At 71.6% G+C, this 56373-nt stretch carries 52 protein-coding genes, 1 tRNA gene and 2 pseudogenes (2 of these 55 running past the window's edge); 25 read left to right on the forward strand and 30 right to left on the reverse strand.

The annotated features are described in order from the left end of the window. Positions 1 to 527 carry the 3' portion of a sodium:solute symporter family protein gene (locus KYY02_RS15195; RefSeq protein ID WP_371238472.1) on the forward strand. The gene continues 1153 nt to the left of window position 1, outside the view, so only the last 527 of its 1680 coding nucleotides appear in the window; the start codon falls outside the window, past its left edge; the stop codon is at positions 525 to 527. 21 nt (positions 528 to 548) lie between these two features. Then, positions 549 to 860: a hypothetical protein gene (locus KYY02_RS15200; protein ID WP_371238473.1), complete on the forward strand. Its 312-nt coding sequence runs from the start codon at positions 549 to 551 to the stop codon at positions 858 to 860. Between the two features lie 396 nt (positions 861 to 1256). Here the strand turns inward: KYY02_RS15200 and KYY02_RS15205 are convergent, their stop codons facing one another. The 4 genes from KYY02_RS15205 to KYY02_RS15220 all read right to left on the reverse strand — a co-directional run bounded on the left by KYY02_RS15205 (position 1257) and on the right by KYY02_RS15220 (position 7823). Continuing rightward, positions 1257 to 1937 (reverse strand): response regulator transcription factor, encoded by a 681-nt coding sequence (locus tag KYY02_RS15205; protein ID WP_371238474.1) that lies wholly within the window; start codon positions 1935 to 1937, stop codon positions 1257 to 1259. Positions 1938 to 2142: 205 nt separating this feature from the next. After that, positions 2143 to 3951: an outer membrane protein assembly factor BamB family protein gene (locus KYY02_RS15210; RefSeq protein WP_371238475.1), complete on the reverse strand. Its 1809-nt coding sequence runs from the start codon at positions 3949 to 3951 to the stop codon at positions 2143 to 2145. Positions 3952 to 4009: 58 nt separating this feature from the next. Beyond that, on the reverse strand, positions 4010 to 5746 hold the full coding sequence (locus KYY02_RS15215) for an outer membrane protein assembly factor BamB family protein (RefSeq protein WP_371238476.1): 1737 nt from the start codon (positions 5744 to 5746) through the stop codon (positions 4010 to 4012). Positions 5747 to 6011: 265 nt separating this feature from the next. Continuing rightward, positions 6012 to 7823, reverse strand: a complete 1812-nt coding sequence (locus KYY02_RS15220; protein ID WP_371238477.1) for an ABC-F family ATP-binding cassette domain-containing protein — start codon at positions 7821 to 7823, stop codon at positions 6012 to 6014. A 144-nt stretch (positions 7824 to 7967) separates the two neighbouring features. Between KYY02_RS15220 and KYY02_RS15225 the strand changes: the two genes are divergently transcribed. Continuing rightward, positions 7968 to 8576: a Uma2 family endonuclease gene (locus tag KYY02_RS15225; RefSeq protein ID WP_371238478.1), complete on the forward strand. Its 609-nt coding sequence runs from the start codon at positions 7968 to 7970 to the stop codon at positions 8574 to 8576. Between the two features lie 12 nt (positions 8577 to 8588). Here the strand turns inward: KYY02_RS15225 and KYY02_RS15230 are convergent, their stop codons facing one another. The 4 genes from KYY02_RS15230 to rsmI all read right to left on the reverse strand — a co-directional run bounded on the left by KYY02_RS15230 (position 8589) and on the right by rsmI (position 12710). Next, a complete protein-coding gene (locus tag KYY02_RS15230) occupies positions 8589 to 9482 on the reverse strand; it encodes a 4-(cytidine 5'-diphospho)-2-C-methyl-D-erythritol kinase (RefSeq protein WP_371238479.1) in 894 nt (297 codons plus the stop codon). Beyond that, positions 9479 to 10378 carry a 16S rRNA (adenine(1518)-N(6)/adenine(1519)-N(6))-dimethyltransferase RsmA gene (gene rsmA, locus KYY02_RS15235; RefSeq protein WP_371238480.1) on the reverse strand — a complete coding sequence of 300 codons (900 nt, stop codon included), beginning with the start codon at positions 10376 to 10378 and terminating at the stop codon, positions 9479 to 9481. The genes KYY02_RS15230 and rsmA overlap by 4 nt, the downstream gene beginning before the upstream one ends. 34 nt (positions 10379 to 10412) lie before the next feature. After that, positions 10413 to 11303 carry a TatD family hydrolase gene (locus KYY02_RS15240; RefSeq protein ID WP_371238481.1) on the reverse strand — a complete coding sequence of 297 codons (891 nt, stop codon included), beginning with the start codon at positions 11301 to 11303 and terminating at the stop codon, positions 10413 to 10415. Between the two features lie 558 nt (positions 11304 to 11861). Further along, complete coding sequence (gene rsmI / locus KYY02_RS15245; protein WP_371238482.1) at positions 11862 to 12710, reverse strand: 16S rRNA (cytidine(1402)-2'-O)-methyltransferase; 849 nt, start codon at positions 12708 to 12710, stop codon at positions 11862 to 11864. Between the two features lie 85 nt (positions 12711 to 12795). Between rsmI and KYY02_RS15250 the strand changes: the two genes are divergently transcribed. The 3 genes from KYY02_RS15250 (at position 12796) to KYY02_RS15260 (ending at position 16060) form a co-directional block, all read left to right on the forward strand. Further along, positions 12796 to 14571, forward strand: a complete 1776-nt coding sequence (locus KYY02_RS15250) for a dolichyl-phosphate-mannose--protein mannosyltransferase (RefSeq protein ID WP_371238483.1) — start codon at positions 12796 to 12798, stop codon at positions 14569 to 14571. A gap of 546 nt (positions 14572 to 15117) precedes the next feature. Continuing rightward, complete coding sequence (locus tag KYY02_RS15255; RefSeq protein ID WP_371238484.1) at positions 15118 to 15618, forward strand: hypothetical protein; 501 nt, start codon at positions 15118 to 15120, stop codon at positions 15616 to 15618. 4 nt (positions 15619 to 15622) lie between these two features. After that, a complete protein-coding gene (locus KYY02_RS15260) occupies positions 15623 to 16060 on the forward strand; it encodes a hypothetical protein (RefSeq protein WP_371238485.1) in 438 nt (145 codons plus the stop codon). A gap of 494 nt (positions 16061 to 16554) precedes the next feature. Here KYY02_RS15260 and KYY02_RS15265 read toward each other — a convergent pair whose 3' ends face one another. After that, positions 16555 to 17220, reverse strand: coding sequence for a YdcF family protein (locus KYY02_RS15265; RefSeq protein WP_371238486.1), 666 nt, complete (start codon positions 17218 to 17220; stop codon positions 16555 to 16557). Further along, entirely contained in the window at positions 17217 to 18011 is a 795-nt protein-coding gene (locus KYY02_RS15270; RefSeq protein ID WP_371238487.1) for a GntR family transcriptional regulator, read from the reverse strand. The genes KYY02_RS15265 and KYY02_RS15270 overlap by 4 nt, the downstream gene beginning before the upstream one ends. A gap of 443 nt (positions 18012 to 18454) precedes the next feature. Between KYY02_RS15270 and KYY02_RS15275 the strand changes: the two genes are divergently transcribed. The 13 genes from KYY02_RS15275 (at position 18455) to KYY02_RS15335 (ending at position 31917) form a co-directional block, all read left to right on the forward strand. Next, entirely contained in the window at positions 18455 to 18724 is a 270-nt protein-coding gene (locus tag KYY02_RS15275) for a DUF6284 family protein (protein WP_371238488.1), read from the forward strand. Then, positions 18721 to 19167 carry a Pycsar system effector family protein gene (locus KYY02_RS15280; RefSeq protein WP_371238489.1) on the forward strand — a complete coding sequence of 149 codons (447 nt, stop codon included), beginning with the start codon at positions 18721 to 18723 and terminating at the stop codon, positions 19165 to 19167. The genes KYY02_RS15275 and KYY02_RS15280 overlap by 4 nt, the downstream gene beginning before the upstream one ends. Next, a complete protein-coding gene (locus KYY02_RS15285; RefSeq protein ID WP_371238490.1) occupies positions 19164 to 19445 on the forward strand; it encodes a DUF6303 family protein in 282 nt (93 codons plus the stop codon). The genes KYY02_RS15280 and KYY02_RS15285 overlap by 4 nt, the downstream gene beginning before the upstream one ends. Then, positions 19442 to 20302: a protein spdB gene (locus tag KYY02_RS15290; protein WP_371238491.1), complete on the forward strand. Its 861-nt coding sequence runs from the start codon at positions 19442 to 19444 to the stop codon at positions 20300 to 20302. The genes KYY02_RS15285 and KYY02_RS15290 overlap by 4 nt, the downstream gene beginning before the upstream one ends. Positions 20303 to 20520: 218 nt before the next feature. Then, positions 20521 to 20838 carry a hypothetical protein gene (locus KYY02_RS15295; protein WP_371238492.1) on the forward strand — a complete coding sequence of 106 codons (318 nt, stop codon included), beginning with the start codon at positions 20521 to 20523 and terminating at the stop codon, positions 20836 to 20838. Between the two features lie 107 nt (positions 20839 to 20945). Next, on the forward strand, positions 20946 to 23063 hold the full coding sequence (locus KYY02_RS15300; RefSeq protein ID WP_371238493.1) for a P-loop NTPase family protein: 2118 nt from the start codon (positions 20946 to 20948) through the stop codon (positions 23061 to 23063). Between the two features lie 204 nt (positions 23064 to 23267). Then, complete coding sequence (locus KYY02_RS15305) at positions 23268 to 23732, forward strand: hypothetical protein (protein ID WP_371238494.1); 465 nt, start codon at positions 23268 to 23270, stop codon at positions 23730 to 23732. 87 nt (positions 23733 to 23819) lie between these two features. After that, entirely contained in the window at positions 23820 to 24707 is an 888-nt protein-coding gene (locus tag KYY02_RS15310) for a bifunctional DNA primase/polymerase (protein ID WP_371238495.1), read from the forward strand. Positions 24708 to 24709: 2 nt separating this feature from the next. Beyond that, positions 24710 to 26188 carry an AICE element replication initiation protein gene (locus KYY02_RS15315; RefSeq protein WP_371238496.1) on the forward strand — a complete coding sequence of 493 codons (1479 nt, stop codon included), beginning with the start codon at positions 24710 to 24712 and terminating at the stop codon, positions 26186 to 26188. 435 nt (positions 26189 to 26623) lie between these two features. Beyond that, positions 26624 to 26860: a helix-turn-helix transcriptional regulator gene (locus KYY02_RS15320; protein ID WP_371238497.1), complete on the forward strand. Its 237-nt coding sequence runs from the start codon at positions 26624 to 26626 to the stop codon at positions 26858 to 26860. Between the two features lie 79 nt (positions 26861 to 26939). Next, entirely contained in the window at positions 26940 to 28205 is a 1266-nt protein-coding gene (locus KYY02_RS15325; RefSeq protein WP_371238498.1) for a tyrosine-type recombinase/integrase, read from the forward strand. A gap of 297 nt (positions 28206 to 28502) precedes the next feature. Next, entirely contained in the window at positions 28503 to 30149 is a 1647-nt protein-coding gene (locus KYY02_RS15330) for a penicillin-binding transpeptidase domain-containing protein (protein ID WP_371238499.1), read from the forward strand. Between the two features lie 106 nt (positions 30150 to 30255). Continuing rightward, positions 30256 to 31917, forward strand: coding sequence for a penicillin-binding transpeptidase domain-containing protein (locus KYY02_RS15335; protein ID WP_371238500.1), 1662 nt, complete (start codon positions 30256 to 30258; stop codon positions 31915 to 31917). A 12-nt stretch (positions 31918 to 31929) separates the two neighbouring features. Here the strand turns inward: KYY02_RS15335 and KYY02_RS15340 are convergent, their stop codons facing one another. Continuing rightward, positions 31930 to 32286, reverse strand: coding sequence for an SsgA family sporulation/cell division regulator (locus KYY02_RS15340; protein WP_371238501.1), 357 nt, complete (start codon positions 32284 to 32286; stop codon positions 31930 to 31932). Positions 32287 to 32475: 189 nt separating this feature from the next. Between KYY02_RS15340 and KYY02_RS15345 the strand changes: the two are divergent. Further along, positions 32476 to 32834, forward strand: a pseudogene (locus KYY02_RS15345) (energy-coupling factor ABC transporter permease); the annotation flags it as partial. Between the two features lie 101 nt (positions 32835 to 32935). Further along, positions 32936 to 34102 carry a serine hydrolase domain-containing protein gene (locus tag KYY02_RS15350; protein ID WP_371238502.1) on the forward strand — a complete coding sequence of 389 codons (1167 nt, stop codon included), beginning with the start codon at positions 32936 to 32938 and terminating at the stop codon, positions 34100 to 34102. A 6-nt stretch (positions 34103 to 34108) separates the two neighbouring features. On the opposite strand, the gene KYY02_RS15355 is transcribed toward KYY02_RS15350, so the two are convergent. The 5 genes and pseudogenes from KYY02_RS15355 to KYY02_RS15375 form a co-directional block, all read right to left on the reverse strand. Continuing rightward, positions 34109 to 34384, reverse strand: coding sequence for a DUF1876 domain-containing protein (locus KYY02_RS15355; protein WP_371238503.1), 276 nt, complete (start codon positions 34382 to 34384; stop codon positions 34109 to 34111). A 64-nt stretch (positions 34385 to 34448) separates the two neighbouring features. Next, a pseudogene (locus tag KYY02_RS15360) lies at positions 34449 to 34607 on the reverse strand (EamA family transporter); the annotation flags it as partial. After that, positions 34604 to 35116 (reverse strand): YbaK/EbsC family protein, encoded by a 513-nt coding sequence (locus KYY02_RS15365; RefSeq protein WP_371238504.1) that lies wholly within the window; start codon positions 35114 to 35116, stop codon positions 34604 to 34606. The gene KYY02_RS15365 and the pseudogene KYY02_RS15360, both read right to left, overlap by 4 nt. 138 nt (positions 35117 to 35254) lie before the next feature. Then, entirely contained in the window at positions 35255 to 37462 is a 2208-nt protein-coding gene (locus KYY02_RS15370; protein ID WP_371238505.1) for an MMPL family transporter, read from the reverse strand. A 100-nt stretch (positions 37463 to 37562) separates the two neighbouring features. Then, entirely contained in the window at positions 37563 to 38162 is a 600-nt protein-coding gene (locus KYY02_RS15375; RefSeq protein ID WP_371238506.1) for a TetR/AcrR family transcriptional regulator, read from the reverse strand. 174 nt (positions 38163 to 38336) lie between these two features. Here KYY02_RS15375 and KYY02_RS15380 point away from each other — a divergent pair, with 174 nt between their 5' ends. Continuing rightward, entirely contained in the window at positions 38337 to 41591 is a 3255-nt protein-coding gene (locus KYY02_RS15380) for a S41 family peptidase (protein WP_371238507.1), read from the forward strand. Positions 41592 to 41681: 90 nt separating this feature from the next. Here KYY02_RS15380 and KYY02_RS15385 read toward each other — a convergent pair whose 3' ends face one another. The 4 genes from KYY02_RS15385 to KYY02_RS15400 form a co-directional block, all read right to left on the reverse strand. After that, positions 41682 to 41861, reverse strand: coding sequence for a hypothetical protein (locus KYY02_RS15385; RefSeq protein WP_371238508.1), 180 nt, complete (start codon positions 41859 to 41861; stop codon positions 41682 to 41684). 76 nt (positions 41862 to 41937) lie between these two features. After that, positions 41938 to 42822 carry an SDR family oxidoreductase gene (locus KYY02_RS15390; protein WP_371238509.1) on the reverse strand — a complete coding sequence of 295 codons (885 nt, stop codon included), beginning with the start codon at positions 42820 to 42822 and terminating at the stop codon, positions 41938 to 41940. Continuing rightward, a complete protein-coding gene (locus KYY02_RS15395; RefSeq protein ID WP_371238510.1) occupies positions 42819 to 43748 on the reverse strand; it encodes an alpha/beta fold hydrolase in 930 nt (309 codons plus the stop codon). The genes KYY02_RS15390 and KYY02_RS15395 overlap by 4 nt, the downstream gene beginning before the upstream one ends. Beyond that, positions 43745 to 45280: a flavin-containing monooxygenase gene (locus tag KYY02_RS15400; RefSeq protein ID WP_371238511.1), complete on the reverse strand. Its 1536-nt coding sequence runs from the start codon at positions 45278 to 45280 to the stop codon at positions 43745 to 43747. The genes KYY02_RS15395 and KYY02_RS15400 overlap by 4 nt, the downstream gene beginning before the upstream one ends. A gap of 177 nt (positions 45281 to 45457) precedes the next feature. Between KYY02_RS15400 and KYY02_RS15405 the strand changes: the two genes are divergently transcribed. Next, on the forward strand, positions 45458 to 46078 hold the full coding sequence (locus KYY02_RS15405) for a MerR family transcriptional regulator (RefSeq protein ID WP_371238586.1): 621 nt from the start codon (positions 45458 to 45460) through the stop codon (positions 46076 to 46078). A 6-nt stretch (positions 46079 to 46084) separates the two neighbouring features. Here the strand turns inward: KYY02_RS15405 and KYY02_RS15410 are convergent, their stop codons facing one another. After that, complete coding sequence (locus KYY02_RS15410; protein WP_371238512.1) at positions 46085 to 46888, reverse strand: exodeoxyribonuclease III; 804 nt, start codon at positions 46886 to 46888, stop codon at positions 46085 to 46087. 115 nt (positions 46889 to 47003) lie between these two features. On the opposite strand from KYY02_RS15410, the gene KYY02_RS15415 reads away from it, so the two are divergent. Next, positions 47004 to 47480: a GNAT family N-acetyltransferase gene (locus tag KYY02_RS15415; RefSeq protein WP_371238513.1), complete on the forward strand. Its 477-nt coding sequence runs from the start codon at positions 47004 to 47006 to the stop codon at positions 47478 to 47480. A 307-nt stretch (positions 47481 to 47787) separates the two neighbouring features. Here KYY02_RS15415 and KYY02_RS15420 read toward each other — a convergent pair whose 3' ends face one another. The 8 genes from KYY02_RS15420 to galU form a co-directional block, all read right to left on the reverse strand. After that, positions 47788 to 48402: a hypothetical protein gene (locus tag KYY02_RS15420; protein WP_371238514.1), complete on the reverse strand. Its 615-nt coding sequence runs from the start codon at positions 48400 to 48402 to the stop codon at positions 47788 to 47790. A gap of 210 nt (positions 48403 to 48612) precedes the next feature. Beyond that, positions 48613 to 48686, reverse strand: a tRNA-Ala gene (locus tag KYY02_RS15425). Positions 48687 to 48746: 60 nt separating this feature from the next. Continuing rightward, on the reverse strand, positions 48747 to 49943 hold the full coding sequence (gene sepX, locus KYY02_RS15430) for a divisome protein SepX/GlpR (RefSeq protein ID WP_371238515.1): 1197 nt from the start codon (positions 49941 to 49943) through the stop codon (positions 48747 to 48749). Positions 49944 to 50115: 172 nt separating this feature from the next. After that, positions 50116 to 50754: a GNAT family N-acetyltransferase gene (locus tag KYY02_RS15435; protein WP_371238516.1), complete on the reverse strand. Its 639-nt coding sequence runs from the start codon at positions 50752 to 50754 to the stop codon at positions 50116 to 50118. 26 nt (positions 50755 to 50780) lie between these two features. Next, positions 50781 to 51323, reverse strand: coding sequence for a MogA/MoaB family molybdenum cofactor biosynthesis protein (locus KYY02_RS15440; RefSeq protein WP_371238517.1), 543 nt, complete (start codon positions 51321 to 51323; stop codon positions 50781 to 50783). Beyond that, positions 51320 to 51850, reverse strand: coding sequence for a cyclic pyranopterin monophosphate synthase MoaC (gene moaC / locus KYY02_RS15445; RefSeq protein ID WP_371238518.1), 531 nt, complete (start codon positions 51848 to 51850; stop codon positions 51320 to 51322). Before moaC ends, KYY02_RS15440 begins: the two co-directional genes overlap by 4 nt. Before the next feature lie 86 nt (positions 51851 to 51936). Further along, positions 51937 to 53259 carry a molybdotransferase-like divisome protein Glp gene (gene glp / locus KYY02_RS15450; RefSeq protein ID WP_371238519.1) on the reverse strand — a complete coding sequence of 441 codons (1323 nt, stop codon included), beginning with the start codon at positions 53257 to 53259 and terminating at the stop codon, positions 51937 to 51939. Next, on the reverse strand, positions 53256 to 54167 hold the full coding sequence (gene galU, locus KYY02_RS15455; protein ID WP_371238520.1) for a UTP--glucose-1-phosphate uridylyltransferase GalU: 912 nt from the start codon (positions 54165 to 54167) through the stop codon (positions 53256 to 53258). Before galU ends, glp begins: the two co-directional genes overlap by 4 nt. Before the next feature lie 92 nt (positions 54168 to 54259). Here galU and KYY02_RS15460 point away from each other — a divergent pair, with 92 nt between their 5' ends. Then, positions 54260 to 54874 (forward strand): 5-formyltetrahydrofolate cyclo-ligase, encoded by a 615-nt coding sequence (locus tag KYY02_RS15460; protein ID WP_371238521.1) that lies wholly within the window; start codon positions 54260 to 54262, stop codon positions 54872 to 54874. 67 nt (positions 54875 to 54941) lie between these two features. Here the strand turns inward: KYY02_RS15460 and KYY02_RS15465 are convergent, their stop codons facing one another. After that, a protein-coding gene (locus tag KYY02_RS15465; RefSeq protein ID WP_371238522.1) for a penicillin acylase family protein crosses the window boundary here: on the reverse strand, positions 54942 to 56373 show its 3' portion. It continues 1388 nt past the right edge of the window; only the last 1432 of its 2820 coding nucleotides appear in the window; the start codon falls outside the window, past its right edge; the stop codon is at positions 54942 to 54944.

The raw sequence follows: 56373 nt of genomic DNA on the forward strand, positions 1-56373 counted from the left end.
ACGAGTACTACGTCCGCTTCGGCCGTCTGATCACCGCGATCGGTGTCCTCGCCTCCATCGGCACGGCGTTCCTCGCGTCCTCGTTCTCGAACATCATGAGCTACCTGCAGACGCTGTTCTCCTTCTTCAACGTGCCGATGTTCGTGGTCTTCATCATCGGCATGTTCTGGAAGCGGGCGTCCATGAAGTCCGGCTTCTGGGGCCTGCTCGCCGGCACCACCGCCGCGATGGTGAACTACTTCTGGATCTACAAGCAGGGCGTCATCGACATCCCCTCCGACCAGGGCGCCAACTTCGTCTCCGCGATCGCCGGCTTCGTCGCGGGCGCGGTGGTCATGGTCGCCGTGTCGCTCTTCACGGCCCCCAAGCCGGCGGAGGAGCTCAAGGGTCTGGTCTACGGCACGCGCTCCCCCGGCATGGCGGAACCGCCCGCGGAGGGCGACGACGCGTGGTACCGGAAGCCTGCGCTGCTGGGCTGGGGTGCGGTGATCCTGGCTGCCGCCTGCTACATCCCGTTCTCGTTCTGATCGCGGGAGGATGGAGAGAACATGTCCGAGCACTATTCCGAGCGTGAACTTCGGCAGGAGGTCTCCGAGCTGGAGACCAAGTCCACGACGGCCGCGCGGTTGTTCGACATCCGGCGGATCATCGGCGGGCTGTTCGTCGTGTACGGCGTGATCGTCACGATCGCGGGCTTCACCGCGTCCGACGCGGACCTCGACAAGGCCGAGGGGGTCAACATCAACCTCTGGACGGGGCTGGGGATGCTGGTCCTGGGCCTGCTGTTCCTCCTCTGGCTGAAGCTCAGGCCGACGGCCCCGCCGCCGCCGGACGTCGTTCCGGAGGAACGGAAGGAGTAAGCAGGGCGGTGCGGGACGCGCGTCACGGGGTGCCCCGCGGTGGTGCGGAGCGGGAACGGTGCTGCGCGTCCCGGCGCTCTGCGGGCGCCCCGCGCCGGTGCGGGCCGGCGCCTCCCAGGCCTCTGAGGCGCTGGGGGAGGCACGACCCGCCCGCGGGAGCGGCGGCGGGCGGCCGCGTACGGCGGGAAGGGGACGGGGCGCCCGCCCGCAGCGGCCGGCGCGTCCGCACCCAGCACCCCGCACCCCGCACCGACAGACGTGACCCGCGCCGGTCCGAGGACGGACACCCCCGACACGGGGCCCCGCCCCACCCACCACCCGCGCCCCCACCGGGCCGAACCCCGCACCGCAGGCACACCGTCCGCACCCCACCAAAGCGGAACCCGCACCACAGGCCTAGGCGCCGCCCCCCACCGGCCCCGCCCGGTCCAGCAGGCCCGTTCGGGCGGCCAGGGCCGCTGCCTCCAGGCGGGAGCCCACGCCCAGTTTCATCAGGACGCGTTGGACATGTGTCCGGGCCGTGGACGGCGCGATGCCCATGCCCGCCGCGATCAGCCGGGTGTCCTCCCCTTCGGCGACCCGCACCAGCACCTGCACCTCCCGAGGCGTCAGCAGCCGCAGCAACCGCACGCCCTCGTCATCCGGCTGCGCCACAGGATTCAGCAGCTCCCCGAACGCCCCCTGCAGCAACTGCGGCGCCACGGCGGCCTCCCCCGCCCGCGCCTTCGTGATCGCCCGCTCGACCCCCTCGATGCGCTCGTCGTGCCGCACGTACCCCGACGCCCCCGCCGCGAACGCCGCCGCGATGCCCCGCGGCGACGGCACCGGCCCCAGCACGACCACCGCCACCTGCGCCCGCTCCCGCTTGATCTTCACCACCGGATCGAACGCCCCCGCCGCCGCCGGCGCCGCCGTCCCCAGCAGACACACCTCGGGCGCCCTGCTGATCACCAGATCCGCGGCGCCGGCCGCCGGCGCGGCCGCCGCCAGCACCCGGTGCCCCCGCAGCTTCAACGCCGAGGCCAACGCCTCGGCGAGCAATCGGTGGTCGTCGACCACCATCAGCCGCACTCCCATCGAACAACCACCCCCCACAACAACGCACCCCCGGATGCCCCCGGAAGCTACACGCTTGTTCGACGTTACGCTCCCCCTACCGGCAGGAATCGCCCCGGATCGCCGAAATTCTCGCATTCGACGGTGTGGGGCGGATGACACGCGATACGCCCGCGGCCCCGTCCCTGACCAGGGACGGGGCCGCGGGAAACAACGAATCGAACGATCAACTCGTACCGAAAGCGATCACGAGATATTCCTTCTCGTCCGAAGCCGACGAGAAGTCACTGGCATAGGCACCGGACATGTACAGAGCGCCCTGCGAGAACAGGATCTCCGCGTATTCCGGCGACATCCGCGACTCGACGTCCCGCACGGTTTCCGTCGCCGGGTTCTCCATCAGCTTCGTCTGCTCGAAGGTTCCCCCGTCGATGCTGACGATCTGCCCGCCCTTGTCGTACGGCGGACGCTTGTACGCCAGGATGTTGCCGCCGTCCATCCGCAACGGGGTGATCGTGTAGCCGTCACCCGCGTCGGTACGCTGCCCGGTCTGCTTGCCGGTCGCCAGGTCGAAGGCGACGACCTCGTTGGTCTGGCTGTACGACTCCCCGCCGCCCTCGTGCTCCTCGGTCGCGATGTACAGCCTGTCCTCGCCGACCGCCAGCCCGGTGCACTTCTCGAGCTTGTAGATGCTGTCGCAGCGGGCCGCGTACTCCTCGCCCGGCGCGGAGATGCGCGTACGCAGCTTGCCGGTCCTGTTGTCGATGGAGAAGAAGTCCGAGATCCCGCTGCCGTCGCCCGCGGACTCGTTGACGTCGGCCGCCACGACCAGCGGGTCGGTGGAGACGACGGCGGCGTACTCGATGCCCTCGTCCATCTTGTACTCGGTGATCACCTTCCCGCTCCTCGGGTCGATGTTCTGGATGTGCAGCTGCCGCTGGTCGTACGAACCGCACTTGCGCACCGCGACGAGCTTCTCGCCACCGCCGTACCCGGAGTCGAAGCAGGAGTCGGACGTCTTGGGCGCCCACAGCTGCTCGCCGGAGGCGACCTCCCAGGCGGCGCCGCCGCTGGTGCTGCCCGCCGCGACGGTGCCGCCGCTGAGGGTGACGTTGTTGAAGCTGATCGGCATGGTGCCGGACTTGGCGGTCCTGGTCCACACCTCCTTGCCCGCCGCGAGGTCGATCACCGCGAGCTGCGTGCAGGACTGCGGTTCTTCCTTGGTCGGCATGGCGGGCTTGAAGATGACCGCCGTCTTGTCGTCCTCGGTGACGCGGTTGGTGGCCTCGCACACCGGTCCGGGCAGGTCGATCGTCCACTTCTCGGTGCCCTTGGCACGGTCGTAGCCGACGATCTCGGCGATCCCGCTCTTGGCGTACACCGTGTCGGTCAGCCAGGAGCCGGCGGTGGGGACGCTCCTGACGCCCTCGGGGACCTCGGGCGCGGGCACCTGGAACAGCACCTTGGAGCCGGTGTCGGCCGGCACCTTCTCCTCGGCCCCTGAGGAGGTGTCCCCGGAGTCGCCGTTCTTCCCGTCCTCGCCGCTGGTGCCGCCGGAATCCGCGGTGGTGCTCTTGTCGTCGTCCTTGCCGGACGAGGACGCGTACCAGACACCGGCGCCGACGATCAGGGCGATGGCCACGACCGCCGAGACGATGATGGCGGCCTGCGCGTTGAACCTCTTCCCGCCGCCCACCGGCTGCTGCATCGGCATGGTCGGCGGCTGCGGGTACCCGTACCCGGGTTGCCCGTACGCCCCCGGCTGCGGCTGCCCCGGGTGTCCGTACCCGGCGGCCGGCGGCTGCTGCGGGTACCCGTACCCGGGCCCCTGCGGAGCCGGCGGCGGCGTGACCGGCGGCTGCGGGGCGGCCGGGGTCGGGGACGGCGGAGTCTGCGGATACCCGTATCCGGGCTCCGGGGCCCTGCCGGGATCAGGCCCGCCGGGCGCGGCCGGCGGCTGCGCGGGCTGCTGCGGGGGCGGCCCGAACCCCGGCTGCTGCGGGGGCTGGTGGGGCGGCGGGGGCGGCTGGGTCATGACGTGACTACCTCGGGGAAGGGGACGACGGGCGACGGGAAGGGGACGGGGACGGCCCTCACTTGCCGTAGGCGAGCATCAACTTCTCCTTCGCATCGTCATTGCCGGTCAGCCGTGTGGTCGAGAGGTAGAACCGTCCGTCGACCCAGTCGACCGACTTGTTGAAGAAGCTGTTCTCGATGCTCGCGACGCCCTGCGGGTTCCGCATCAGCTCGGTCGGCTCGTGGTCGCCGCCGCCGACGGGGATGGCCACGATCCGCCCGCCCGCGTCGTACGACGGATCGACGTAGGCGATGAGCTTGCCGCCCTCGACCTTCATCGGCCGCATGAACTCCTCGGCCGGGGACTCGACCCGCCACCGCTCCTTGCCGTCGTCGAGGCCGACGGCGACGATCTCGTTGGCCCCGGTGGTCGCCCTGGTCGGCAGGTAGAGGGTGTTCCCGTCGACGACGACGCCCTCGCAGCCCTGGAGGTCGCGCGCGAGGACGGCCCAGCCGCAGCCGGGGGCGAAGTCCTCGTCGACGGTGACCTGGGAACGGAACTTCCCGCTGCCGGTGAGGGCGGAGATGTTCCAGGCCTTCTTGTCCTCGTTGGTGCTGTAGACGACCACCGGGTCGACGGAGTAGGCGCGCTCGATGCGCCACCCCTTGTCGAACTTCCGGGTCCACTTCACCTTGCCGGTCCTCGGGTCGAGCTCCCGGAGCTCGTCGTGCTCGTCGGCGCCGCCGGTGCCGCAGGACGCGACCTGGAGCAGCCGCTCACCGCCCGCGAAGGCGGTGGGGAAGCAGGGGGCGTCACCGTACTTCTTCGCGTCGAACAGCTTCTTGCCACTGGTCACGTCGTACGCCGTGCCGGACTGCGAGCGGCCCACCATCAGCGTGTCGCCGGTGAGGGACATCTCGATGGAGAGCGCGGAGTCGAACAGCGTGCCGTCGGCGACCTCCTGCTTCCACCCCTTCTCACCGGTGTCGAGGTCGACGAGCCGGAGCTGGTTGCACTCGGCGCGATCGCTGCTGCCGCTCATGTAGGCGATGACGACCTTGTTGTCGGACGTCGCGTTCCGCGTGACCGCGCAGATCCTCTGCGGGAAGGCGAGGGCGTCCCAGGCGGGCTTCCCGTCGCCGGCGTCGTAGGCGAAGAGCTCCTTGTAGGCGGCCTTCACGACCGTCCTGTCGGTGACCCACATGCCGGGGGCGTCGGCGCCGGAAGCGGGCGCGTCCGGCGCCTCCTTGTACCAGAGCACCCTGGACTCGCCGGCCCGGCGGCCCTCGTTGAGGTTCTCCGGGGCCTCGCCGCCGTCGCCGCTGCCGTCGCCCGGGTTGACCGGGGCGCCGGAGCTGTCGTCCGGCTCGGGGTCCCCGGTCTGCCGTGCGACGGGCTTCCTGTCCTTTGTGCCGTCGTCACCGGAGACGGCCCACACGGTGCCGCCGATCACCAGCAGCGCGGCCACCGCGGCGCCGATGACCATCACGGGCTTGCCCTTGAAGGGGCTGCGGGAGCCGGGCCCGCCGGGCGGCGGCGTGCCGGGCGCCCCGGGGAACTGCGGCTGCGGCGGGTACCCGGGCTGCCCGTAGGGTCCCGGCTGCTGCGGCCGGCCGTAGGGGCCGGAGGCGTACGGCCCGGGGTGGTACGGCCCGGGGTTGTACGGCCCCGGCTGCTGCTGGTGCCCGTATCCGGGCTGCGGCCGGCCCTGCGGCGGCGGAGGCGTCTGCGGAGCCCCGAAACCACCCCCCGGCGGCGGATCCTGCGGCGCTCCGAAGCCACCCTGCGGCGGCTGGTCGGGCGGCTGGGTCATCAGCGCGTTCCCCCTTGCTCACTGATTTTTAGCCACGCCCTGAGGTACGCGATGAACCCAGAGTCGTACTTCGGACGTTTCTCAGACCGGCCTCTTTGTATCACCCGGTACCGACACGCCACCGGGCCGCGTCCTCCCCTGTTCCCAAGGGAGAACCGGCCCGTGATGCCCCTGTGACGCGCGGGAACCCGGGAGGAGACCCAGGAAGCGCGGCACGTCCCCTTCACGCCGCGCGCGCCTCACGGCACGCGGACGGCGGGGTGGCTCAGGCGTCCTCGGCCAGTTCCAGCCAGCGCAGCTCCAGCTCTTCGCGCTGTCCGGCCAGTTCCCGCAACTCGGCGTCGAGTTCGGCCACCTTCGCGAAGTCGGTGGCGTGCTCGGCGATGGCGGCGTGCAGCTTGGTCTCCCTCTCGGAGACCTTGTCGAGCTGGCGCTCGATCTTCTGCAGTTCCTTCTTGGCGGCCCGCTGGTCGGCGGCGCTCCTCTCCGGGGCGACGCCCTGGGGCGCCGCGGCCGGAGCGGAGGCCGCGGCGGCGGCCTCCTCCATCCGCTTGCGCCGCTCCAGGTACTCGTCGATCCCGCGCGGCAGCATCCGCAGGGTGCCGTCACCGAGGAGCGCGAACACCCGGTCCGTGGTGCGCTCGACGAAGAACCGGTCGTGGGAGATGACGATCATCGAGCCGGGCCAGCCGTCGAGGAGGTCCTCGAGCTGGGTGAGGGTCTCGATGTCGAGGTCGTTGGTGGGCTCGTCGAGGAAGAGGACGTTGGGCTCGTCCATCAGCAGCCGCAGCAGCTGCAGCCGCCGCCGCTCACCGCCGGACAGGTCCCCGACCGGCGTCCACTGCTTCTCCTTGCTGAACCCGAACGTCTCGCACAGCTGCCCGGCGGTCATCTCGCGCCCCTTGCCGAGGTCGACGCGCTCGCGCACCTGCTGCACGGCCTGGAGCACCCGCCAGGTGGGGTCGAGCTCGGCGACCTCCTGGGAGAGGTAGGCGAGCCTGACCGTCTTGCCGACCCGGACGCGGCCCCCTGCGGGCTGCGCCTCCCCTTCGCTGCGGGCCGCCTCGGCGAGCGCCCGCAGCAGGGACGTCTTGCCCGCCCCGTTGACCCCGACCAGACCGACGCGGTCGCCGGGCCCGAGCTGCCAGGTGACGTGCTCGAGCAGCACCTTGGGCCCGGCCTGGACGGTGACGTCCTCCAGGTCGAACACCGTCTTGCCGAGCCGCGAGGAGGCGAACTTCATCAGCTCGCTGCTGTCACGCGGCGGGGGGACGTCCCTGATCAGCTCGTTGGCGGCCTCGACGCGGAAGCGCGGCTTGGACGTCCGCGCGGGAGCGCCGCGCCGCAGCCAGGCCAGCTCCTTGCGGACCAGGTTCTGCCGCTTGACCTCCTCGGTGGCGGCGATGCGCTCGCGCTCCGCGCGGGCGAAGACGTAGTCGGAGTAGCCGCCCTCGTACTCGTACACGTCACCGCGCTGCACGTCCCACATGCGGGTGCAGACCTGGTCGAGGAACCAGCGGTCGTGGGTGACGCAGACGAGCGCGGAGCGGCGGGTCCGCAGGTGCTGGGCGAGCCAGGCGATGCCCTCGACGTCGAGGTGGTTCGTCGGCTCGTCGAGGACGATCAGGTCCTGCTCCTCGATGAGCAGCTTGGCGAGCGCGATGCGCCTGCGCTCACCGCCGGACAGCGGTCCGATGACGGTGTCCAGGCCCTTGGGGAACCCCGGCAGGTCCAGTCCGCCGAACAGCCCGGTCAGCACGTCCCTGACCTTGGCGTTCCCGGCCCACTCGTGGTCGGCCAGGTCGCCGATGACCTCGTGCCGGACGGTGGCGGCCGGGTCGAGGGAGTCGTGCTGGGTGAGCACCCCGATCCGCAGCCCGCCGGAGTGCGTCACCCGCCCGGTGTCGGCCTCCTCCAGCCTGGCCAGCATCCGGATGAGGGTGGTCTTGCCGTCCCCGTTGCGCCCCACCACCCCGATCCGGTCCCCTTCGGAGACGCCGAGGGAAATCCCGTCGAGCAACGCGCGTGTGCCGTACACCTTGCTGACGTTCTCGACATTGACCAGATTGACGGCCATTTCTCTCCTGCCCGGTGGATCGATCAGCTCTCAAGCGTAGGCCCTCCCGGCCCGCGACCGGCGCGCCGGAAGATCGTCACTCTTCGTGATGACGCGATCGGAAACGGGCGGCTACCGTAGGGGGCAGGCAGCAGGATCCCGTCCATGGGAGGAACCATGACCGCCGAGTCCGTAGAGCACCGCCACCCGCACTGGCCGGTGCCACCCCAGGACGGCTACACCGTGGACGACCTGTTCACGCTGCCTGATCTCCCGCCGCACACCGAGTTGATCGACGGGAGCCTGGTCTTCGTGAGCCCGCAGCGGGATTTCCACAGCATCGTCATCGACCTGCTGGTCGACGGGCTTCGCCGGACCGTCCCGCCCGGGTTCAGGATCAGGCGGGAAATGACCGTCGTCCTCGACCGGCGCAATGGCCCCGAGCCCGATGTGAGCGTGGTCCGCACCGACGCGATCACCGGATCGGGCCAGACACGCTACGCGGCGAAGGACGTGCTCCTCGCCATCGAGGTCGTCTCCCCGGACTCCGAGTCCCGCGACCGCACCACCAAGCCGCAGAAGTACGCGATCGCGGGAATCCCGAACTTCTGGCGCGTCGAGGAGAACGGCGTGAGCGGCAGGCCTGTCGTCCACGTCTACGAGCTGGATCCGCTCACCAAGGCATACGTGCACATGGGCATGCACCGTGACCGCATCAAGGTCGACAAGCCCTACTCCATCGACATCGACCTGACCGCCGTCGACGAGCTCTGAGGGCCGGGCCCCTCAGACGACCGTTGCTCCCGGTACCGGCCCCGACGCCATGCGTACGTCGCGGCAGGTGCCGGAGGCCCGCAGGGCGCCCGCGATCCCCTCCGCCTCCTCCGCGTCCCGCGCCAGGAACGCCGTCGTCGGCCCCGAGCCCGACACCAGCGAGGCCAGTGCCCCCGCCGCACGCCCCGCCGCCAGCGTGTCCGCCAGCTCCGGGAACAGCGACAGCGCCGCCGGCTGGAGGTCGTTGGAGACGGTGGCGGCGAGCGCGTCGGCGTCGCCCTTGGCCAGGGCGTCGAGCAGTTCCCGCGAGGCGACCGGCTCCGGGATTCTCCGTCCCTGCCCCAGCCGGTCGAACTCCCGGAACACCGCCGGCGTCGACAGCCCCCGCGCGGCCATCGCGAACACCCAGTGGAAGGCGCCGCCGACCTCCAGCTCCGTCAGCCTCTCGCCCCGCCCGGTACCGAGCGCCGCCCCTCCCACCAGGCTGAACGGCACGTCGCTGCCCAGCTCGGCGCAGATGTCGAGGAGCTCCTCGCGCGAGGCGCCCGTCCCCCACAGCGTGTCGCACGCGAGCAGCGCCCCCGCGCCGTCCGCGCTGCCGCCCGCCATCCCGCCCGCGACGGGGATGTCCTTGGCGATGTGGAGGTGGACGTCCGCGTCACGGCCGTACCGCTCGGCGAGCAGCAGGGCCGCGCGGGCGGCGAGGTTCGTGCGGTCGAGCGGGACCTGGCCGGCGTCGGGGCCGGCGCAGGTCACCCGCAGCTCGTCGGCCGCCGTGGCGGTGACCTCGTCGTGGAGCCCCACCGCGAGGAAGACGTTGGCCAGGTCGTGGTAGCCGTCGGGACGGGCGGCGCCGACCGCGAGCTGGACGTTGACCTTGGCGGGGACACGGACGGTGACGCTCACTGCTGACCCTGCTCCTTGTTCCCGGCGTTCCCGAAGCTCCCCGCGTTCTCGGCGATGCGCGCGAACTCCTCGACGGTCAGGGACTCCCCACGGGCCTGCGGCGACACCCCGGCGGCGACCAGGGCGGCCTCCGCGGCGGCCGCCGACCCCGCCCATCCGGCGAGCGCGGCCCGCAGCGTCTTGCGGCGCTGGGCGAAGGCCGCGTCCACGACGGCGAACACCTCGCGCCGGGAGGCGCTGGTCCTCAGCGGCTCCGCGCGGCGCACCAGCGAGACCAGCCCGCTGTCGACGTTCGGCGCGGGCCAGAAGACGTTCCGTCCGATGGCACCGGCCCGCTTGACCTCCGCGTACCAGTTGGCCTTGACCGAGGGCACGCCGTACACCTTCGAGCCGGGGGCGGCGGCGAGCCGGTCGGCGACCTCGGACTGGACCATGACGAGGGTGCGCTCGATGCTGGGGAAGCTCTCGAGCATGTGCAGCAGCACCGGGACGGCCACGTTGTAGGGCAGGTTCGCGACCAGGGCGGTCGGGGCGGGTCCGGGCAGCTCGGTGACGTGCATCGCGTCGGAGTGGACCAGCGCGAACCGCCCGGCCCGCTCGGGCATGCGGGCGGCGACGGTGGCGGGCAGCGCGGCGGCGAGGACGTCGTCGATCTCGACGGCGGTGACCCGGTCGGCGGCCTCGAGGAGCGCCAGCGTGAGCGAGCCGAGCCCCGGTCCGACCTCGACGACCACGTCGTCGGGGCGGACCCCGGCGGTGCGCACGATACGGCGCACCGTGTTGGCGTCGATGACGAAGTTCTGGCCGCGCTGTTTGGTGGGCCGTACGCCGAGGGCGGCCGCCAGTTCACGGATGTCGGCGGGGCCCAGGAGGGCGTCGGGGATGGGGCTGGTCACGGGACAAGGGTACGGGGCACGGGGGCCGGGCAGGTCACACCTGTGGATAACCGAAGGCGCGGGCCGTGTTCGCCCCGAGGGCGGTGGCGAGGGTGTCCTCGTCGACGCCCCGTACGGCCGCCATGGCGCGCACGGTCACCGGCACCAGATAGGGGGCGCCCGGCCGCCCGCGGTACGGCACCGGGGTCAGGAACGGCGCGTCGGTCTCCACCAGGACCAGCTCCAGCGGGGCCACGGCGAGCGCGTCCCGCAGGTTCTGCGCGTTCTTGAAGGTGACGTTGCCGGCGAACGACATGTAGTACCCGGCGCTCGCGCAGATCTCCGCCATCTCGGCGTCCCCGGAGTAGCAGTGGAAGACGGTGCGCTCGGGGGCGCCCTCCTCCTTCAGTACGCGCAGGACGTCGGCGTGGGCGTCGCGGTCGTGGATCACGAGGGTCTTGCCGTGCCGCTTGGCGATCTCTATGTGGGCGCGGAAGGACCGCTCCTGCGCCTCCTTGCCCTCCGGCCCGGTGCGGAAGTAGTCGAGGCCCGTCTCGCCGACGCCCTTGACCTGGGGCAGCGCGGCCAGCCGGTCGATCTCGGCGAGCGCCTCGTCCAGCCCCGCCTCCCCGCCGGGCTCGCGGGCGCCCTGCCGGGACCAGCCGTCCGGGTCCCCGTGGACGATGCGCGGGGCCTCGTTGGGGTGCAGCGCGACCGTCGCGTGGACGGCGTCGTACGCGGCCGCCGTGTCCGCCGCCCACCGGGACCCCTTGAGGTCGCAGCCGACCTGCACGACCGTCGTCACACCCACCGACGCGGCCTTGGCCAGGCTCTCCTCCACGGTGCCGGACTGCATGTCGAGGTGGGTGTGCGAGTCCGCGACCGGCACCCGCAGGGGCTCGGGGAGCGGCGGGGCGGCGTTCTTGTCGGAGGCGTTCGAAGGCATGCACCCGATCCTACGGAAGCGGCGCGGACGTCAGCTCGGCGTTCCGCGCGGAGGCGACCCGGCCCGGCCGCCGGATGCGCGCCACCACGTGGCCGTCGCAGCTGCGGCGGGCCGGTCCAGCGGGGAGGGGACGCCCCGGCCGTCCGCCACGTGCACCGCGAAGGGGTGGCCGTCGGTGCCGGTGCGGTGCTCTGTTCCGTGCGGCTGTTCCCGGCTGTTCCCGGCCGTGCCCGCGGCGCACGCGGGCGAACACGTACGACGCGTCGACGGCGGCGCCCGCGCGCAGCGCGGCCCGCCCGGTGATCCCGGTCGTCCCGCCGCGGCTGCCGGTCCGCTGGAGGGGCGGATCCGCCCCGGCTCCCGGTGGGCCACCGCGGGCCCGCGAGCGCGGGCGCGGGCGGGGCGGGGGCGGGGCGAGGAACGGCCGGGTGCCGGCGGGCTCCGGCCGTTCCTCGCCGAGACGCCCCGTGCCCTGCACCGCCGCGTGGGCGCGACCGGCCTCGCCCACGGCCGTCGGGGCCCGCGACGCCCCGGGCCCCCACGGCGTCGACCGGTCGCTCAGCCGAGATCGCGCTTCGCGCGCACCACCGCGTCGAACACCCGCCGCTTGGGAACCCCCGCTTCCACGGCCACCGCCGCGATCGCCTCCTTGCGCCGCTCCCCGGCTTCCTCCCGCACCCGCACCCGCCGCACCAGCCCGGCGTCGTCGATCTCCTCGGCCCCCTTCTCCGGCGCCCCCTCGACCACCACCGTGATCTCCCCGCGCACGCCCTCCGCCGCCCACGCGGCCAGCTCCGCCAGCGGACCGCGCCTGATCTCCTCGTACGTCTTGGTCAGCTCCCGGCAGACGGCGGCCCGCCGCTCCCCGCCGAACACCTCGGCCATCGCGGCGAGGGAGTCGTCGAGGCGGTGCGGGGCCTCGAAGTAGACGAGGGTGCGCCGCTCGTCGGCGACCTCGCGCAGCCGCCCCAGCCGCTCGCCGGCCTTCCGGGGCAGGAACCCCTCGAAACAGAACCGGTCCACGGGCAGCCCGGACAGGGCGAGCGCGGTGAGCACCGCGGACGGCCCCGGCACCGCGGTGACCCTGACGTCCCGTTCGACGGCCGCCGCGACCAGCCGGTAGCCGGGGTCGGACACGGACGGCATCCCGGCGTCCGTCACCAGCAGCACGCGCGCGCCGCCCGCCAGTTCCTCGACCAGTTCGGGCGTGCGGGCGGACTCGTTGCCCTCGAAGTACGACACGACCCGCCCCTTGGGGGTGACGCCGAGCGCCTGGGTGAGACGCCTCAGCCGCCGCGTGTCCTCGGCGGCGACGACGTCGGCGCCCGCCAGTTCCTCCGCGAGCCGGGGCGGGGCGTCGGAGAGGTCGCCGATGGGGGTGCCTGCGAGTACGAGGATTCCGGTCACTCCCCCATCCTCCCAGGACCGGACGGAGCCGGGGCATACCGGCCATGCGCGGGACTCGCACAGCCCTGTTCCCTACGATGGCGCGGTGACCAGTACCGCGTCCTCCACGGACACCCGGCAGGACCAGGCGCCGCACGAAGAGCGGCCGTCGTGGCAGCAGCGGCTGCGCCGTTTCGGCTACCCGGCGCCGGGTCCGGCCGGAGGTGACGCCCGCGGGGCCGACGCCCGCGAGGGCGACGTCCGCGACCGCCTGGTGCCGCCGTACACGGAGCCGTCGAAGCGGCTGTGGGACACGCTCGGGGTGCCGCCGGTGCTCGCGGGGCGCATCGTCCGCTGGTCGGGGTGGGGCGGTCCGCTCCTGGTCGCACTGCTGGCGGGCGTGCTCCGGTTCTGGAACCTGGGCCGTCCGAAGGCGGTGATATTCGACGAGACGTACTACGCCAAGGACGCGTGGGCGCTGGTCCACCGCGGGTTCGAGGTCAACTGGGACAAGAACGCCAACGACCTGATCCTCTCGGGCGGCGCCGTCCCCATCCCGACCGAGGCGGCGTACGTCGTGCATCCGCCGGTCGGCAAGTACGTGATCGGGCTGGGCGAGCTGATCTTCGGCTTCGACCCGTTCGGCTGGCGGTTCATGACGGCCCTGCTCGGCACGGTCTCGGTGCTGATGCTGTGCCGGATCGGCCGGCGCCTGTTCCGCTCCACGTTCCTCGGCTGTCTCGCGGGCGCGCTGATGGCGGTGGACGGGCTGCACTTCGTGATGAGCCGGACCTCGCTGCTCGACGGCGTGCTGATGTTCTTCGTGCTGGCGGCGTTCGGCTGTCTGGTGGTCGACCGGGACCGGGCGCGCGAGAGGCTCGCCGCCGCGCTGCCCGTGGACCCGGACGGCCGGGTACGCCCGGACGCGTACGTCGCCGAGAACGCCCGGATCGGCTTCCGTCCCTGGCGCCTGGCGGCGGGCCTCATGCTGGGTCTGGCGATCGGCACGAAGTGGAACGGCCTCTACATCATGGCCGCGTTCTGCGTGATGGCGGTGCTGTGGGACGTCGGTGCGCGCCGGGTCGCCGGCGCGCACCGGCCCCGCCTCGCGGTCCTGAGGCGCGACCTGGGCTGGGCGTTCCTGTCGACCGTGCCGGTCGCGGTGGTCACCTACTTCGCCTCCTGGACCGGCTGGATCCTCTCCCCGGCCGACGGCACCGGCGGCTACTACCGCGACTGGGCGGCCAAGGACGGCAGGGACAGCGCCTGGTCGTGGCTGCTGCCCGACTGGTGGCGCAGCCTGTGGCACTACGAGAACCAGGTCTACGACTTCCACGTCGGCCTGTCGTCGCCGCACCCCTACGAGTCCAACCCGTGGAGCTGGATCGTCACCGGCCGCCCGGTCTCCTACTTCTACGAGTCCCCCGCCCCCGGCACGGACGGCTGTCCGGTCGACGCGGGTGAGAAGTGCGCCCACGAGGTGCTGGCCCTCGGCACCCCGATGCTGTGGTGGACGGCCTGCTTCGCGATCCTGTACGTCCTGTGGCGCTGGCTGTTCCGCCGCGACTGGCGGGCCGGCGCGATCGCCTGCGGCATCGCGGCCGGCTACGCGCCCTGGTTCCTCTACCAGGAGCGCACGATCTTCTTCTTCTACGCCGTCGTCTTCCTCCCCTTCCTCTGCCTGGCCGTGGCGATGCTCCTGGGCGCCCTCGTCGGTCCGCCCCGCTCCACCGACACCCGCCGTGTCGCGGGCGCGACGGCGGCGGGCGTGCTGACCCTGCTGATCGTCTGGAACTTCATCTACTTCTGGCCCATCTACACCGGCCAGTCCATCCCGCTCGACGACTGGCGGTCGCGGATGTGGCTGGATACCTGGGTTTAGCTGGGCAGACACACCACGAGGGCGCGGCAGACTGCCGCGCCCTCGTGGTCGTTGTTGGTCGTCAGCGGTTGTCGTGGGCCACCCTCGGACGGCCCGGAGACGGCCCACTACTGGCTCTGCAGGAGATTCACCGCGGGTTCAGAAGGCCTGCGTAGGGGTTCACGGCGGGCAGTAGCCACCGCTTTAGGGTTCTCTTTTACGGCTGTTGGCACCCAGCCAGCTGAGATGCGACCGCCGTAGACGGCTTCCTCTGACCGCCGCCGTCCGTGCTCGTTGACGAGAGGGGCGGACGTTAGCGCGGCGTCAGATCACGTTCCGGAGAGAGCTTGCTGCGTCCGCGCCCAGTCGCAGCAAGTGCCTGCTTACTCGCGCCACAACGCTGCTCGATAGACAGGTCGCCGCTTTCGCGGCCCCGACGCGCGACACTCAGGCAGGCTGCGGACCTCCGTTCCTGATCGGGCCAACCTTGTCAAGGACCTCTATCGGCGCGGCAATCTTCGCTAGACTACGATCCTCAATAGTGGACGACACCATAGCGTGGGGACCGTGACCTTCTACGAGATAGTCGACGTAGTGACTACGTCACTTGGAATCCCTCTTTCGCTGGCAGGTTTCGGGCTGACTTTTTGGCAGGCAAGGGGTGCAAAGAAGGCCGCCGAACAGGCACGCGATGCAGCCCAGTCCACTCGCGAACGCATCATCCGCTCTTCCCTAATCGCCTTAATTCATCAACTTATCAAAACAGAAGAGGAGCTGGATCGAGCCGTTCATGAGGGTGAACCGCGCGTGGCTATCTCGTGGATCAACACTTGGAAGTGGCAAGCAAGTCAGGCGAGGGGTCTGCTAAAAGCTTCCGATTCAGATGAACAGAAGATTATGCGAGGCTTGCAGACCTCTATCGTCGCCGCGGGGGAGGCCAAGAATATCCTGATCTCGAACCCCGGCGACCTTGTGGCCGACACGGCCAACGTAAGAACGTCTATCGTCAAGGTAACAGGCGAGCTTAGTTCCCTGGCTGCGAGCTTGGGATTCCAGATCGGAGAATAGTAGAATGGTACACGACGCCCGCCTTGTCGAAATCGTTGACGCCTTGTTGAACCTAACCACGGCACGTCGCCTTGATTGGGATAGCATCGGATCAGCGCGCGCAGAAAAGTACGCAACTTCTCTTTCCTCAACCTCCTTCGTCGTGTACAGCAAGGACAATGATGGGCAGCACCCCTTTGTGGTTGAACTGAGGAATGCAAACGGCGATCTAGTGGAGAGCATTCGAAGTCGTCCTGTACGTCCAAGGATGCGCCGAGTGCGAGATGAATCGGAAACAGAAGACCCCGCTGTGGTCGCACGACGCAAAGACGACGAAAGTTTCAACAAGAAAATACAGGAACTTTACAGCCGAGCGCGCCGAAATGCCATGAACGTTGACTCATTCATTGATGAGGTTCTTGAACAACTAAGGGCCCAGGGTATCGATAGCGACGAAGCCTGAGGGCTGCGGAGCGGGTTTGGCCGGTGGCCTGCCCAGTCTGAGGTCGGGCATGATCAGGTGCCGTACGCTAGTCGGCGGCTCGGGAAGGCTTTTGGACCTGCCCGCAATATGCACGAGCGGCCCCCTGGTCTTGCTCAACGCGGGCCCAGGCCGGGGAGGTGGCTAAGGCCGTGGAACCGACGGACCTCAGCGACGATGTGTCCCTCTTTGAGCTCGACAGTCGATTGCTGTGTGCATAGCACGGGCGCCAGTCGGGCTGAAGCGGGGCGGGGATAGGAGCGCTGGCCCGGCTGGGGCACAGACTGCGCGCAGCGAGCCGCCTTAATGGAGTGAGGATGTTGTACTGCGCTGGAAAACGACGGTCTTCAGTGCCAGCCGGTTCGCCGTGCATCCATCTTGCGTGACCTTTGCTTATCGCAAGACGTAGCGCGCTCAGCGCCCCAGGGTGGCCGGAAGTTGGCCACCCTGGGCCTCGCAGGCCTCCTGCACTCCCGTCACTTCCGCACTGCGGAATCTGTCACGAGTCGGCTTGTAAACCCGGTGTCGCGCAGTCGCTCATACGCTGCGGCCACGTCATCGGGGATGTGCTGCTCGATCATGAATCCCTGTTGCGGGTAGATCATGAGCCGCTGCTGCGCGCCGGCCAGCATGTCGATGACCAGGCGTGCGTCTCCAATCGAGTCGACGTAGTCAGCCAGGGTCATGGGCGTGGATGCGCTGACCCACTCGACTTCGGGCCACAGTTTGCGGGCGGTGGCGTAGGCCCGTCGTTCCTCGTACGGCTTGCTGATCAGGAGGACGGAGGACACAGCGGCTCCGCGCTCTTCCAGGAGTGCACGGGAGAAGCGGATGTTCTCTCCTGTGTTCCGGGCCCGCGGTTCAACGAGGATGGCATCGGCCGGCACCCCCAGTTCCATCGCCCGCTCGCGGTAATGCTCAGCCTCGCCACGCGGCATGCGGTCGCGTGTGGTGCGGCTGGTTGCCCCGGTGAAGACGATCAGCGGCATCATGCCCCGGTGGTAGAGATCGGCGGTTGTGTCCGCGACTCCAAGGTCATGACTGCCGAGTCCGATCGCGACAGAGCATGGGCGCAGCTCGTGCCCCATCTGCTGGAAGTCCCACAGCCGTTGAGCGTCGGCCCATGCCTGTGCTGAAATCACTTGCTCTCGCCCTCCGCTTTCGCTGAGTCGGGGACCTTGAAGTCGTACGTCCAGGCGAAGCGTGTCGCCGCGTGAACGCCGACCGCGAACTCCACCACGGTGCCGTCGGCCGTGTACGTCGTCCGGTGCAGCTCCACCACCCACTCACCCGGTGCGAGTTGGAGGAGCTGGACTTCGTCCGCCGTGGGAATGCGTGCGAACAGCGTCTCCTGCATGTGGTCGATCTCGTATCCGGCGTCGTACAGGACACGGAAGCCACCGCCCCGGCCGGCGGGCCCCGGCGTCGGGTCGACGATGCGCGTCCCTTCTACGTGCTCGGGACGGTAGTAGCTGGTCAGCGTGTGCGTCGGTTGTGAGCCTTCCTTGACCACGCGCGCACGTGCGTAGACCTCCGCACCTTCCGGCAGACCGTGTGCCTGGGCGACGACGGCCGGCGCCGTCACACGGCTGACGGTCTGGGTCTGTTCGTTCCGCTTATACGAACGTCCGGACGCCACTCGGTCCGCGATGAACGCCACCTCATCGCCGTCCCGCCACTTGGCCTTGTCGTACCGCGCGATGCCGAGCCGCTTAAGCGGGGCCCGCTCACGGACGACCGTGCCGTGTCCGCGCGACGACGTGACCAGCCCTTCGGCCTCCAACGCCTTGTAGGCCGCATGAACCGTGGACTTCGAGCCTTCGCCCGCTTCCACCAGGTCCCTGATCTGCGGCAACTGGGCACCGGGCGCGTACTCGCCGTTCCTGATCTGTTCGGCCAGTCGGTCCGCAAGCTCCCGCCACTTGGGCGCCATGCAGCACTCCTCTCGACATCGACCAGTGAAACACAGTCCCAGGACTGTTGACAGTCCTGGGACTGTGCGTCATGGTCTTATCGAACGGCTCGCAGTCCTAGGACAGCGAGTCCGGAGCATCCCTATTGGGCTGCTCCCATGCCGCCCGGAGGGCTCCGTGAAACGGGCTCGAAGGAAGCGCAAGCGCCTTGAGAACTTCACACAGGGAACTGCCGGCAACCCGTGGTCCGCCTGCCCGAAGGGGTCGGAAACAAGGCGGAGAAGACCGGCGCACCCCGTACGGCACCCGATCGGTTCGAATCCGATCCGGGGCACTTCGGCCGCTGCTCAGTGGCCGCGCCGCGTGTGACACGCGGCTTTCTCCAACAACGGCGCACACCCCCGGAGGGCCAACTCCGGGGGTGCTGTTCGGGCCGTTCCACCGCTGAGAGGAACACGACCCAATGGAGCACATCGTCACTGTTCAGGACGCTGTTACCGCGTTCGCCGACTTCATGGAGCCGACGAACGCGGAGCTGGACGCGATTGAGCGGGAGATGCCCGTCATCCTGGCGGACGTCGACCTGCTGGACGCGCACATCACCACGCTGGACCGCACGCCGACCGAGCTGGATAACCGGCGCATCCGCCGGGCCCGCCGCCGCGCCCTCGCCGCCCGCGTCGCCCTGCTCAACCACACCACGGCCGCGAGCCTCCCGGGCGGTGCCGCGTGAGTGCCACCGACCGGAATCTGCTCGCCGCGCACGCCGAGGTGAAGGCGGAGATCACGCGCACGGACAGCAAGACGGCGTTGCTGCTGGCGTTCGTTGGGGCGGTGCTCGCCGGGGCCTGGACGGTCGCCCGTGACCTGCCGCTGAACCGGCCCGCCGTCGTCGCGGGCGGGGCCGGTCTGGCGCTGCTGGTCGTGGCGGCCGGTCTGCTGCTGCGGTCGGTCCGCCCGAACCTCAGTGGTCGGCACGGTTTCCCGCTGTGGGCGACGCTCACGGCGGAGGAGATCAGCGCGGTTGTCGACTGCGACCTGGCCGCCGACATCGCCGGACTGTCCCGGCTGGCGGTCGCCAAGTTCACCTGCCTGCGCCGCGCGGTCGACCTGATCCGCGCCGGCGGGGCGCTGCTCGTCCTGGCCGCCCTGCTCACCGCCGGGGGTGCGGCATGAGGACGCTGACGGCGCAGATGTCGAACAACGGCGGCGCGTGGCGCCTGTACGTGGTGCTGTACGGGGTGCCGGACTGGCCCACCGTCCGCTGGGCGCGCACGGGCCCGGTGCCGACCGTGGCGGAGCGTCGGCGCGCGTTGGCCGCCCTCGGCTACGAGGTGGCGCCGGGCGCGGTGTGGTCCTGGACGGAAGACCACCGGGACCCCGACGACGACAGCACGCCGGTTGTGCTGATCGCGGCCGTCAGGGTGCGCGGTCGGAACGGGGATGCGGCATGAACGCGAAGACCGTTCTTCCGGCCGTCGCGATGACGGCCGTGTCCATGGTCCTCACCCTCGCGGTGGTGGTGATGTGGCTCGGCACGGCCATGCCGTGGCCGGTGGCCGTGGTCGTCGGTCTGGGCATCGATGGCGGATGGCTGGCCACCCTCGCCTACGAACGCCGTCTCGCCGCTCAGGGTGATCACAACGCCGCCGTGACCGCCGTTGGCTGGTCCTTCGGTCTGCTCGCCACCGCCGTGCTGGTGGCGCACGCGTTGACCGCCGAGCACTCCGCCGGGGCGTGGCTGGCCGTGGCGTGGCTGCCGATCGCCGCCAAGGCCCTGTGGTTGGTCCATGGCCTGTGGGAGCGCACCGCACTGACCCCGCTCGCCCTCGATGCGATCCGGGGGATTCAGCAGGAAGCGCGCGACGAAGCGGCCGTGGCCCGCGCCCGGCTCCGGGCGGAAGCGGCCACCGAGGAGACCCGGCTGACGGCCGTGACGGCGGCCGGGGCCCGCGTCGCCCGCGTCCAGGCCAAGACCGCACAGACCCTCTCTTCCGCGTGGTCGACCCTGGAGACAGCCCGCGCCGGCGAGGAGACCGGCAGGGCGCTCACCAGCGTGACGACCCGCGTCACACCCGGCGTCACACCCCGCTGGGAACTCCCGGTGTGGGGCCCGTCGGAGCCGCTCACCGCCCGCTCGCTGGAGGCCGCACCGGCCCTCACCGATAACGCGCTGGACGTCATCGTCGACGAGATCCGCACCAGCGAAACCCCGGCTCTGTCCTACCGCGAGATGGCCGCCCGCTTCCGGGCCGCCGGCCACTCCGCCTCGGAAGTTCGGTTGCGGGCCGCGTGGAAGCGCGTCGCCTGACCGCTACAGGTTGTCGAAGATCCGCGCGACAGCCGACCAGAAGCGAACCCAGCGGCGGTGCTGCTTGCTGCAGTACCGCCGCTTACGCCACCAACCGCGCGGCTGCTCCACCGGCGCAAGACACCACCTGCACGGCCGCGTATGGACCGCAGAGTCCCCACCCATGCCGCACACCGTAACGGCCTCCCTGTGCCCACACGGACTGAAGGGATCACCTGATGAGCAACGCCGACATCCGCCGCCTGGACCGCGAAATCCAGGCGACCACGAAGAAGCTGGAGGCCGTGCGGCGCGGTGAGTTGTGGCCGTTGAACGGCCGCGAGCGCCGCGCCATGGCCCGCGCCGTCACCAGCGGCGCCTACCGCACCCTGAGGGGCCGCAGCACCGGCCGCGCGGAGCAGCAGATCGAGTCCACCGGCAGCGCCGCCGAGATGCGGCTGACCGCCGAACTGAACGCGCTGCACGGCGAGCGGCAGCGGCTCATCACCGAGGCCGCCCGCGAAAAGGCCGCCAAGAAGTCGTCCGGCTGGTGGTGACCAGCCCATCCCCCCGCGCCGGGGTGACCGGGACTTTCCACGGACACGGCCACCCCGGCTCTCCCTTTACTCCCGCCCCTAACGGGGCAGTCAGGAGCAGTTCCAGCATGTCTGAGAACGTCGTCCACCTCCACAAGCACACCGACCCGACCGCCGAACCGGCGACCGTGACCACCCTCACCGTCGTCCCGGACGCGCCGCCCGTGCGGCCGGTGCCGCTGTGGGTGCGCTCCGGCCGCGCGGTGAAGTCGGCCGTCACGCACGAGGGCACCAAGGCCACCATCCGCGCGGTGGCGCGACATGGCCTGTACACGGTCAACGGCGGGCGGATCGTGGCCCGCCGCGCGTGGGACGGCCGCACCGGCTCCCGCTATGAGCGGATGATCCGGGCAGCGGAAGCCGCGGGGAACCTGGAAGCGGCCGAGGAGTGGGAGGAGCGCTTGCAGCGCTTCCGCGCCGCCCGCCACCACCGCCGCATGGACCTGCTCCACTCCCCCGTCGACGCCGCCAAGGGCGTGGCCGTCGGCGCCGGCATGAGCATCGGTCTGCTGGTCGCCCTCGGCATCGTCATGGCCATCAGCACCGAGGACGTCGGGCACGTCATCACCCCACTCACGGCGACCATCGACTTCATCGCCTTACTGATCCGGATCGTGCAGATCGTGTGGGGTCCGGCTCTCACGATCGGCCCGTTCCTGGCCCTGCTCGCTCTGTGGTCGGTCGGCCGCAAGCAGCACGCCGCCCCTGCCTGGGCACTCCCCGCGAACGTCCGCAACGGTGAGGGGGAGCCGATCACGCCGTCGATCGTGGTCAAGGCCCTGCGCGACCTCGGAGTGCCCGCCCTGGCACGCGCCATCAAGGAGATGGGCGACGCCGGCGCCTCCATGCTCGGACCGATCACCATCGCCGGATGCGGCGTGGAAGTCGACGTCACCCTGCCCTCCGGGGTGTCAACCAACGAGGTGCAGAACAAGCGCCGCAAGCTCGCCGAGAACCTCACCCGGCACGAGCACGAGGTGTTCATCACCATCCCGACCGCCGCCCGCACCGTGCGGCTGTGGATCGCCGACTCGGGAGCGCTGGACGAACCGATCGGCCCCTCTCCGCTGGTCACCGACGACACGCTGACCGCCGACTACACCAAGGGCCGCGCCCCGTGGGGGCAGGACCTGCGCGGCGACGCTGCCGCCTTGTCGCTGTATCAGCGGCACCTGCTCATCACGGGGTTGTCGAATCAGGGCAAGACCGTGGCCCTGCGCTCGCTGGCTCTGTGGTTGTCGCTGGACCGGTCGGTGCAGTTCCTCATGGGCGACCTCAAGGGCGTCGGGGACTGGGCCATGTTCGGCGGACTCGCCACCACGCTGATCCAGGGCCCGACCGATGAGCACGTCATCCGGGTGACCGAGATGGTCGAGGGCGCGGTGGACGAGATGAACCGCCGGATCCAGGCCCCGCCCGGCACCACCTTCCCGCCGCTCATCGTGCTGGTCGACGAAGCGCAGGTGGCGTTCATGTGTCCGGCCAAGGACGCCGACAAGCGCCCCTACGGCGGGTCCAAGGCCAACTCCCGCTACTTCATGGCCGTCCGCAAAATCCACAACCAGGGGCGGGCGGTGAACGTCCTGATGTGGCAGGGCACCCAGGACCCCACCAACGAGAACCTGCCCAAACTCGTGCGCGAGGGCGCCCACACCCGCGCCTCCCTCGCCCTCGGTACCGAGTCGCAGGCCCGCATGGCACTCGGGGACAAGGCCGTCGACGGCGGCGCCGCCCCGAACCTGCTGCGGCCCGGTCTGGACCGGGGCACCCTGGTCGTCGCCTCCGACGGCATCACCATCCCGGCCGGACAGTCGTCCATCACGGTCCGCACGCACTACATCGACGACGACGCCGCCACCGCGATCACCGACCGGGCCAAGGCCCTGCGCGACGGCGTCACCACCCTGCACGCCATCGACCGCAGCGCGGACCACGATCCGCTCGCCGACATCGCGCACGTGATCGGCGACGCGTCACGTCTGCTCACTCTCGACATCCTCAAGCGGCTCGCCGTGCTGAACGAGGACGCCTATGGCACCTGGACGTTTGGTGACCTCAAGCGCGTGCTGGAGGCCGAGGGTGAGGAGCCCAAGAAGTCCAACGGGCGCATGGTCGTTCACCGCGCTCACGTCCTGCGTGCCCTCGCCAATCGCGACGGAGACGGTTCCGCTTCCGCCGTCGAGTAGCAGGGAGGAACCAGCGTCCAGCCCAGGGAGGCGGGGACACTCCCCCACCCGCCTCCCTACCCCGCATCCCCTGCACTGATCAGTGAAAACACCGCTCCAGGGAGTCAGGGAGGCACACAGGCCAGACCCCCGAAACACCCCACCGCACGGCACCCCCGAGGGGGTGCCTCCGCCTCCCTGGCCCAGCACCAGAAGGGATTCCGCATGTACCCCGAACCCGCCCGCCCCGCGCCCGCCGAACGGGCCGTGACCGCCTACCTGCCCACCCCGCTCCCGCCCACCGTCGTCCACCCGGCACCGGTCGCCCCCGTCCAGCCGGACACCGTTCCGGCGGTCGCGAGCATCGTCCTGCCCGACGGCCGGATCGTCACCGGCTACGCCATCGACGCCGCCCGCCCGGAGCCGGTCACCGCGAAGCCGGCCGTCTCGCGGACGGCGGTGAACGTCGCCCTCGGAGGCGTCGGCTTCCTCGCAGTGTGCGGCGGACTGCTCCTGCTCACCTCATTCATCGCCGCCCTGACCGCGTTCGTCACCCAGCTCATCACCCTCGCCGCCGTCATCTTTGGCGGCTGGATCGCCGTCCAGGTCCTCGGAGCGGGCGGCCACAAGGGCGGCACCACCGTGAACATCCGCCGGGCCGTGATCAAACGCAACCACTTCCACGGCTAGCTACGCCAAGGGCGGCCCCCGTCTCGCCAAAGTCCGGGGCCGCCCTTGTCCACCAGCCATCCAACTGACCTGTGGAGGTCTCCCAGCATGACCCAACCCACCACCATCCGGCGAGTGCCCGGCCCACAGCCGCGGCTGCCCGAACCCCTGCGGACCGCGCTGACGCTGGTCGCGACCGGGATCCCGGTGCTGCCCCTGCGACAGGGGAAGGTGCCGTTCGGTAACTGCCACCAGTGCGCGCGGAATGCGTGCGGCGGCCGGCCGAACATGAAGAGCGCGGGCCCGTGCCGGTGCCCCGGCGTCTGCCACGCCTGGGCCGCCGCCACCATCGCCCCGGCCGTCCTCGCCTCCCCGGCCTGGACGGCCGCATGGCGGCGGGCCGTCTCCGTCGCCTACCACCCCGGCGGCGCCGGCCTGACCGTGGTGGACCTGGACGACGCGGGCGCCATCGCATGGGCCCGCGAGACCCTGCCCGCCACGCGGACCGTGGCGACGACGCGCGGTGAGCACTGGATCTACCGGGGCACCATGACGTCACACAACGCGGTGCGTCCCGGCGTCGACATCAAGTCGGCCATGTCCTACGCCCGTTACCTCGGACCCGGCGCCGGCACCATGACCGTCCTGCCGGACGTCGTCCGCGCGCTGGCCACCAAGGATCACTCCCCGGTTCGGCCGGCACTGCAGGCCGTCGCCATGCCCGCACGGTCCGAGGGTGGGGAGTGCCCGCACCGCACACCCGCCTATCTGGAGCGGGGCATCGCCATGGCGGAGCAGCGCATCACCGAGGCCCGCAGTGCGGTCCACGCGACCGTGTACCGGACGTTCCTCGCCGTGCTGTCCCGGCACGGCCGGTGCGGCTGCTTCACCGACGCCCACATGACACGGTTGTTCACCGCCGCGCAGGCCAAGGGCGAGACGCTGCGGCACTGCACTGACGCGTGGACCAACGCCCGCACGACGCTGGGATTGTGACCATGTCCGACGACGAGAAGACTCCCGCCCGCGAGGTCATCGCCGACTACGCGCAGGCGCACTTCCGGTACTTCCGCACCGCCGACGGGACCGTGTACGCGCAGAGGAACGGCCACCCCGTGGCCCGTCCGATCCGCTCCCAGGGCACCTCGGGCAGTCACCGGCAGGAACTCATGGTCGGTCTGTTCAACGACGGGCACGGCGTGTTCAACGGCACCGCTTTGAAAGAGGCATTGGACTTGATCGAGGCACTGGCGATGAGCCAGCAAGTACAGCCCGTCCACATCCGCGTCGCCCCCGGATTCGACGGGGCGACGTGGCTGGACCTGGGCCGCGACGACGGGCGGTCGGTCCGTATCCACCCCACTGGTTGGGACATCACCATTCCCGACCCGCGTGAGGTGTGCTGGCGGCGCACCCAGCTCACCGGGGAACTGCCCCTGCCCGCCAAGGATACCGATGGCAAGGGCATCGACGCCCTGCTGCGGTTGTGCAACTTCGCCACCGCCGAGACCGAGTGCCTGGCCATTGCCTGGCTCATCGGCTGCCTCGAGCCGTCCGTGCCCGTGCCCGCCCCGTTCCTCACCGGCCCGCAGGGCGCGGGGAAGTCCACCGGCGGCCGGATGCTCGTGCGGATCATCGAGGGCATGACTGGCGACCTGCGCCGGGCACCGAAGGACGAGGAGAACCTGATCGCGGCTGTGGCCGCCGGATGGGTCACCGCCCTGGACAACCTCTCTCACCTCGCCCCGGATCTGTCCGACCTGATGTGCTGCATCGTCACCGGTGCCGAGACCATCAAGCGCGCCCTCTACACCGACGGGGACGTCGTCCGCGCCCGCTACCGCCGCCCTCTACTGCTGACCGGCATCGACGTGGGCGTCATCCGGCCCGACCTCGCCGAACGGCTTTTGCCGCTCCGCCTGGAACGCCCCCATACCCGGCGCACCGAAGCGGAGCTGTGGGCGGAGTTCGAAGAGGCCCTACCCGTGATCCTGGGCTCCCTCCTGGACCTCACCGTGCAGGTGCGCGCGGCGGATGCGGACATCCCCACCGACCTGCGCATGGCCGACTTCGCCCATCTGTGCGCGCAGCTGGACGCGGCGACCGGTCTCGGAGCGCTGGGCGCCTACCGGGCCGCCCTGGACGACCTGAACGACGACGTCATCGAGGGCGACCTACTGGCGCAGACCGTGCTGAAGTACGCCGCCGGCCTGGACGCCGGGGCGGAGCAGCGGATGACGTCCACCGAGTGGCTGCACTGCCTCACCGGCCTCTACGGCGGTGAGGAGTGCCGTCCCCTGCCCAAGGGGTGGCCGACCACGGGCAAGGTGCTCTCGGACCGCCTCAAGCGCCTTCAGCCCACCCTCGCCGCCCGCGGCGTCCTCATCGACTGGGGCCGCACCAGCACGGCCCGCTACATCGAGATGACCCGGCCCCCGGCCCCGCCGCCCCCGCACGAGCAGGCACCGGCGTTCTGACCGGCGACATCACGCCCCTGCACAAGCAAGAGGAGCACCCCCGCCCGGCGTGCTCCTCTTGCTGTTCGGCGGCGCAGCCGCCCTGCAATGGTCGCGCCGCCAAGCGGCTCCTTCTTCGCGCTTGAACCGCGCACCACAACGGACACCCCCTTCTCTTGTCCGAAGGAAAGGGACGCTGCGTCACCTGCGTCACCCGAAGACGGCAAATGTCTGGCGACCTGCCGTTACAGCAGTGACGCAGGTGGCGGAGGCTGCGTCATCCCGCGTCACCTGCGTCATCTAGTGACGAAGGCCTGCGTCACCAGATGACGCGCTCAGAAGCTCTGCGTCACCGCGAGACCGCAGGTCAGAGCGACGCGTGTCACAGGTGACGCGATGACGCAGAATTCCGCACCTCGGACAGAGGCGGCCATGCCCTCCCCGCTTGGAGTCCCTATGGCACAGCCGACAGACCCCGACCCCCGCGCCACTCTCCGCGGCGGCCTCCCCGACCGGTACCTCACCCCCGCCGACATCGTCGAGATGTTCGAAGTGCCCCTGGAGACCGTCTACCAGTGGCGCAAGAAGCGCACCGGCCCGCCCGGCTTCCGCATCGGCAAGCACCTCCGCTACGACCCCGCCGACGTACGCGCCTACGTCACCGGCCTCAAGAACAGCGCCACCGCCGCCTAGCCAGACACCACCGCAGACAGCAGGGAGAACCGCCGTGCGCGGCTCTCCCTGCTGTGTGTTGAGAGAGGACCGCCGCCACATGGCAGGCCACATCCAAGACCGCTGGTACAAGACCGAGACCGACGCCAACGGGAAGCCCGTCAAGGCCAAGACCGACCGTCACGGAACGGGTCTCCGCTACCGCGCCCGGTACGTCGGCCCGGACGGCACCGAGAAGAGCAAGTCGTTCCGTGACAAGGAGCTGCGGCTCGCCAAACAGTGGCTCGCGCACATCGAGGCGGACATGTCGCGCGGTCAGTACGTCGACCCGCGAGCCTCCCGGACGACGTTCCGGCAGTACGCGGAACGTTGGGTGCAGACGCACACCGGCGAAATCAACAGCCGTGAGGCCGCGGAGCGTCGGCTCCGGCTGCACGCCTATCCGCACATCGGCTCGCGCCCGCTCGGCTCGTTCAAGCCCGAGCACATCCGTGCCTGGATCGCCGCCCTTGAAGCCACGGTGCCGGCGGAGTCGCACCGGCGCATCATCGTGGGCACGGTTTCCGCAGCGCTGAGCGCGGCAGTCGACGACGGACTACTCAGCAAGAACCCCTGCCGCGCCCGCACGGTGCAGCTTCCGAAGGCCGGTAAACCGCGCGTCGTCCCGTGGACCGCAGAGCAGGTCTTCGGCGTGCGCGCAGCCCTCCCCCGGCGCTACCAGGCCGCCGTGGATGCCGGGGCAGGATGCGGACTGCGGCAGGGCGAGATCTTCGGTCTGGCCATCGACGAACTCGACTTCGAGGGCGGATGGCTGGCTGTTGGCCATCAACTCAAGCGGATCCGGGGCAAGTACGTGTTCGCCCTCCCCAAGGGCGGCAAGGTCCGGGACGTGCCGCTTCCCAAGGCTGTGGCGGCCGTTCTCCGGGACCACGCCAAGGAGTGCGAGCCGATCGACGTGACACTTCCCTGGCGTACGCCTGACGGCCCTCTCGTCACCAAGCGGCTCATCTTCAGCGGAGTCGAGGGCAACCACGTACGCGTGAGCGTCTTCAACGATCACCACTGGAAGCCCGCCCTGGCCGCCGCCGGCGTCATCCCCAAGGCGAAGCCGGGCGAGCGCTACGCGTCCGCGCGCGAACACGGGATGCACGCTCTCAGGCACTTCTACGCGTCCGTGCTGCTGGACGCCGGCGAGAACATCCGGGCCCTGAGTCAGTACCTCGGTCACAGCGATCCGGGGTTCACGCTCCGGACGTACACGCACCTGATGCCGAGCAGCGAGGGGCGCACCCGGAAGGCCGTCGACAGCCTCTATCTGGCGTCCGACTCTCAAGATCACGGCCCAGGGACGGCCCAAGCCGCCTGATCCGGCCCCGGCCAGAGACGAACGTCCTGGTCGGGGCCCTACGGGGCCGGATCGCGCGAACTTCATCTACTTCTGGCCCATCTACACCGGCACCCCGATCCCCATCGAGGACTGGCGGGCGCGGATGTGGCTGGACACCTGGGTTTGAGCCGTTCCGGCGCTCGGGCGGATCTCCGTTCGGACAACAAACGGGAACAGCCGCCCCGGTTGTCACCCCCTGCGCATAGAGTGCTCACTCACCGGGCTTTTTGAACACGTTCATAAGGCGTGGGGGGCCTGGCGGAGGGGGAGCGCACGATGGGCAAGGGGGTCAAGACCGCCGTCGTCGGCGGCGTGTTCGCGGTGATGGTGGGCGGGGCCGGGTACGGCGTCTACAACATCGTGTCGGCTGTGAACGGCGACGGGGGGAGCGGCGCGAGCGCCGCGGGGACGAAGAAGTCCGGGCCGCCGGACGGCGCGGAGGTCGAGAAGACCACCAGGAGCTTCTTCGCGGCCTGGGAGAAGGGGCAGGCGGCGCAGGCGGCGTCGTACACGAACAACGCGCAGGAGGCCGGCGCGCTGCTGACGGCGTACGGCGACGACGCCCGCATAGGCGACGTCGAGATAACGCCCGGCACGGCCGCCGGCGCCACCGTGCCGTTCACGGTGAAGGCGACCGTCTCGTACGACGGGAGGTCGAAGGCGCTGGACTACGAGAGCGAGCTGACCGTGGTGCGCGGGAAGACCACCGGGCGGGCGCTGGTCGACTGGGCGCCGTCCGTCGTCCACCCCGATCTGGGGGAGGGCGACACCCTCGTCACCGAGGAGTCCGCGCAGCCGCCCATCGAGGCGGTGGGCCGCGACGGCACGGTGCTGACGGAGGAGAAGTACCCCTCCCTCGGACCGGTCCTGGACACCCTGCGCCAGAAGTACGGCGAGAAGGCGGGCGGCACCCCCGGCGTCGAGCTGGTGATCAGGCACGCCGAGGGCGCCGCGGACGGACCGGCCGCCGACACCCCGCTGCTGACCCTCGCCGAGGGACGGCCGGGCAAGCTGCGCACCACTCTCAGCGCCGGGGCGCAGGAGGCGGCCGAGAAGGCGGTGCGGCAGTACGCCAGGTCGTCGGTGGTGGCGGTCAAGCCGAGCACCGGTGAGGTGCTGGCGGTGGCCAACCACCGCGACGACGGGTTCAACGCGGCCTTCGAGGGCCAGGTCGCCCCCGGCTCCACCATGAAGATCATCACCGCCGCCATGCTCATCGACAACGGCGTGACCTCGATGAACGGCCCGGCGCCCTGCCCGCCCACCGCGACCTGGCAGAGCCAGACCTTCAAGAACCTCACCGGCATGGAGCCGAACGAGGGCGCCAGCCTCGCCGACAGCTTCCTGCGCTCCTGCAACACGGCCTTCATCAAGCTCATCGACGAGGAGCCGCTCAGCGACGCCTCGCTCACCCAGGAGGCCCAGGAGCGGTTCGGGCTCGGCCGCAACGACTGGAAGACCGGCATCGGCTCCTTCGACGGCAGCGTCCCCGCCGTCGCCGGCCCGGACCGTGCGGCGAACGCCATCGGCCAGGGCCAGGTGCAGATGAACCCGCTGAACATGGCCTCGGTGACGGCCACCGCGATCACCGGCGCCTTCCGCCAGCCGTACCTGGTCTCCCCCGACCTCGACGGCCGCCTGCTGGCGCAGGCCAAGGGGCTCCCGGCGGGCACCGCCGCCCAGCTCAGGCAGATGATGCGGCTCACCGCCACGCAGGGCACCGCCCGGGAGGCCATGGCCGGGCTCGGCGGCGACATCGGCGCGAAGACCGGTTCCGCCGAGGTCGACGGCAACGACACCTCCGACAGCTGGTTCACCGGCTTCCGGAACGACGTGGCGGCGGCGGCCATGGCCCAGCAGGGCGGCCACGGCGGCGACGCGGCCGGTCCGATTGTCGCAGCCGTGCTACGAGCGGCCGGCTGACCGCGCCGGGCCCGGGGCGGGACTTTAGGGTGGTGGCCGTCGTTGGCGCACGTGAGCACCACGAGGGCCACGGGGAGCCCGGCGGACAGCGGAGGAACGGGAAGCAGTGGGGAAGAACAAGAAGAACGCCGCCGAGAGGCGGAGGACGAGGCCCGTCGTGCTCGGCGGAGTGATCGCCGCGGTCGTCGGTGGCGCCGGGTTCGGCGCCTACGCGCTCCTCGGCGGCGCCGAGGACGGCACCCGTACGGCCTCCGCGGCCGAGGCCGTACGGACCGGCCCGCTCTCCGCCGACGAGGTCACCTCCGCGGCCGAGCGCTTCCTCACCGCCTGGCAGGCCGGGAAGGCGGACGAGGCGGCCGCCGCCACCGACGACCCGAAGGCCGCGGCCGCCCTGCTCACCGCCTACGCCGAGGACGCCCGGATCACGGACGTCACCCTCACCGCGGGCGCCCGCTCCGGCATCGAGGTCCCCTTCGCGGTCAAGGGCACGGTGTCGTACGAGGGGGCCGGCAAACCGCTGGCGTACGACAGCGCGCTGACCGTCGTGCGCCGGGACGGGGACGGGGCGCCGCGGGTGGCCTGGCGGCCCGCCGTCGTGCATCCCGAGCTCAAGGACGGCGACAAGCTGGTCACCGGCGAGGCGGGCACCCCGCCCGTCAAGGCGCTGGACCGGGACGGCGACGAGCTGACCACCGCCGCGTACCCGTCCCTGGGGTCGGTGCTGGACGGGCTGCGCGAGAAGTACGGCGAGAAGGCGGGCGGCGAGGCCGGCGTCGAGCTGCGGATCGTGCGCGGCAAGGAGTCGAAGAAGGCGGAGCTGTCCGACAAGACCCTCCTCGAGCTGAGCGAGGGCACGCCCGGCACGGTGAGGACCACGCTGGACCCGTCCCTGCAGGCCGCCGCCGAGGCGCAGGTGGCGAGGAAGGAGCGGGCGTCGGTGGTGGTGGTGCGCCCGTCGACCGGCGAGATCCTGGCGGTGGCCAACTCCTCGCACGGTTTCAACACCGCGTTCCTCGGTTCGCTGGCCCCGGGCTCCACGATGAAGGTGGTCACCGCCTCGATGCTGATCGAGAAGGGGCTCGCCTCGACGGACGAGAAGCACCCGTGCCCGAAGTACTTCAGCTACGGCGGCTGGAAGTTCCAGAACGACGACGAGTTCGAGATAAAGGACGGCACGTTCAAGGCGAGCTTCGCCCGTTCCTGCAACACGGCCTTCATCAGCCAGGCGCCCGAACTGGAGGACGACGACCTGACCGAGCAGGCCCAGCAGGTGTTCGGGCTGGGGAGGAACGACTGGCAGGTCGGTGTGCCGACCTTCGACGGCTCGGTGCCGGTGCAGTCGGCGGCCCCGATGGGGGCCTCCCTGATCGGCCAGGGCGGGGTGCGGATGAACCCGCTGAACATGGCGTCGGTGTCGGCGACGGTCCAGTCGGGCGTCTTCCGCCAGCCGTACCTGGTCTCCCCCGAGGTCGACGGGCGGAAGCTCGCGACGGCCTCGCGCACCCTGTCGGCCGGCACGCTGGCGCAGCTGCGGGAGTTGATGTCGTACACCGCGGCCTACGGCACGGCGGCGGAGGCGATGGCCGGGGTGAGCGGGCAGGCCGGCGCCAAGACCGGGTCGGCCGAGGTCGACGGGCAGGAGAAGCCCAACGGCTGGTTCACCGCGTACCGCGGGGACCTGGCGGCCGCGGGTGTGGTCCAGAAGGCCGGCCACGGCGGTTCGACGGCCGGACCGATCGTGGCGGCGCTGCTGAGGAGCGGCGGCTGAGCCGGCCGGGGGTCAGTGCGGGACGGGTTCGGCGGCGGCCGCACGGGTCCGCCGCAGGAACCGCGTCAGGGTCCTCGTCTCGAACTGCACCACCGACACGCCCCGCGCGGTGTGGAACTCGACCACGGTCTGGACGCGGCCGCACGGCCACACCCGTGTCTCGCCCCGGCCCGCGGGGGCGTGCAGGCCCTGCTCGAGGAGGTCCCGCGCGACGGCCCACTCGCGGGGCGCGGCGCCCGGGAGCGCCATGCGGACGCAGTGGGGGTCCCGGTCGGGGTCGTAGCGCAGCACCACGGGTACCGCTCCGCGGTCCTCGTCCAGGACGTCGGTGACGATGTGGGCTCGCGTGTGCTGCTCCACTGCGGACATCGGTGGCCCCTTACGCGGCGGCGATCTGCAGGAAGGGCGTGCAGGCCGTCCGCCCGCCCTCCGTTCCATCGTGCCCTGGATCCGGAGTTCGCGCTTCCGAGAGGCGTATGTCACCGATGAGTCATACGCGGGGCAGGACCATCGGATCGCTCCTGCGCATCACGGGCAACAGTCCGCATCCCCGGGTCCGTGCACGCACCCGACGGATTCCTCGACTTCACCGACGCCCCCGTGTCCACCGCCGCAGGTCCACCGCAGGCGCGATCGCCGGTCCACCGCAGGTCCGCCGCCGGCGCGATCGCCGTGAGCCTGCGCGGCGCGCGCCGGGAACTCGACGAGCGGACCGCGCCGCCGGCCGGACCGGTGGCGGCGTTCGTCTTCTCCGTGCCGATGCCGCGCTCCCCCGTCGCGGCGGGCACCGGCGGCCGTCTGCTCGGCGGCGCCCCCGCCATGATCCTCGTCGGTCCCTTCACGAGCGTCCTCTGCGTCACCGTCGTCCTGCCGGCGCAGGCCGCCTCTTCGCCGACGGCGGGCCGGCCGCGCTCGGCCGTGCGTGACGACCGCGCCCGGTCGGCTCCGGCCGGGAATCACGGGCGGACCGGCACGGTTGCACGCACTGTCACGGACGAGCGGAAGGACGGACGGGAACGTGGGCGTCGACGTGCACGGCACAGTGACCGAGGGCTTCGAGCCGGTCCGGGAGGCGTTCGCGCGGAACTTCGACGTGCTCGGGGACCGGGGCGCGGCCGTCGCCGTGTACCGGGACGGACACAGGGTCGTCGACCTGTGGGCCGGGATGAGGGACGTCGACGGCACCGAGCCCTGGCGACGGGAGACCGCACAGGTCGTGCGTTCGGCGACCAAGGGCGTCGCCGCCGCCGTACCGCTGCTGCTGCACCAGCGCGGCGAGCTGGACCTGGACGCGCCGGTCGGCGCGTACTGGCCGGAGTTCAAGGCGCACGGCAAGGAGCGACTGCCGGTCCGGCACGTGCTGAACCACCGCGCCGGGCTTCCCGTCCTCGACCGTCCGCTCACCCCGCACGAGGCGACCGACCCCGTGCGGGCCGCCGAGGCGGTCGCCGGGCAGGCCCCCGTGTGGGAGCCGGGCACCGCCCACGGCTATCACGCGCTGACCTACGGCTGGCTGGTCGACGAGCTGGTGCGCCGCGTGACCGGCCGGGGCTGCGGCGAGTGGATCGCGTCGGAGATCGCCGGCCCGCTGGGCCTGGACCTGTGGGTGGGGCTGCCGAAGGCGCGGGCCCACCGCGTCGGCACGGTCGGCAGGATCGAGGCACCCGAGCCGTCCGGGACGCTCCGCGCCCGCCCCAGGCGCTCGGTCACCGACGCCTACGCCGACCCGTCCTCCCTCACCCGCCGCGCCTTCGCGGCGATCACCCCCTTCCCGGACCAGAACGACCCGGTGTTCCGCGCGGCGGCCCTGCCCGCCGCGGGCGGGATCGCGACGGCGGACGGGCTGGCCCGCTTCTACGCCTCACTGATCGGCCCGGTCGACGGCGCACGCCTCCTCGACCCGGCCACCGTCGAACTCGCCCGCGCCGAGGAGTCGGCCGGCCCCGACCGGGTGCTGGTCGTCGGCACCCGTTTCGGGCTCGGCTACATGCTGCACGGCGGCGCCTCCCCCTTCCTGGCCCCGGGCTCCTTCGGCCATCCCGGCCGCGGCGGTTCCCTCGGCTTCGCCGACCCGGAGTCCGGCATCGCCTTCGGTTACGTCACCAACGGCTTCCGCAGGACGGTGACGGCGGATCCCAGGGCCCAGGCGCTGATACGGGCGGTACGGCAGTCCCTGACGGCCTAGCCGCGGCTAGACGTGGATCGGGTGCGAGACACGGCCCGACGCGTCGTCGATCTCGCCGTGCGCCTTGGTGAGCATCTGCATGGCGAGTTCGTTCAGCGCGCGTGCGCCGGCGATCTCCTCCCCGACCCGCGGCTGATGGGGGTCGGTGTGGTGCCGGCTCGCGTGGCCGTGGGCCCGCACCTCGGTCCCGTCGGGCAGCCGGACCATCGCGGCGGCGCGCGTCTGCCGGTCGTCCTCCTCGAACTCCAGGTCCACGTGCCATCCCACTGCGGTGTGCATCATGACGGTCACCTCCGGAATCTCTCATTCCAGGGTGCGCCTCGCCCTGTGCCTGCGCACCCTCCCGGAACGGCGCGAACGGCACCGCCGACAGTCCGGTCGGCAGCCCGCCGCTGGAGATCGGCGTGCATCCGGCCGGCTTGTCGGTGATCCGGTGCGCGATGGCGTTCCGGCCGGCGTGGGCGACCGCGGCGAGCAGGACGGCCGCGGTCACCAGCGGGGTCACGCGGTGCGCTCGCGCACGTCCACGAGGGTCCCGCCGGCGTGGGCGATCAGCGTCTTGGGTTCCATCGGGAAGACGGTGTACGGGGTACCGGCCGCCGCCCACACGGTGGCGTGGCCGAGCAGGGAGCGGTCGGCGAGGACCCGGGTCCTCGTGCGGTGGCCGAAGGGCGGCACGCCGCCGATGGCGTACCCGGTGGTCTCGCGCACGACGTCGGCCCTGGCCCGGGTGACCCGGCCGGCGCCGAGCTCCTCCCGGACCCGCTCGACGTCGACACGGGACGCCCCGTCCATGAGCACCAGCACCGGCACTCCGTCGGCGGCGAAGATCAGGGACTTGCAGATCTGGCTGAGCTCGCAGCCGAGCGCGGTGGCGGCCTCGGCGGCGGTGCGGGTGGCTTCGGGGAAGCGGCGGACCTGCGGGATCACGTCCCCGAGCCCCAGGTCCCGCAGGGCCTCGGCGAACCGCGGGTGGGCTCCGGAGCCCTCGGCGTCGGTGGCGGCTGTCGTCATACAGGGCACGCTAGCGGCCGGTGCAGAGGGCATGCGACCGCATTCCGGCGGAGAGCGGAAGGGAAGCCGGTGAGGGCGCCCCGTCCCCACGGAGCCCTCACCGGCCGGTTCTGCGTACTCGTTCAGGCGGTCGGACGGTCAGGCCCTCGTGAGTTCCCGGTCCTCGTCCTTGCGGTCGTCCTCCGTGCGCAGGCCCTCGCCCTCGACGTCCACGTTGGGCAGGGCGCGGTCCAGCCACTTCGGCAGCCACCACGCCTTCTCGCCGAGCAGGGCCAGTACCGCCGGGACGATCGCCATACGGACGACGAACGCGTCGAAGAGGACGGCGACCGCGAGGCCGAAGCCGATCATCTTGACCATCGAGTCGCTGGAACCGATGAAGCCGGAGAAGACCGCCATCATGATGACCGCCGCCGCGGTCACCACCCGCGCGCTGTACTTGAAGCCGGTCACCACGGCCTGGGCGGGCTTCTCGCCGTGGACGTAGGCCTCCCGCATCCGGGTCACGAGGAACACCTCGTAGTCCATGGCCAGTCCGAAGACCACGCCGACCATGAAGATCGGCATCATCGACATGATCGGGCCGGTCTCCTCGACGCCCATCAGGCCGGACAGCCAGCCCCACTGGAAGACCGCGACGACCGCGCCGAGGGCCGCCATGACGGACAGCAGGAAGCCGAGGGCCGCCTTCAGCGGGACCAGGATCGAGCGGAAGACCACGATCAGCAGCAGGAAGGCCAGGCCGACCACCAGGACCAGGTACGGCACCAGCGCGTCGTTGAGCTTCTGCGAGACGTCGATGTTCATCGCCGTGGCACCGGTGACCAGGACGTCGGCGCCGGTGTCGGCCTGGATGTCCGCGCCCGCGTCGCGGATGTCGTGCACCAGGTCCTCGGTGGTCACCGAGGAGGGCTTGGCGTCGGGGACGACGGTGATCGTCGCCGTGTCGCCGGCCTTGCTGGGCTGTGCCGGGCCGACGTTCACGACGTTGTCGAGGCCCTTGATGGCGTCGCCGGCCTGCTGGAACACGGCCTGCGGGTCGTCGCTGCCCTTCGCGTCGACCACGACCACCAGCGGGCCGTTGAAGCCGGGGCCGAAGCCCTCGGAGAGCAGGTCGTAGGCGCGGCGCTGGGTCGTGGACGTCGGCTGCGAGCCGTCGTCGGGCAGGCCCAGTTCCAGCGAGGCCACCGGGACGGCCGCGGCGCCCAGACCGATGACGCCGAGCAGCAGGACGGCCACCGGGCGGCGGACGGCGAAGCTCGCCCAGCGGGTGCCCGTGTTGGGGCGCTGCGGCTTCTTCGCGGCGCGGTCACCGCCGAACAGCTTGCTCCTCTCGCCGGCCGGACGGATCCGGCGGCCCGCGTAGCCGAGCAGGGCGGGGATGAGGGTGAGGGCGATCAGGACCGCGAGGGCGACCGTGCCGGCGGCGGCGATGCCCATCTTGGTCAGCATCGGGATGTTGACGACCGACAGGCCCACCAGGGCGATCACGACGGTCAGTCCGGCGAAGACCACCGCGGAGCCCGCCGTGCCGACGGCCCGGCCGGCCGCTTCCTCGCGTTCGCGGCCCTCGGCCAGTTCGGCCCGGTAGCGGGAGACGACGAACAGCGCGTAGTCGATGCCCACCGCGAGGCCGATCATGCTGGCCAGGACGGAGGTGGTGGAGCCGAGGTCCAGCATGCCGGCCAGCGCGGTGATGCCGGAGACCCCGATGCCCACGCCGATGACGGCGGTGAGCAGCGGCAGTCCGGCCGCGAGCAGCGAGCCGAAGGTGATGACGAGGACGACCGCGGCGACGCCGATACCGATGATCTCGGCGGTTCCGGTGTGCGGTACGGCCTGGAGGGCGTCACCGCCGATCTCCACGGTCAGCCCGGCGTCGCGGGCGTCCTCGGCGGCGCCCTCCAGGGCGTCGCGGGAGGCGTCCTCCAGCTCCATGCCGGAGACCTTGTAGGTCACCGAGGCGTAGGCGGTGGTGCCGTCCTGGCTGACGCCGCCGCCCTGGTACGGGTCGGTGACGCCGGCGACCTCGGAGCCGCCGCCGAGGGTGTCGACGGTGTCCTGGACGGTCTTCCTGTGGTCGGCGTCGGTCATTTTCTCGCCGGCCGGCGCCTTGAAGACGACGCGTGCGGTCGCCCCGTCGGCGCTGGAGCCGGGGAAGCGCTCCTCCAGCAGGTCGAAGGCCTTCTGGGCCTCGGTGCCGGGGATGGAGAAGGACGAGTTGCCGGCCGCCGGGGCGCCGGCGGCTCCGGCGCCCGCGAGCGCCAGCAGCGCCACCCAGAACAGGGCTACGAGGTGCCGTCGCCTGAAGGCGAACCGGCCGAGTCGGTAGAGGAAAGTGGCCACGAGGGCGTACTCCCGGTCAGGTCGTGGTTGCTTCGGGGCAGGGGTGATCGGCCCGACGACGTGAGCGGTGACGTCAGGTGGTGGCTGACTGCGGGGACGGTCAGTGAAGGGGCACGCCGAGGGCGGGGAGCACCACGGCGTCGATGTACGAGGTGAGGAACTCCCGCGTGGGCGGCAGGTCGTCGATCAGCGTCCGCGTGGCGAACGCGCCGACGAGCATGTGCACCATGTAGTCCAGCGCCGGGTTGCCGGGGCTGATCTCGCCCCGGTCGACCGCGCGCCGGATCATCCGCCGGAACTCCTCCATCTCCGGTTCGACCAGGAGTTCCTTGAACGCCTGGCGGAGATCGTCGTTCATGTGGACGGCCATGGCGAGCGCGCGCATCAGGGCGGCGTTCCGTTCCATGGTGCAGTCGTCCTCACGGCCGACGATGGCGTGCAGGTCGCCGCGCAGGGTCCCGGTGTCGATGCCGGCGATGCCGCCGGACTTCTGGCTGCGCATCGCTCTCACCACCAGCTCGGCCTTGCCGCCCCACTGGCGGTAGAGGGTGGCCTTGCTGGACCGGGTGCGGGCCGCCACGGCGTCCATGGTGAGGGCGTCGTAGCCGACCTCGCGGAGCAGGTCGAGCACGGCCCCGTACAGTTCGGCCTCGCGCTCGGGGGTGATCCGGCTTCGACGCGTCGTCGCTGCTTCGCTCATACCGTTCACCTTCCGCTCCGGTGTCCGCCGTGTCAAAGAAACGACACGGTTTCGTACAGGACGAAGGTACTCCACCTCACGAACGAAACGAAACGGTTTCGTTCGTGGTCTGCGTCACGGTTGTCGGTTACTCATAAGTTGCCGGGCTCCGGCCCCCGGCAAAGCATGGGGAAGGTGAGCTATCTGCGTCTGCCGCACCTCGAGGGCGACCTGCTGTGCTTCGTGGCCGAGGACGACCTCTGGCTCGCCCCGCTCGACGGGCCGGGCCGCGCCTGGCGGCTCACCGTCGACCGCACCAGGCTCGGCCACCCCCGTTTCTCCCCCGACGGCCGCCACATCGCGTACACGAGCTGGCGCAGCCTCGACCCCGAGGTGCACCTCGTCCCGGTGGACGGCGGGCCGGGCCGGCGCCTCACCTACTGGGGCAGCTCCGACACCCGGGTCTGCGGCTGGGCGCCCCCCGACGAGGGCGGCCACGCCGAGATCCTCGCCGTCACCTCGCACGGTGAGCCCTTCTCGTACTTCACCTGGTCCTACAAACTCGCCCGCGACGGCAGCCCGGGCCGCAAACTGCCCTGGGGCCCGGTCTCCGACATCCAGGTCGCCGACATCGCCGGGGAGCGCAGGTCGCTGCTGCTCACCGGCACCCCGCCGCACGAACCGGCCTCCTGGAAGCGCTACCGGGGCGGCGCCACGGGCCGGCTGTGGCTGCACGGGCAGCGGCTGCTCGACGGACTCGACGGCCACCTGCACTCCCCGATGTTCGTCGGCGGCCGGATCGCCTTCCTCTCCGACCACGAGGGCGTCGGCAACCTGTACTCGTGCGCGTACGACGGCTCCGGCCTGCGCCGCCACACCGACCACGACGCCTTCTACGCCCGGCACGCCGCCAGCGACGGCACCCGGGTCGTCTACCAGTGCGCCGGCGATCTGTGGCTGGTGGACGACCTGGCCCCCGGTTCCGTCCCGCGCCGGCTCGACGTGTCGCTGAACGGCCCGCGGGCCGGGCGGCGCCCCTACCAGGTGCCCGCCGCCCACCACCTCGACGGCGTCTCGGTCGACGAGACCGGCCGCGCGAGCGCCGTCGTGGTCCGCGGCAGCCTGTACTGGCTCACCCACCGCGACGGCCCCGCGCGTGCCCTCGCCGACACCCCGGGCGTACGGGTCCGGCTGCCGGAGATGCTCGGCGCGGGCGGCCGGGTCGCGTACGTGACGGACTCCGAGGGAGAGGACGCCGTCGAGATCGCCTCCCTGCCCCGCGCCACCGGTCAGCGCGCCCCCCGACGGATCGCCGCCGGGAAGCTGGGCCGGGTGCTGGAGACGGTGGCCGACCCGGACGGGGAGCGGCTGGCCGTCGCCGCCCACGACGGACGGCTGCTGCTGGTCGACACCGGCGAGGAGGGCCGGGGGGAGGTCACCGAACTGGTCCACTCCGGCAACGGGCCGGTGCGCGACCTCGCCTTCTCCCCCGACGGGGCGTGGCTGGCCTGGTCCCACCCCGTGATCGGGCGGTCGCTGCGGCAGATCAAACTCGCCCGGATCGAGGACCGGCTGGTCCTCGACGTCACAGGCGGGCGCTTCGAGGACGAGAACCCGGTCTTCACCCGCGACGGCCGTTACCTCGCCTTCCTCTCCTGGCGCGGCTTCGACCCGGTGTACGACGTGCACACCGGCGACCTGTCCTTCCCGCTGGGCTGCCGTCCGTACCTGGTGCCGCTGTCGTCGGCGACCCCCTCCCCGTTCGCCCTCAACCCCGAGGGCCGCCCGGCCGCCGGGGGACTGGACCCGGTGGAGCGCGCGGACGCGGAGGAGGGCGGCGAGGGCGGCACGGTGACCGTGGAGGCGGAGGGCCTGGAGAGCAGGGTCACGCCCTTCCCCGTGACCGCCTCCAAGTACTCGGGGCTGTGCCCGGTCGCGGGCTGCGGCCTGGTGTGGCTGCGCTGGCCGATCTCCGGCGCGCTCGGCGAGACGTTCGTCAACCCCGACGACACCAGTGGCCGGCCCGCCCTGGAACACTTCGACATCAACCAGGCCAAGAGGTCCGAACTCGTCGCCGGCCTGGACTTCTTCGCGGTCAGCGGCGACGGCGCCCGGCTGGTCGTGGCCGACGAGGGCGAGTTGCGCGCGATGCCCGCCACCGAGCCCGGCGACAGCGACTCCACGGTGTGGATCGACTCCCGCCGCATCCTGCACGAGGCCGACCCGGCCGCCGAGTGGCGCCAGGCGTACGCGGAGGCCGGGCGGCTGGTCCGCGCCCACTTCTGGGAACCGGACATGTGCGGCATCGACTGGGACGCGGTCCTGGAGCAGTACCGTCCGCTGGTCGAACGGATATCGTCCCCCGACGAGTTCGCCGACCTGCTGCGTGAGGTGCTCGGCGAACTCGGCACCTCCCACGCCTATGTCACCGCCGCACGCCGCAGCGAGGGCCCTCCGCACTACCAGCGCCGCCAGGGCCTGCTCGGCGCCGACTTCGTCCTCCGGGAGGGAGGCTGGGCGGTCCGGCGCATCCTGCCCGGCGACTCCTCCGACTCCCGCGCCCGCTCCCCGCTGGCCGGCTCCGGCATCCGCGAGGGCGCGGTCCTCACCCACGTCGACGGCCGCCCGGTGGACCCGGCCACAGGCCCTTGTCCACTGCTCGCGGGGGCGGGCGGCACCACCGTGGAGCTGACGTTCGTCCCCGCCGGGGGCGAAGGACCGCCCCGCCGGGTCGCCGTCGTCCCGCTCGTCGACGAGACGCCGCTGCGCTACCAGGCCTGGGTCGCCAAACGCCGCGCGGTGGTGCGGGAGCTGAGCGGAGGCCGGTGCGGCTATCTGCACATCCCGGACATGGGCGGCTCCGGCTGGGCCCAGTTCAACCGCGACGTGCGCATGGAGATGTCCCGTCCCGCGCTGATCGTGGACGTGCGCGGCAACGCGGGCGGCCACATCAGCGAACTCGTCGTCGAGAAGCTGACCCGCACCGTCATCGGCTGGGACCTCACCCGCGACGCCCAGCCGGTGTCGTACGCCTCCGACGCCCCGCGCGGACCGGTCGTGGCCCTCGCGGACGAGGCGACCAGCTCAGACGGCGACATGATCACCGCCGCGTTCAAACTGCTGGGACTGGGCCCGGTGGTGGGCCAGCGCACCTGGGGCGGGGTGGTCGGCATGACCGGCCGGCACCGGCTCGGCGACGGCACGGTGATCACGGTGCCGATGAACGCGGCCTGGTTCGACGCGTACGGCTGGTCCGTGGAGAACAAGGGCGTCGAACCCGACCTGGAGGCGCTGCGCACCCCGTTGGACTGGGCCGAGGGCCGGTACGCGGTGCTCGACGACGCGGTACGGCTCGCCCTCGAACTGCTGGAGGCCGACCCTCCGGCGACGCCCCCCACATACCGCGACGTACCCGACCGCTCCCGGCCGAAGCTGCCGCCCCGGACGTGAGAGCTGCCGCCCGGACGTGAGAGGGGGCGCCCCTTCGCCACGGGGCGCCCCTTCCACTTCAGCGCACGACGTGCTCAGACGTGCTCGGCGTCAGACCTCGTAGTCCTGGTCGACACGCTCCTCGGACTCCCGCCGGCGCCGCTGTTCGTCCATGTCCTCGTCCCGCCGGCGGCCGCGGTCCTGCATCTGCTCCTTGCCCTGCTGGGCGCGCTGCTTGGCCTGCTGCTGGAACTGCCCGGACTTCTCCTGGAACTGGTCCTTCATACCCATGTGGGTTCACTCCCGTTGTGGGGTGGGGGAACTTGCCCGACCAGATTCACACGGCCCGTCACCCCACGCACGTCGATCAGTCACGGAACGTGTTCCGGTGCTGTTCATCGGCGTTGCCGCCCGCCCCGACCAACCCCGTGCGGACGCCCGTGAGCCGGCCTTCGAACCGCCGCATCTCCCGTTGTCCCACGGTTCCGACGACCGCGGGCAGGTAGCCGCGCACGCCCTGCATCCCGCGCAGCCACCACTGCCCGTACACATGGCTCGCCCGCCGCTCGACGCCGGCCACCAGGCGGTCCACCGCGGGCCCCAGCGGATAGGTCCTGTTCGACGGCCACGGCAGCCGCTGCCTCAACTCCCGCATCACGTCGTCCCGGTCGGCCCCGCGCACCATGTCGGTGTCGGTCCACGACAGGTACCCGACGCCCACCTTCACGCCCCGGTGGCCGACTTCGGCCCGCAGCGCGTGCGCGTACGCCTCCACACCGGACTTGGAGGCGCAGTACGCCGTCATCATCGGCGCGGGGGTGATCGCGGCGAGCGAGGCCATCTGCAGCAGGTACCCGCGGCTCTCGAAGAGCAGCGGCAGGAACGCCCGCGCGGTGACCGCCGATCCGATCAGGTTCACCTCGATCACCCGCCGCCAGGACTCCGGGTCGGAGTCGGCGAACGGACCGCCCGTCGCCACACCGGCGTTGGCGACCACGATGTCGACCCGGCCGAACCGCTCCCGGACCTCCTCGGCGACCCGGACCATCGCCTCGTGGTCGGTGACGTCCGCGTACCAGTGGCCGCTGCCGCCGTGCAGCCGCGCGGAGACGTCCTTGAGCGCGTCCGGCTCCAGCCCGACCAGCGCCAACTCCACCCCGCGCGCGGAGAGCTTGCGCGCCAGCAACTCCCCGACGCCGCGCGCCGCTCCGGTGACGACGGCGACCTTTCCTTCGAGACTCACCCTGCTCATGCGCTCTCCTCGACTGCGGGTACGGCGGGTATGCGGGCGGCGGCCAGGGACCGGATCCTCCCGGTGACCGGACCGGGCGCCTCGACGGGCGTCATGTGGCCGACGCCGGGCAGTTCAATGACGCCGAGGCAGTTCGGCAGCGCGGCGGCGAGCGACCGGGCGTGCACGGGCGGGGTGAGCCGGTCCGCGCCGCCGACGACGATCTCGACCGGTACCCGCAACTGGGCGACAGCGTGGTCGAGGTCGAGCCCGTCGAGCACGTGCGACCAGGCGTGACGCACCGCGCGCGGGCAGGAGTGCACGATGCGGGCGCAGGCCTCGACCATGTCCGGGGTGGGATCGGGGCCCATCGTCGCGTACTTGAGGATTCGGCGGGCGAGCGGCGTGACCGGTCCGAGCGGGGCCCGGGAGCCGAGGACGCGGCCGGTCAGCCGGCTCCGCAGCCGTCCCGGCCGCAGCGGCAGCACCGTCGACTCGGCGACCAGCCGCGAACTGCCCGTGCTGCACAGCAGGACGGCGGCCGCGTGCGCGCGGAACGCGGGCCTGCCGGCGGCGGCCATCACCGACATCCCGCCCATGGAGTGCCCCGCGACCACCGCCTGTTCCCCCGGCGCGAGGGCGGTGGTGAGGACGGCCTCGAGGTCGTCGGCGAGCGCGTCGGTGCTGCACGCCGGACTCGCGGGAGTGCGTCCGTGGCCGCGCTGGTCGTAGGCGACGACCCGGTGATCGACGGCCAGTTCGCGGACCTGCGCGGCCCAGAAGGCGGTCGAGCAGGTCCAGCCGTGGGCGAGGACGACCGCGGGCGCCCGCTCGGGGCCGTGCACCTCGACGTGCAGCCGGGCGCCGTCGGCGGAGCGGGCGGTCAGTTCACGGGCGGCGGCGGGCGGGGCGTACGGGCCGGAGGTGACATGGACGAGACGGCTCACGCGGCCGCCCCCGCGTTCTCCCGGTCGTCCTTCGACGCGGCCGGGACGCTGCGCAGCACGGCGTACTCGGCGAGGTCGACCCGGCGGGTCTCCCGCCGGAACTCGCTCGTCGTACCGGGCCAGATGGTGGTGTTGCGCCCGCTCTCGTCGAGGTACCAGCTGGTGCAGCCGCCGGTGTTCCACACCGTGCGCTTCATCCGCTCCTGCACCCGGTGGTTCCAGGCCCGTACGGCGCCGGGGTGGGCGTCGAGGGCGACCCGGCCGCCGAGGACGTCCAGTTGGCGGAGGTAGTCGGCCAGGTAGTTCAGCTGGGACTCGATCATGAGGATCATGGAGGAGTTCCCGAGGCCGGTGTTGGGCCCGATGATCGTCATCCAGTTGGGGAACCCGGCGGCCGAGGCGCCGCGCAGCGCCTGCATCCCGCCGGCCCAGCTCTCGGCCAGGGTCTTGCCCTCGGCGCCGACGACCCGCTCCGCGATGGGCATGTCGGTGACGTGGAAGCCGGTCCCGAACACGATCGCGTCGACCTCGGCCTCGGTCCCGTCGGCCCCGACGACGGTCGGTCCGCGCACCTCGCTCAGCCCGCCGGCCACGACGTCGACATTGGGCCGTGCGAGCGCCGGGTAGTAGGTGCTCGACAGCAGGATCCGCTTGCAGCCGATGCGGTAGTCGGGGGTGAGCTTGGCGCGCAGGGCCGGGTCCTTGATCGCGCGACCCATGTTGCGCCTGGCCAGCCGCTCGACGAAGCCGAGCTCACCGGGGTGCTTGGTGAACGCCTGGACCTGCAACTCCCTGATGCCCCAGAGCAGTCCGCGGCGCAGCTTGGTGGTGACGGGCAGCGCCCGGTGCAGGGCGCGTTCGGCGCCGCTGATGGGCCGGTCGACGCGGGGCAGGACCCAGGCGGGGGTGCGCTGGAAGAGGGTGAGCCGTGACACGAGCGGCTGGACGGCCGGCACGATCTGGATCGCCGAGGCGCCGGTGCCGACCATGGCGACCCGCTTGCCGCGCAGGTCGTAGTCGTGGTCCCAGCGGGCGGAGTGGAACACCTTGCCGGGGAAGGTGTCGAGGCCGGGGACGTCCGGCAGCTTGGGCTCGGACAACGGTCCGGCGGCCGACACGACCACGTCCGCGCTGAGACCGCCGCTGCTGGTCTCGATCTCCCAGCACAGCCGCTCGCCGTCCCACACCATCCGCTTCACCTCCGAGTCGAAGCGGATGTGGGGCCGCAGCCCGAAGACGTCGGTGACGTGCTCCAGGTAGGCGCGGATGTGCCGCTGCCCGGAGAAGGAGCGGGGCCAGTCGGGATGGGGCGCGAAGGAGAACGAGTACAGGTGGGACGGCACGTCGCACGCGCACCCGGGATAGCTGTTGTCGCGCCAGGTGCCGCCGACGCTGCTCGCCCGTTCCAGGACGACGAAGTCGGTGATGCCCTCGCGCCGCAGCCGCACGGCGGCCCCGAGTCCGCCGAATCCCGACCCGACCACCGCCACTCGTACGTGCTCGTGCCCTTGTTCGTGCTCGTGCTCGGCCATCCCGAAGCCTCCACGCGTCGCCCAGAACTCCGCCAGTGAACACTGGCGCAATGGGGAGAGTAGAGCAGCTCCGTACTGATGGGTAGGGTGCGGACAAGGAAAGTTACCGCCGGTACGCCCTAGGCTGCTCGTGTGGCGGAGGACAACGCAGAACCCGGTGAGCGGCGCGAGTACCGTATGGACGAGCTGGCCCGGCTGGCCGGCATCACGGTGCGCACCCTGCGCTTCTACCGCGAACGCAAGCTGATCCCGCCACCGCGCCGCGAGGGCCGCATCGCCTGGTACGACGACCACCACCTGGCCCGCCTGCGCACGATCACGGCGCTGCTGGAGCGCGGCCACACCCTGAACGGCATAGCGGAACTCGCCGAGGCCTTCGACCACGGCCGGGACGTCGGCGACCTTCTCGGCATGGACACCCCCACCGAGGAGACCCCGGTCCGCCTCACCCCCGAGGAACTCGCCGACCGCTTCTCCGGGGAGGTCACCCCGGAGAACCTGGCCGCCGCACTGGACCTCGGCTACCTCGGCGTCGACGGCGAGGAGATCGTCCACGTCAGCCGCCGCCTGCTCGACGTGTCGTCGGCCCTGGTCCGCGAGGGCATCCCGCTCGCGGAGGTGCTCCGCGCCGGTGCCGAGGTCCGCACCCACGCCGACACCCTGGCCGACCTCTTCACCGGCCTGATCCTCCGCCACGCCCCGGAGGAGTCACTCCACCGCCTGCGCCCCCTGGCCCGCAGCGTGGTGGACGCGGAACTCTCCCTGGCGTTGGACCGACGGCTGCGCGAGCAGGGCTGACCGTCGTCAGCGGTCGAAGACCACCGTCACCGGCGCGTGGTCCGACCACCGCTCGGCGTGTGTGGCGGCCCGCTCGACGTAGGCCTCCACCGCCCGCGCCGCGATCCCCGGAGTCGCCACGGCGAGGTCGATCCGCCACCCCGTGTCGTTGTCGAAGGCCCGTCCCCGGTACGACCACCAGGAGTACGGCCCGTCCACCTCCGGATGCAGCGCCCGCACGACGTCGACGTACCCGCCGTCGTCCGCGGCGAAGACCCGGGAGAGCCACTCCCGCTCCTCCGGCAGGAACCCGGAGCTCCTGGTGTTCCCACGCCAGTTCCTGAGGTCGGCCTTCTCGTGGGCGATGTTCCAGTCCCCGCAGACCACGACCTCCCGCCCGTCTGCGGCGGCCCGCTCCCGCAGCCCCTTCAGGTGGACGAGGAACTGGTCCATGAAACGGACCTTCTCCTCCTGCCGCTCGGTCCCGACCTCCCCGGACGGCAGGTACAGCGAGGCCACGGTCACCCCGGGCAGATCGGCTTCCACGTACCGCCCGCTGTCGTCGAACTCGTCCGACCCGAACCCGATCCGGACCCGGTCCGGCTCACGCCGGGTGTACAGGGACACCCCCGCACGCCCCTTGGCGGCGGCGGGAGCGTGCACGACGTGCCACCCCTCGGGCGCCCGCACCTGCTCCGGCAGCTGCTCCGCCTCCGCCCGCACCTCCTGCAGACACAGCACATCGGCGGAGGTCTTGGCCAGCCACTCCACGAAGCCCTTCCTGGCGGCGGCCCGCAGTCCATTGACGTTGACGGAGGTCACAGTGAACACAACACACTCCCAGCTCTCACTGCCGGCCCCTCCCCGGACACGTTGACGGAGGTCACAGTGAGCATCAGGGCACGATACGACACTCCACGTGCGGGCGTGTTCTACCGTATTCGGCATGGAAATCCGCCCGGTCCCCTACGACCACCCCGACGCCGTGAAGCTGGACGCCGAAGTCCAGGCCGAGTACCACGTCCGCTACGGCGACGGCGGCGACGCCACCCCCATGGACCCTGCGGACTTCCGGCCCCCGAACGGCGTCTACCTGATCGCGTACGACGAGGCGGGCGTCCCCGTGGCCTCCGGCGGCTGGCGCGCGCAGGACGCCAACGACGAGGGCAACCGGGACGGCGACGCCGAGCTGAAGCGCATGTACGTGATCGAGCAGATGCGCGGCCGGGGCCTGGCCCGCCGCATCCTGGCCGCCCTGGAGGAGGACGCCCGCGCCGCCGGCCGCGTCCGCGTGGTCCTGGAGACCGGCACCAAGCAGCCGGAGGCCATCGCCCTGTACACCTCCAGCGGCTACGAACCCTGCGAGAAGTTCGGCTACTACCGCTTCCACGAGGCGAGCCTCTGCTACGCGAAGGCCCTCTGAGACCGGCGCCGGGTCATCGTCGGAGGGCGTCTCCCCCGATGATCCGGCTCCGGCGTCGGACACCCGGCCTCACGGGCCGGGCCGAGCTCGCGTCCGCCCCGGCGACAGCCGCTCGTACACCGCCACCCGGCGGCCGCGGGCCTGTGCGTCGGCCACCAGCCTGAAGTGCTCCCGCAGAACGGAGACCTTCGTCCTGTCGCGCGCCGAACGCGTCGGTCGCGCGACCTCCGTCGCGTCCGTGACGAGGACGACGCGCTGCTGGGCGAGGAGCGACGCGCGTATCCGTTCGGGCTCGCCTCCACTCCCTTCAGGGTTCCGGAGCGCTGCGGGCTCTCCGCCAGGGCCATGTCGTGCAGGCCGGTGAACGCGTCCGGGAGACCATCCGGGTGTCCCGGCGGGCCGCGGGAAGGAAGAGGACGGCGTCCCCTGTCTCCTTCAGCCGTTCGACCTGTGCAGCTGCCGACAGGACGTCGTCCACACGACTGGCCGGGGACCGTTTGGCCAGCGCCTGCGGCAGCAGGGCGATCGGGGAGACGACGACCAGAGCGGGAAGGACCCACCGCGACACGCTCACCGACCGCCGGGACACCGCCCGTACGGCAGCACCGAGAATCACCCCGGTCATGGGCGCCAGGCCGACCAGGCTGAACAGGACGTACCGGTCCACGAACAACGGCTGGAACAAGGAGAGTCCGACCAGGCCGAGCTGCGGGACCGCCAGCAGCGGCAGCCCGACGGCCGCCGCCGACAGCCTCCTCGTCCGGGGCCGGTCGAGGAGGGCGCCGAGACCGGCGATCGCCGGCAGGACCAGCGGGCCGATCAGCATGTGCCAGGTCAACGGCGGTATCCAGGAGACCTGGGCGGACTGGCTGCGACGTGCGACGGCACCGCCCACCAGAAGTGGACGGTCGTCTGATCCCACGCCCCGGCCCGACCTCGTGCCGGGGGCGTTCGGCATCCGGCCGGCCGACGCGATCGGACGCCGGCCGCAGTGGTCCTGGCCTTCTGCCGAAGTGCTCGGGAGGGACAGAGCGCTGGTCCGCAGTGATGGGGCGTCAGCAGGGGGCGGAGCGGCTGCCGCACCACATGTCGAAGCCCCGGTCGGTGATACCGACCGGGGCTTCGAGCTGCGTGGACCTGAGGGGATTTGAACCCCTGGCCCCCTCGATGCGAACGAGGTGCGCTACCGGACTGCGCCACAGGCCCTTGCAACGAGTGAAACTTTAGCATCCCGATCGGGGTGCTCGGAAATCCATCGGCCCGGCCCTACTCGTTGGCGGCCTTCGGTCGCTCCCCGTCCTCGTACTGGTCGAAGAGGGGGGTGCGGCCGCGTTCGCGGGAGCGGCGGGCCGAGGCGGCCCGCCGGGCGTCGCTGCGGTCGCCGGCGGGGGCCGCCGGGTCCGGGTCCGCTTCGTCGGCCGCATCCTGCGTCTCGTCCGCCGGTACGGCGCTGGAGCGGGCCGAGCTCCAGGTGTCCGGGGCGCCGAGGTCCACGTCGCCGGAGGCGCGGGGGGCGACCGGGGCGGTGACGTATGTGGGGAGCGGCACCGGGACCGGGTCCCAGCTGTCGCCGCCCTGGCCGGGCCGTCGCTGCCGCTCGCGCTGCTGGTCGACCCACTCGGCGTGGTCGGTCTGCTCGACGAGCGCGCGCCGGTCCGCGGCGAGCGCGGTCAGGCCCGGGTCGGGATCGACTCCCGCTTCCGGTCCCTCCGGTTCCTCGGGGTCGGCGTCCTCCACGGGGGGACGGCGGCGCGGCTGGCGCTCGCGCAGCCGCTGCGCCGCGACCTCGGCCTGGCGGCGGTCCATCTGGTAGGCGAAGCGGCGGCGCTCCTGGGAGCGGAGGTAGGCGATGTACGCGCTCAGCAGTATGGCCGGCACGCCGGGCGCCCAGAGGAAGGTCAGTCCGCCGACCGCCGCGACGACCGCGCCGAGCGTGAAGGCGATGAACAGCATCGTGGTGGTGCGACGGCGGCGGGCGAGCGCCTTCGAGCGCTGGGCGCGTGCGGCGGCGGCCTGCGCCGCCCGGGCCCGCTGGACGTCCGGTCCGCGGCGGGCGGCCGGAACACGTCCCCGTACGGCGTCCGGTTCGGGCGCCCGCCGCTCCGCGTGCGCGTACGGGGGCCGGCCGGGTGCCGGTTCCGGCCGCTCCGCGGGGGGCGGCGGCACGGGCGCCTGGGTCTGCGGACGGGTTCGGGACACGGCGAAGGCCCGGACGTCCACCGTGTCGGTGACCGCGTCCGGGTCGTGGACGCTCCGCTCCCCCTCGTCGGCGGAGCGCGCCCTCAGGTCCTTGGCGTACCGGCGCTCCATGCCCGCCCGTCCGGACAGCAATCGGATGGCGGTGCTGAAGCGTTCCGTCGGACGGGCCTCGTTCAGCTCGTCCTGCCTACGGAGCCACATCGGCACCAAGTAGGCGGCCCAGGCCCCGACGATGACTGCGTAGATGAGGCCGCTGCTGCTCACGTCTCACACGGTAGAGGGGTTTGCACGGAGCCATCCGCCAATTGGACCGGTGTGTCGCACGATCTGGCTGATATTTCGAACTTTTCTTGTGATCGATGCGCTCAGGGACCCACCTGAACCAGGAATTCCGCACCCGTGGGCGGTCACCCCCTGCTTAAATTCGAACATTTATTCAATTTCCGGGGCCGTGCGGGATTCCCGGATTACGCCGCTCGTGGCCGGACCGCCGCTCGGAGCGTGCCCGGCGCCACCGGGCGAGCAAACCGTCGGGGACCTCCTCCGCCGTGAGCGCGAAGACGAGATGGTCGCGCCAGGCACCGTCGATGTGCAGATATCGCGGGCGCAGGCCCTCCTCGCGGAATCCGAGTTTCTCCACGACCCTGCGGCTCGGCCCGTTCTCGGGGCGAATACAGACCTCGATGCGGTGCAGTCCGACCGTGCGGAAACAGTGGTCCACGACCATCGCCACGGCCGTCGGCACCACTCCGCGGCCGGCCACCGCCTCGTCCACCCAGTAGCCGACGTGGCCCGAGCACATCGATCCCCAGGTGATCCCGGCGACCGTCAACTGGCCGACGAGACGTCCCTGGTACTCGATGACGAACGGCAGCATCCGGCCCGCGTTCGCCTCGGAGCGCAGGTGGCGGACCATCTGACGGTACGTCGGACGGTGGATGACCGGTCCGCTGGGCGTGGGAGGCGGGATCGTCGCCTCCCAGGGCCGCAGCCAGTCGCGGTTGCGCCGGTTGACCTCGCGCCAGGCCTTCTGGTCGCGCAGCCTTATCGGCCGGAGGACGATGTCGCCGTCCACCAGCTCGGCCGGCCAGTGCGGACCGTTCAGCTCGCACCCCCGCCCGTGGCGTCCGGTCCCGGGTGGTCCCCGCCGCGCAGCTGGTCCACGGCGTGCTTCAGCAGCGGTTCCAGGACGGTGAGCCCGTCCTTCACCCCGCCGCCGGACCCCGGCAGGTTGACGATGAGCGTGCCGCCCGCGACTCCCGCGAGGCCCCGGGAGAGGGCGGCCGTGGGCACCTTGTCCCGGCCGTACGCCCGGATGGCCTCCGCGATCCCGGGGACCTCGTGGTCGATGACCCGGCGGGTCGCCTCGGGGGTGCGGTCGGTGGGCGAGACGCCGGTGCCGCCGGTGGTCACGACGACGTCGTACCCGGCGTCGACGCCCGCGCGCAGTGCGGCCTCCACGGGGTCGCCGTCGGGGACCACCCGGGGGCCGTCGACCGCGAAACCGAAGCGGCGCAGTCCCTCCGCGACCAGCGGACCGCCCCTGTCCTCGTAGACGCCGGCGGCGGCCCGGTTGGACGCGGTGACGACGAGCGCGCTGTACGGCGCGGGCGGCGCACCGCCGGCCGACGCGTCGAGGCTCATGCCCGGCTCCAGTCGCCCGACGTGCCGCCTGTCTTCTCCTCCACCCGCACGTCCGTGATGACCGCCTCCTTGTCGACCGCCTTGACCATGTCGATCACGGTGAGCGCGGCGACGGAGACCGCGGTGAGCGCCTCCATCTCGACGCCCGTGCGGTCCGTCGTCCTCACGGTCGCCGCGATCTCCACGGCGTCGTCCGCGACCGACAGGTCCAGTTTCACACCGGAGACCGACAACGGGTGGCACAGCGGGATCAGATCGGGGGTGCGTTTGGCGCCCATGATGCCCGCGATGCGCGCGGTGGCCAGCGCGTCGCCCTTGGGGACGCCCTCGCCCCGCAGCAGCTCGACCACGCGCGGTGAGACGAGGACGCGGCCGGTGGCCCGCGCGGTGCGCGCGGTGACGTCCTTGCCGGACACGTCGACCATGCGGGCGGCGCCCGCCGCGTCGATGTGGGTCAGACGGGACTGTCCGGAGGATCCGGCGGATTCGGAGGGTCCGGGGGTCTTCCCCCGGGAAGGCACGGTCATGATCGTGTGGCGCTCCCGGTCCTGGCCCGTCGCGGTGCGGCGTACGGGCCTGCTGTGCGCGACACGGTACCGCCAACGGGCCGCGCTCAGCCGAGCAGGACCACCTCGACCTCGGTACCGGGCGCGACGGACTCGGCGTCCTCGGGAACGACGATCAGGGCGTCGGCCCGCGCGAGGGCCGCCACCAGATGGGAACCGGCTCCCCCCACGGGCGTCACCGTGCCGTCGGCGTACCGGCCGCGCAGGAACTGGCGGCGGCCCCCGGGCGAGGTCAGCGCCCGGTCCGCGGTGAGCTTCGCGCGGGTTCTCGGCCGGTGGACGTCCGTCAGACCCATCAGGGTGCGGATGGCGGGGCGGACGAACAGCTCGAAGGAGACGTACGAGGAGACCGGGTTGCCGGGCAGGGCCAGCAGCGGGGTGTGGTCGGGGCCGATGGAGCCGAAGCCCTGGGGCCTGCCCGGCTGCATGGCGAGCTTGCGGAACTCGACGCCGCTGCCGGGCTCGTCCTCGTCCCCGGCGTACGACAGCGCCTCCTTGACGACGTCGTACGCCCCGACGCTCACGCCGCCAGTGGTGACCATCAGGTCGGCGCGCACCAGCTGGTCCTCGATGGTGTCCCGCAGGGTCGTGGCGTCGTCGGCGACGGCGCCCACGCGGTAGGCGATCGCGCCCGCGTCCCGCGCGGCGGCGGTGAGGGCGAAGCTGTTGGAGTCGTAGATCTGACCCGGGCCCAGCTCCCCGTCGGGCTGCACGAGTTCGCTGCCGGTGGAGAGCACCACCACGCGCGGGCGCGGGTGCACGCGCACCGTGCCGCGGCCGATCGCGGCGAGCAGGGAGATCTGCGGCGGGCCGAGGACCGTACCGGCCGCCAGGGCGCGGTCGCCGGCCTTGACGTCGCTGCCCTCGGCGCGCACGTGCGCGCGTGCCTCGGCCGGGCGGTACACGTTCACCTGCCCGGTGGCGCCCTCGGGGGCGAGGCTGCGGGCGCGCATCCCGGCGGCCGGGCCCTCGCCGAGGCCGCCGTCGGTCCACTCGACGGGGACGACGGTCTCGGCGCCGGGCGGGAGCGGGGCGCCGGTCATGATGCGGGCGGCCTGGCCGGGGCCGACGTGGAGGAGGCCGGCCTCGCCCGCGGCGACGTCCCCGACGACCTCGAGGGCCGCCGGGTACTGCTCGCTCGCGCCCGCGACGTCCGCGACCCGCACCGCGTACCCGTCCATGGAGCTGTTGTCGAACGGGGGCAGGGAGACCGGCACCGTGACGTCCTCGACCAGGACGCAGCCCTGGGCGTCGAGGAGGTGCAGCTCGATGGGTTCGAGGGGCCGGACGGTCGCGAGGATGTCGGCCAGGTGCTCGTCCACCGACCAGAGGTGGTCCGGTTCTGCGGTGCGGGGCGCGGCGGTGCTCAACGTTGCTGCATCTCCTCGGTGACGTATCGCTGGAGCCAGGTCCGGAAGTCCGGTCCCAGGTCCTCACGTTCGCACGCGAGTCGGACAATGGCACGCAGGTAGTCGCCGCGGTCGCCGGTGTCATAGCGGCGGCCCTCGAAGACGACGCCGTGCACCGGGCCGCCGATCTTCTCGTCGGCGGCGAGCTGCTGGAGGGCGTCGGTGAGCTGGATCTCGCCGCCGCGGCCGGGCTCGGTCCTGCGCAGGATGCCGAAGACGGCCGGATCGAGGACGTATCGGCCGATGACGGCGTAGCGGGAGGGCGCGTCCTCGGCGGCGGGCTTCTCGACCAGACCGCTGACCTTGACGACGTCGGTGTCCGCGGTGGTCTCGACGGCTGCGGAGCCGTAGAGGTGGATCTGCTCGGGGGCCACCTCCAGGAGCGCGACGACGCTGCCGCCGTACTGCTGCTGGACCTCGATCATGCGCTGGAGCAGGAGGTCGCGCGGATCGATCAGGTCGTCGCCGAGGAGGACGGCGAAGGGCTCGTCGCCGACGTGCGGGGCGGCGCACAGCACGGCGTGGCCGAGGCCCTTGGGGTCGCCCTGGCGGACGTAGTGCATGGTGGCGAGGTCACTGGACTCCTGGACCTTGGCGAGGCGGTCGGCGTCGCCCTTCTTCTGGAGGGCGGACTCCAGTTCGTAGTTGCGGTCGAAATGGTCCTCCAGGGGACGCTTGTTGCGGCCCGTCACCATGAGGACGTCGTCGAGACCGGCGGAGACGGCCTCTTCGACCACGTACTGGATCGCCGGCTTGTCGACGACCGGCAGCATCTCCTTGGGAGTGGCCTTGGTGGCCGGCAGGAACCGGGTGCCGAGGCCGGCTGCGGGGATGACAGCCTTGCTGATCCGAGGGTGTGACTGAGACATGCCCGCCACCATATCGGGCCCCTTTGCAGGGAATCTGAGGCTCCGGTTAATTACCGATCATATGAGCATATTGGAACGGTACGGGAACAGACATGGGACACGAAGAGGGCAGGAACGAGCCTGACAAGCGGACATGGCGTCAAGGCCTCCTCATGGTGAGGAACGGGTTGACGGCAGACGACATACGGGAATCCGCGGTCGCCCTGGCCCGGCAGGCGCTCGGACTGCCCGAACTGGTGCACGCGCGCACGGTGGCGGCCTACGTCTCCGTGGGCACCGAACCCGGCACGCGCGCACTGCTCGACGCGCTGCGCGCGCGGGACGTACGCGTCCTGCTGCCCGTGCTGCTGCCCGACAACGACCTGGACTGGGGGGCGTACGAGGGCGAGGACCCGCTCGCGCGCGTGCGACACGGCGCGAAGACGACGCTCCTCGAGCCCGCGGGACCGCGCCTCGGACCGGACGCCGTCACGGAGGCGGACGTCGTGCTGCTGCCGGGCCTGGCCGTCGACACGCGCGGGATGCGCCTGGGCCGCGGCGGCGGCTCCTACGACCGGGTCCTCGCCCGGCTGGAGCGCGCGGGCGCGCGTCCGGCGCTGGTGGTGCTGCTGTACGACGCGGAGGTCGTCGCGCGCCTCCCCGTCGAGCCGCACGACCGGCCGGTGCACGCGGTGGTGACGCCCTCCGGGGTGCGCCGGTTCGGCTGAACCCCCGTACACGCGGAAGCGGCCCCACGCCTGCGCGTGAGGCCGCTTCCGACGGCGGGTACCGGGGTCAGGGCTTCAGCAGCAGGGTGTCGCCGGTGCTGTCCGCGACCGCCTTCTGCGAGTACGGCCACTCCAGCAGTTCGCCCTCGGCCCACTTGTCCGTCTGGTCGACGTAGTGGGGGCTGTAGGCGTGCCCGGAGGCGCCGGTGAGGTTGATCCACCGGGACTTGTCGAGGTCGCCGAGGTTGACCACCATCCGCATGGACGGCACCCACACGACGTCGTAGCCGCCGGCGGCGTTCCAGCCGGTCGCGTTGACGGTGGCCTCGCCGCCGCCGAGCTTCCACGGGCCGCGGTTGAGGAGGTGCTGCAGGAAGCCCGGGCCCTCGGTGCCGAGGGTCTGGTTCTTCAGGAACAGGCGGTGCAGCCGGCCCCAGCTCCAGCTGTCGATGTCCTTGCCGAGCTTGGCGGTCAGCTCCCAGCGGGCGTCGATCAGGGCGCGCTTGAACAGCTCGTCACGGTTGTCCGCGGCGGGACGGGTGCCCGACTTGGGGGTCGTCCACCAGTCGCTGTCCTCCTTGTCCATCAGCGTGCGGACCACCTCGAACCAGCGGTCGCCGCCGTCGGGCTGCGCCTGGTCGGCGTCGCGCTGACCGCACTCGCGGACCTTGCCCGCCTCGTCTGCGGGCCCGGTGGTGTTGACCGGCTCGACCCACAGGCACTGGCCCTTGACCCGCAGCTCCTTGGGCAGCTTGTGGCCGAAGGCGAGCTTGAGGATGTTGCGCCAGACGGAGTTGAAGTAGGCGGCGGCGGCCGAGTCGGCGTCCTGGGTGTAGTCCCAGCCCTCCAGGAGCTTCTGCGCCTCGCGGACGTCCTCGTCCTCGGTGTCGATCTTCAGCAGGTGCGGCACCAGCAGCTTGGCGATGGTGCTGGAGTTGTCGAGCTGCATCTGCCGCATGTCGTCGGTGGAGACCTTGCCGCCGTCCTTGATCTTCGACTCGATCAGTTCGGTGATCCGCCGGCTGCGGGCGCCGTACCCCCAGTCGGTGGTCAGCGTGTACGGGTAGTCCTCGCCGACGACGGCCTGGTTGGCGGTGACGATGTAGCCGCGGTCCGGGTTGTACTCGTAGGGCAGCGCGTCCTGGTCGATCCAGCCGGCCCACTCGTAGTCGGGGTCCCAGCCGGGGGCGGGGAGGGAACCGTCGTGGTTCTCCGCGCGGGTGGGGATCTTCCCCGGGAGCGTGTAGCCGATGCTGCCCTCGGTGTCCGCGTAGACGAGGTTCTGCGAGGGCACCTCGAACAGGGCGGCCGCCTCGCGGAAGTCGTCCCAGTCCTTCGCGCGGTTGATCGCGAAGACGGAGTCCATGGTGCGGCCCGGCTCCAGCGCGGTCCAGCGCAGGGCGACGCCGTAGCCGTCGCCCCGGTCGGGGGCGGCGCTGTCGACGGTGGCCTTCTTGCCGGTCCTGACGAGCTCGTCGGAGCGGTCGGAGAGCAGGGGA

Origin of the sequence: Streptomyces pimonensis, from assembly GCF_041380215.1 — a bacterium.
Classification (GTDB): domain Bacteria; phylum Actinomycetota; class Actinomycetes; order Streptomycetales; family Streptomycetaceae; genus Streptomyces; species Streptomyces pimonensis.

Excerpts from the sequence above, each read along its gene's own strand:
- KYY02_RS15440 (WP_371238517.1), bottom strand. The coding sequence starts at position 51,323 with ATGAGCCTCGACGCGTCGGCCGGCGGTGCGCCGCCCGCGCCGTACAGC.
- KYY02_RS15215 (WP_371238476.1), bottom strand. The coding sequence starts at position 5,746 with ATGACCCAGCCGCCCGACCAGCCGCCGCAGGGTGGCTTCGGAGCGCCG.
- KYY02_RS15220 (WP_371238477.1), bottom strand. The coding sequence starts at position 7,823 with ATGGCCGTCAATCTGGTCAATGTCGAGAACGTCAGCAAGGTGTACGGC.
- KYY02_RS15405 (WP_371238586.1), top strand. The coding sequence starts at position 45,458 with ATGGACGAGCTGGCCCGGCTGGCCGGCATCACGGTGCGCACCCTGCGC.
- KYY02_RS15285 (WP_371238490.1), top strand. The coding sequence starts at position 19,164 with ATGAGGACGCTGACGGCGCAGATGTCGAACAACGGCGGCGCGTGGCGC.
- galU (WP_371238520.1), bottom strand. The coding sequence starts at position 54,167 with ATGTCTCAGTCACACCCTCGGATCAGCAAGGCTGTCATCCCCGCAGCC.
- KYY02_RS15275 (WP_371238488.1), top strand. The coding sequence starts at position 18,455 with ATGGAGCACATCGTCACTGTTCAGGACGCTGTTACCGCGTTCGCCGAC.
- KYY02_RS15315 (WP_371238496.1), top strand. The coding sequence starts at position 24,710 with ATGTCCGACGACGAGAAGACTCCCGCCCGCGAGGTCATCGCCGACTAC.
- KYY02_RS15240 (WP_371238481.1), bottom strand. The coding sequence starts at position 11,303 with ATGCCTTCGAACGCCTCCGACAAGAACGCCGCCCCGCCGCTCCCCGAG.
- KYY02_RS15310 (WP_371238495.1), top strand. The coding sequence starts at position 23,820 with ATGACCCAACCCACCACCATCCGGCGAGTGCCCGGCCCACAGCCGCGG.
- moaC (WP_371238518.1), bottom strand. The coding sequence starts at position 51,850 with ATGACCGTGCCTTCCCGGGGGAAGACCCCCGGACCCTCCGAATCCGCC.
- KYY02_RS15365 (WP_371238504.1), bottom strand. The coding sequence starts at position 35,116 with ATGACGACAGCCGCCACCGACGCCGAGGGCTCCGGAGCCCACCCGCGG.
- KYY02_RS15320 (WP_371238497.1), top strand. The coding sequence starts at position 26,624 with ATGGCACAGCCGACAGACCCCGACCCCCGCGCCACTCTCCGCGGCGGC.
- KYY02_RS15205 (WP_371238474.1), bottom strand. The coding sequence starts at position 1,937 with ATGGGAGTGCGGCTGATGGTGGTCGACGACCACCGATTGCTCGCCGAG.
- KYY02_RS15385 (WP_371238508.1), bottom strand. The coding sequence starts at position 41,861 with ATGGGTATGAAGGACCAGTTCCAGGAGAAGTCCGGGCAGTTCCAGCAG.
- KYY02_RS15325 (WP_371238498.1), top strand. The coding sequence starts at position 26,940 with ATGGCAGGCCACATCCAAGACCGCTGGTACAAGACCGAGACCGACGCC.
- KYY02_RS15200 (WP_371238473.1), top strand. The coding sequence starts at position 549 with ATGTCCGAGCACTATTCCGAGCGTGAACTTCGGCAGGAGGTCTCCGAG.
- KYY02_RS15290 (WP_371238491.1), top strand. The coding sequence starts at position 19,442 with ATGAACGCGAAGACCGTTCTTCCGGCCGTCGCGATGACGGCCGTGTCC.
- KYY02_RS15340 (WP_371238501.1), bottom strand. The coding sequence starts at position 32,286 with ATGTCCGCAGTGGAGCAGCACACGCGAGCCCACATCGTCACCGACGTC.
- KYY02_RS15210 (WP_371238475.1), bottom strand. The coding sequence starts at position 3,951 with ATGACCCAGCCGCCCCCGCCGCCCCACCAGCCCCCGCAGCAGCCGGGG.
- KYY02_RS15270 (WP_371238487.1), bottom strand. The coding sequence starts at position 18,011 with ATGGCGCCCAAGTGGCGGGAGCTTGCGGACCGACTGGCCGAACAGATC.
- KYY02_RS15355 (WP_371238503.1), bottom strand. The coding sequence starts at position 34,384 with ATGATGCACACCGCAGTGGGATGGCACGTGGACCTGGAGTTCGAGGAG.
- KYY02_RS15330 (WP_371238499.1), top strand. The coding sequence starts at position 28,503 with ATGGGCAAGGGGGTCAAGACCGCCGTCGTCGGCGGCGTGTTCGCGGTG.
- KYY02_RS15375 (WP_371238506.1), bottom strand. The coding sequence starts at position 38,162 with ATGAGCGAAGCAGCGACGACGCGTCGAAGCCGGATCACCCCCGAGCGC.
- KYY02_RS15295 (WP_371238492.1), top strand. The coding sequence starts at position 20,521 with ATGAGCAACGCCGACATCCGCCGCCTGGACCGCGAAATCCAGGCGACC.
- KYY02_RS15225 (WP_371238478.1), top strand. The coding sequence starts at position 7,968 with ATGGGAGGAACCATGACCGCCGAGTCCGTAGAGCACCGCCACCCGCAC.
- KYY02_RS15300 (WP_371238493.1), top strand. The coding sequence starts at position 20,946 with ATGTCTGAGAACGTCGTCCACCTCCACAAGCACACCGACCCGACCGCC.
- KYY02_RS15400 (WP_371238511.1), bottom strand. The coding sequence starts at position 45,280 with ATGGCCGAGCACGAGCACGAACAAGGGCACGAGCACGTACGAGTGGCG.
- KYY02_RS15260 (WP_371238485.1), top strand. The coding sequence starts at position 15,623 with ATGGTACACGACGCCCGCCTTGTCGAAATCGTTGACGCCTTGTTGAAC.
- KYY02_RS15305 (WP_371238494.1), top strand. The coding sequence starts at position 23,268 with ATGTACCCCGAACCCGCCCGCCCCGCGCCCGCCGAACGGGCCGTGACC.
- KYY02_RS15415 (WP_371238513.1), top strand. The coding sequence starts at position 47,004 with ATGGAAATCCGCCCGGTCCCCTACGACCACCCCGACGCCGTGAAGCTG.
- KYY02_RS15390 (WP_371238509.1), bottom strand. The coding sequence starts at position 42,822 with ATGAGCAGGGTGAGTCTCGAAGGAAAGGTCGCCGTCGTCACCGGAGCG.
- KYY02_RS15460 (WP_371238521.1), top strand. The coding sequence starts at position 54,260 with ATGGGACACGAAGAGGGCAGGAACGAGCCTGACAAGCGGACATGGCGT.